Source organism: Planktotalea sp. (genome assembly GCF_050633725.1).
Lineage (GTDB): Bacteria > Pseudomonadota > Alphaproteobacteria > Rhodobacterales > Rhodobacteraceae > Planktotalea.
Map to the genome: position 1 here is coordinate 116213 of NZ_JBOEHB010000011.1, position 43316 is coordinate 159528.

At 53.4% G+C, this 43316-nt stretch carries 59 protein-coding genes, 1 other RNA gene and 1 pseudogene; 5 read left to right on the plus strand and 56 right to left on the minus strand.

Annotation, left to right across the window (positions count from 1 at the left end; all coding sequences use genetic code 11):
- Positions 1-134: 134 nt before the first annotated feature.
- The 51 genes from ACRBCU_RS10725 to ACRBCU_RS10975 all read right to left on the minus strand — a co-directional run bounded on the left by ACRBCU_RS10725 (position 135) and on the right by ACRBCU_RS10975 (position 37921).
- Entirely contained in the window at positions 135-995 is an 861-nt protein-coding gene (locus ACRBCU_RS10725) for a DNA adenine methylase (RefSeq protein WP_431365374.1), read from the minus strand.
- A complete protein-coding gene (locus tag ACRBCU_RS10730; RefSeq protein WP_431365375.1) occupies positions 988-2361 on the minus strand; it encodes a hypothetical protein in 1374 nt (457 codons plus the stop codon). Before ACRBCU_RS10730 ends, ACRBCU_RS10725 begins: the two co-directional genes overlap by 8 nt.
- 60 nt (positions 2362-2421) lie before the next feature.
- Entirely contained in the window at positions 2422-2754 is a 333-nt protein-coding gene (locus ACRBCU_RS10735) for a DUF7694 domain-containing protein (protein WP_431365376.1), read from the minus strand.
- Positions 2751-3566 carry a DNA adenine methylase gene (locus ACRBCU_RS10740; protein WP_431365377.1) on the minus strand — a complete coding sequence of 272 codons (816 nt, stop codon included), beginning with the start codon at positions 3564-3566 and terminating at the stop codon, positions 2751-2753. The genes ACRBCU_RS10735 and ACRBCU_RS10740 overlap by 4 nt, the downstream gene beginning before the upstream one ends.
- Before the next feature lie 194 nt (positions 3567-3760).
- A complete protein-coding gene (locus tag ACRBCU_RS10745; protein WP_431365378.1) occupies positions 3761-4324 on the minus strand; it encodes a hypothetical protein in 564 nt (187 codons plus the stop codon).
- Positions 4321-4869 carry a hypothetical protein gene (locus ACRBCU_RS10750; RefSeq protein WP_431365379.1) on the minus strand — a complete coding sequence of 183 codons (549 nt, stop codon included), beginning with the start codon at positions 4867-4869 and terminating at the stop codon, positions 4321-4323. Before ACRBCU_RS10750 ends, ACRBCU_RS10745 begins: the two co-directional genes overlap by 4 nt.
- Entirely contained in the window at positions 4866-6389 is a 1524-nt protein-coding gene (locus ACRBCU_RS10755) for a phage tail protein (RefSeq protein WP_431365380.1), read from the minus strand. The genes ACRBCU_RS10750 and ACRBCU_RS10755 overlap by 4 nt, the downstream gene beginning before the upstream one ends.
- Positions 6386-7057, minus strand: a complete 672-nt coding sequence (locus tag ACRBCU_RS10760; protein ID WP_431365381.1) for a phage tail protein I — start codon at positions 7055-7057, stop codon at positions 6386-6388. Before ACRBCU_RS10760 ends, ACRBCU_RS10755 begins: the two co-directional genes overlap by 4 nt.
- Positions 7057-8184 (minus strand): baseplate J/gp47 family protein, encoded by a 1128-nt coding sequence (locus ACRBCU_RS10765; protein WP_431365382.1) that lies wholly within the window; start codon positions 8182-8184, stop codon positions 7057-7059. The genes ACRBCU_RS10760 and ACRBCU_RS10765 overlap by 1 nt, the downstream gene beginning before the upstream one ends.
- Positions 8174-8521 carry a hypothetical protein gene (locus tag ACRBCU_RS10770; RefSeq protein WP_431365383.1) on the minus strand — a complete coding sequence of 116 codons (348 nt, stop codon included), beginning with the start codon at positions 8519-8521 and terminating at the stop codon, positions 8174-8176. The genes ACRBCU_RS10765 and ACRBCU_RS10770 overlap by 11 nt, the downstream gene beginning before the upstream one ends.
- Positions 8522-8689: 168 nt before the next feature.
- Positions 8690-8878 (minus strand): DUF6900 domain-containing protein, encoded by a 189-nt coding sequence (locus ACRBCU_RS10775; RefSeq protein WP_431365384.1) that lies wholly within the window; start codon positions 8876-8878, stop codon positions 8690-8692.
- Between the two features lie 87 nt (positions 8879-8965).
- The gene (locus tag ACRBCU_RS10780) at positions 8966-9427 is read right to left on the minus strand and encodes a hypothetical protein (protein WP_431365385.1); all 462 of its coding nucleotides are present in this window, start codon (positions 9425-9427) and stop codon (positions 8966-8968) included.
- Between the two features lies 1 nt (position 9428).
- Positions 9429-10430: a phage late control D family protein gene (locus ACRBCU_RS10785; protein ID WP_431365386.1), complete on the minus strand. Its 1002-nt coding sequence runs from the start codon at positions 10428-10430 to the stop codon at positions 9429-9431.
- 12 nt (positions 10431-10442) lie between these two features.
- Positions 10443-10679, minus strand: coding sequence for a tail protein X (locus ACRBCU_RS10790; RefSeq protein ID WP_431365387.1), 237 nt, complete (start codon positions 10677-10679; stop codon positions 10443-10445).
- Between the two features lie 2 nt (positions 10680-10681).
- Positions 10682-11137: a phage tail protein gene (locus ACRBCU_RS10795; RefSeq protein ID WP_431365388.1), complete on the minus strand. Its 456-nt coding sequence runs from the start codon at positions 11135-11137 to the stop codon at positions 10682-10684.
- The gene (locus ACRBCU_RS10800) at positions 11137-13941 is read right to left on the minus strand and encodes a tape measure protein (RefSeq protein ID WP_431365389.1); all 2805 of its coding nucleotides are present in this window, start codon (positions 13939-13941) and stop codon (positions 11137-11139) included. The genes ACRBCU_RS10795 and ACRBCU_RS10800 overlap by 1 nt, the downstream gene beginning before the upstream one ends.
- Before the next feature lie 160 nt (positions 13942-14101).
- Positions 14102-14473: a hypothetical protein gene (locus ACRBCU_RS10805; RefSeq protein ID WP_431365390.1), complete on the minus strand. Its 372-nt coding sequence runs from the start codon at positions 14471-14473 to the stop codon at positions 14102-14104.
- Between the two features lie 115 nt (positions 14474-14588).
- A complete protein-coding gene (locus tag ACRBCU_RS10810; protein WP_431365391.1) occupies positions 14589-15098 on the minus strand; it encodes a phage major tail tube protein in 510 nt (169 codons plus the stop codon).
- 11 nt (positions 15099-15109) lie between these two features.
- Positions 15110-16366, minus strand: a complete 1257-nt coding sequence (locus ACRBCU_RS10815) for a hypothetical protein (protein WP_431365392.1) — start codon at positions 16364-16366, stop codon at positions 15110-15112.
- Between the two features lies 1 nt (position 16367).
- Positions 16368-16595, minus strand: a complete 228-nt coding sequence (locus ACRBCU_RS10820; protein WP_431365393.1) for a hypothetical protein — start codon at positions 16593-16595, stop codon at positions 16368-16370.
- 2 nt (positions 16596-16597) lie between these two features.
- Positions 16598-17092 (minus strand): Gp37 family protein, encoded by a 495-nt coding sequence (locus ACRBCU_RS10825; RefSeq protein ID WP_431365394.1) that lies wholly within the window; start codon positions 17090-17092, stop codon positions 16598-16600.
- A complete protein-coding gene (locus ACRBCU_RS10830) occupies positions 17092-17577 on the minus strand; it encodes a phage protein Gp36 family protein (protein ID WP_431365395.1) in 486 nt (161 codons plus the stop codon). Before ACRBCU_RS10830 ends, ACRBCU_RS10825 begins: the two co-directional genes overlap by 1 nt.
- An 8-nt stretch (positions 17578-17585) precedes the next feature.
- Entirely contained in the window at positions 17586-17912 is a 327-nt protein-coding gene (locus ACRBCU_RS10835) for a hypothetical protein (protein WP_431365396.1), read from the minus strand.
- Between the two features lie 229 nt (positions 17913-18141).
- Positions 18142-19086: a major capsid protein gene (locus tag ACRBCU_RS10840; protein ID WP_431365397.1), complete on the minus strand. Its 945-nt coding sequence runs from the start codon at positions 19084-19086 to the stop codon at positions 18142-18144.
- 11 nt (positions 19087-19097) lie between these two features.
- On the minus strand, positions 19098-19436 hold the full coding sequence (locus ACRBCU_RS10845; RefSeq protein ID WP_431365398.1) for a capsid cement protein: 339 nt from the start codon (positions 19434-19436) through the stop codon (positions 19098-19100).
- 3 nt (positions 19437-19439) lie between these two features.
- Positions 19440-20552, minus strand: a complete 1113-nt coding sequence (locus ACRBCU_RS10850) for a hypothetical protein (protein ID WP_431365399.1) — start codon at positions 20550-20552, stop codon at positions 19440-19442.
- A 514-nt stretch (positions 20553-21066) separates the two neighbouring features.
- Positions 21067-21540: a phage virion morphogenesis protein gene (locus tag ACRBCU_RS10855; protein ID WP_431365400.1), complete on the minus strand. Its 474-nt coding sequence runs from the start codon at positions 21538-21540 to the stop codon at positions 21067-21069.
- Between the two features lie 104 nt (positions 21541-21644).
- Positions 21645-23045, minus strand: coding sequence for a PBECR2 nuclease fold domain-containing protein (locus ACRBCU_RS10860; RefSeq protein ID WP_431365401.1), 1401 nt, complete (start codon positions 23043-23045; stop codon positions 21645-21647).
- 110 nt (positions 23046-23155) lie between these two features.
- A complete protein-coding gene (locus tag ACRBCU_RS10865) occupies positions 23156-24421 on the minus strand; it encodes a DUF935 domain-containing protein (protein WP_431365402.1) in 1266 nt (421 codons plus the stop codon).
- Positions 24422-26026, minus strand: coding sequence for a phage terminase large subunit (gene terL / locus ACRBCU_RS10870; protein WP_431365403.1), 1605 nt, complete (start codon positions 26024-26026; stop codon positions 24422-24424). It lies immediately after the preceding gene.
- Positions 26023-26526 carry a DUF1804 family protein gene (locus ACRBCU_RS10875; protein WP_431365404.1) on the minus strand — a complete coding sequence of 168 codons (504 nt, stop codon included), beginning with the start codon at positions 26524-26526 and terminating at the stop codon, positions 26023-26025. Before ACRBCU_RS10875 ends, terL begins: the two co-directional genes overlap by 4 nt.
- A 15-nt stretch (positions 26527-26541) precedes the next feature.
- Entirely contained in the window at positions 26542-26748 is a 207-nt protein-coding gene (locus tag ACRBCU_RS10880; protein ID WP_431365405.1) for a hypothetical protein, read from the minus strand.
- 4 nt (positions 26749-26752) lie between these two features.
- Positions 26753-27187: a DUF7681 family protein gene (locus ACRBCU_RS10885; RefSeq protein WP_431365406.1), complete on the minus strand. Its 435-nt coding sequence runs from the start codon at positions 27185-27187 to the stop codon at positions 26753-26755.
- Between the two features lies 1 nt (position 27188).
- Positions 27189-27404: a hypothetical protein gene (locus ACRBCU_RS10890; RefSeq protein WP_431365407.1), complete on the minus strand. Its 216-nt coding sequence runs from the start codon at positions 27402-27404 to the stop codon at positions 27189-27191.
- A gap of 147 nt (positions 27405-27551) precedes the next feature.
- Positions 27552-28400: an N-acetylmuramoyl-L-alanine amidase gene (locus tag ACRBCU_RS10895; RefSeq protein ID WP_431365408.1), complete on the minus strand. Its 849-nt coding sequence runs from the start codon at positions 28398-28400 to the stop codon at positions 27552-27554.
- Between the two features lie 75 nt (positions 28401-28475).
- A complete protein-coding gene (locus ACRBCU_RS10900) occupies positions 28476-28844 on the minus strand; it encodes a hypothetical protein (protein ID WP_431365409.1) in 369 nt (122 codons plus the stop codon).
- A gap of 17 nt (positions 28845-28861) precedes the next feature.
- Positions 28862-29113: a hypothetical protein gene (locus ACRBCU_RS10905; RefSeq protein WP_431365410.1), complete on the minus strand. Its 252-nt coding sequence runs from the start codon at positions 29111-29113 to the stop codon at positions 28862-28864.
- On the minus strand, positions 29110-29721 hold the full coding sequence (locus tag ACRBCU_RS10910) for an MT-A70 family methyltransferase (RefSeq protein ID WP_431365411.1): 612 nt from the start codon (positions 29719-29721) through the stop codon (positions 29110-29112). Before ACRBCU_RS10910 ends, ACRBCU_RS10905 begins: the two co-directional genes overlap by 4 nt.
- A complete protein-coding gene (locus ACRBCU_RS10915; RefSeq protein ID WP_431365412.1) occupies positions 29714-29917 on the minus strand; it encodes a hypothetical protein in 204 nt (67 codons plus the stop codon). Before ACRBCU_RS10915 ends, ACRBCU_RS10910 begins: the two co-directional genes overlap by 8 nt.
- The gene (locus ACRBCU_RS10920) at positions 29910-30317 is read right to left on the minus strand and encodes a gp16 family protein (protein WP_431365413.1); all 408 of its coding nucleotides are present in this window, start codon (positions 30315-30317) and stop codon (positions 29910-29912) included. Before ACRBCU_RS10920 ends, ACRBCU_RS10915 begins: the two co-directional genes overlap by 8 nt.
- A complete protein-coding gene (locus tag ACRBCU_RS10925; RefSeq protein WP_431365414.1) occupies positions 30307-30930 on the minus strand; it encodes a hypothetical protein in 624 nt (207 codons plus the stop codon). Before ACRBCU_RS10925 ends, ACRBCU_RS10920 begins: the two co-directional genes overlap by 11 nt.
- A gap of 13 nt (positions 30931-30943) precedes the next feature.
- Positions 30944-31018, minus strand: an RNA gene (locus ACRBCU_RS10930) — hammerhead ribozyme type II.
- Position 31019: 1 nt separating this feature from the next.
- On the minus strand, positions 31020-31307 hold the full coding sequence (locus ACRBCU_RS10935; protein WP_431365415.1) for an HU family DNA-binding protein: 288 nt from the start codon (positions 31305-31307) through the stop codon (positions 31020-31022).
- Positions 31308-31333: 26 nt separating this feature from the next.
- Complete coding sequence (locus tag ACRBCU_RS10940; RefSeq protein ID WP_431365416.1) at positions 31334-31681, minus strand: helix-turn-helix domain-containing protein; 348 nt, start codon at positions 31679-31681, stop codon at positions 31334-31336.
- Between the two features lie 28 nt (positions 31682-31709).
- Positions 31710-32330 carry a hypothetical protein gene (locus ACRBCU_RS10945; protein ID WP_431365417.1) on the minus strand — a complete coding sequence of 207 codons (621 nt, stop codon included), beginning with the start codon at positions 32328-32330 and terminating at the stop codon, positions 31710-31712.
- 145 nt (positions 32331-32475) lie between these two features.
- A complete protein-coding gene (locus ACRBCU_RS10950; protein ID WP_431365418.1) occupies positions 32476-33105 on the minus strand; it encodes a DUF3164 family protein in 630 nt (209 codons plus the stop codon).
- Entirely contained in the window at positions 33102-33446 is a 345-nt protein-coding gene (locus tag ACRBCU_RS10955) for a helix-turn-helix domain-containing protein (protein ID WP_431365419.1), read from the minus strand. The genes ACRBCU_RS10950 and ACRBCU_RS10955 overlap by 4 nt, the downstream gene beginning before the upstream one ends.
- Positions 33434-34030 carry a hypothetical protein gene (locus ACRBCU_RS10960; protein WP_431365420.1) on the minus strand — a complete coding sequence of 199 codons (597 nt, stop codon included), beginning with the start codon at positions 34028-34030 and terminating at the stop codon, positions 33434-33436. Before ACRBCU_RS10960 ends, ACRBCU_RS10955 begins: the two co-directional genes overlap by 13 nt.
- Positions 34030-34803, minus strand: coding sequence for an AAA family ATPase (locus ACRBCU_RS10965; protein ID WP_431365421.1), 774 nt, complete (start codon positions 34801-34803; stop codon positions 34030-34032). Before ACRBCU_RS10965 ends, ACRBCU_RS10960 begins: the two co-directional genes overlap by 1 nt.
- A 44-nt stretch (positions 34804-34847) precedes the next feature.
- On the minus strand, positions 34848-37085 hold the full coding sequence (locus ACRBCU_RS10970; RefSeq protein ID WP_431365422.1) for a Mu transposase C-terminal domain-containing protein: 2238 nt from the start codon (positions 37083-37085) through the stop codon (positions 34848-34850).
- Positions 37085-37921, minus strand: coding sequence for a ParB/RepB/Spo0J family partition protein (locus ACRBCU_RS10975; protein WP_431365423.1), 837 nt, complete (start codon positions 37919-37921; stop codon positions 37085-37087). Before ACRBCU_RS10975 ends, ACRBCU_RS10970 begins: the two co-directional genes overlap by 1 nt.
- A 140-nt stretch (positions 37922-38061) precedes the next feature.
- On the opposite strand from ACRBCU_RS10975, the gene ACRBCU_RS10980 reads away from it, so the two are divergent.
- Positions 38062-38559 (plus strand): hypothetical protein, encoded by a 498-nt coding sequence (locus ACRBCU_RS10980; RefSeq protein WP_431365424.1) that lies wholly within the window; start codon positions 38062-38064, stop codon positions 38557-38559.
- Positions 38560-38738: 179 nt separating this feature from the next.
- Here ACRBCU_RS10980 and ACRBCU_RS10985 read toward each other — a convergent pair whose 3' ends face one another.
- Entirely contained in the window at positions 38739-39014 is a 276-nt protein-coding gene (locus tag ACRBCU_RS10985; RefSeq protein ID WP_431365425.1) for a hypothetical protein, read from the minus strand.
- A gap of 116 nt (positions 39015-39130) precedes the next feature.
- Between ACRBCU_RS10985 and ACRBCU_RS10990 the strand changes: the two genes are divergently transcribed.
- From ACRBCU_RS10990 to ACRBCU_RS11000, 3 genes are all read left to right on the plus strand, one after another.
- A complete protein-coding gene (locus ACRBCU_RS10990; protein WP_431365426.1) occupies positions 39131-39475 on the plus strand; it encodes a helix-turn-helix domain-containing protein in 345 nt (114 codons plus the stop codon).
- Between the two features lie 112 nt (positions 39476-39587).
- Positions 39588-40226, plus strand: a complete 639-nt coding sequence (locus ACRBCU_RS10995) for an autoinducer binding domain-containing protein (protein WP_431365427.1) — start codon at positions 39588-39590, stop codon at positions 40224-40226.
- Between the two features lie 60 nt (positions 40227-40286).
- Positions 40287-40865: an acyl-homoserine-lactone synthase gene (locus tag ACRBCU_RS11000; RefSeq protein WP_431365428.1), complete on the plus strand. Its 579-nt coding sequence runs from the start codon at positions 40287-40289 to the stop codon at positions 40863-40865.
- A 518-nt stretch (positions 40866-41383) separates the two neighbouring features.
- Here the strand turns inward: ACRBCU_RS11000 and ACRBCU_RS11005 are convergent.
- The 3 genes from ACRBCU_RS11005 to ACRBCU_RS11015 are packed head-to-tail and all read right to left on the minus strand — an operon-like array spanning position 41384 to position 42690.
- Entirely contained in the window at positions 41384-42283 is a 900-nt protein-coding gene (locus ACRBCU_RS11005; protein ID WP_431365429.1) for a site-specific integrase, read from the minus strand.
- Positions 42280-42471: a hypothetical protein gene (locus tag ACRBCU_RS11010; RefSeq protein ID WP_025060031.1), complete on the minus strand. Its 192-nt coding sequence runs from the start codon at positions 42469-42471 to the stop codon at positions 42280-42282. The genes ACRBCU_RS11005 and ACRBCU_RS11010 overlap by 4 nt, the downstream gene beginning before the upstream one ends.
- 24 nt (positions 42472-42495) lie before the next feature.
- Complete coding sequence (locus ACRBCU_RS11015) at positions 42496-42690, minus strand: Arc family DNA-binding protein (protein ID WP_138016351.1); 195 nt, start codon at positions 42688-42690, stop codon at positions 42496-42498.
- Between the two features lie 84 nt (positions 42691-42774).
- Here ACRBCU_RS11015 and ACRBCU_RS11020 point away from each other — a divergent pair, with 84 nt between their 5' ends.
- The gene (locus ACRBCU_RS11020) at positions 42775-43089 is read left to right on the plus strand and encodes an Arc family DNA-binding protein (RefSeq protein WP_138016350.1); all 315 of its coding nucleotides are present in this window, start codon (positions 42775-42777) and stop codon (positions 43087-43089) included.
- 2 nt (positions 43090-43091) lie between these two features.
- Here ACRBCU_RS11020 and ACRBCU_RS11025 read toward each other — a convergent pair.
- Positions 43092-43316 (minus strand): annotated as a pseudogene (locus tag ACRBCU_RS11025) (hypothetical protein); the annotation flags it as partial.

Genomic DNA, 43316 nt, shown 5'->3' on the forward strand with positions numbered 1-43316 from the left:
CTGTTGCGGCGCGTTAAGTTTTAGACAACGGTGGACTAAGTTTTAGACAAAAATTTTGATCGTTTGCTTCGCGCCGTGGCATGCCCTGTTGATGAGCGCTGATCTGAACTGCTTTAACAAAACAATCTTGAGTTCTAAGCGATACGGCGCGCCTCGATCTCTTCTGGTAATACCAAATGATGTGATGCTACCAGCAGTTCGGTAGCAACCCGTTTAGTTTGAACTGAATAGTTAACGTCAAAGCCAAATCTTGGTTGGGGGTGATAAAGCGAATTGATCTCTGGAACGTTATCGTAGGTGACCACCCACGGCCGTTGGAGGTTTTGAATCTCGACCGACAAGGCTGCGTGATCTCCTGGAACGTAAAAGCTCGTATACAAGCTCGAACCCTTATTGAAATATGGTGGATCGATACACAGGAGCGCTTTTTGTGAAAGTGTTTTGTCGGCAAAAGGGATGAACTCTAGTGCGTCCATACGTGTAAGTTTTATGCGGCTTTTGTACTTGGCCACTCGCTGTATTCGTTTTTTCAAGTCTGATCGGTTAAACCTGCAATCCATTTTGTAGTTTCCCGCTTGTTGCAACCCTCCAATCACGCCAGCGCCTTTGATTATGCCTGAGCGGTTTGTTCTATTTAGGAAGAACGCGGAAAAGCCCAACTTGACTGGATCAGAAATTCTCTGCTCTAAGAAAATCTCACGCTGACGTCGCCACTCAACAACGCTAAGTTCAGCAGTTTCGACAAGCTGAATAATCTGATCAGTCTCATTTAACACCGAGTGCCAAAAGCTCCATATTGCAGGATCAACATCGTTAATATGAATTTCAGAAACATGCCCTCCGTATAATAGACTAAGCGCCAAGCCACACCCGCCTGCAAAGGGTTCTGCATAGGCTCCACGTTGAAGATCATTCTCCCTCAAAATTCCAGCCATCAAAGCCAACATGCTGGACTTTCCACCAGGGTACCTCAAAGGAGAATTCGATCTAGGCATCTTGCTTCAACTCCGAAATGCATGCCTCAACCAAAGGCGAAAGAACTTTCATATCATTGATAACTTGTCTGTAGTCAAAGAACGCGGAAACAGCGTCGTGCTTTGTAGTGTTACCGTATCCAGCAATGCGAGCCAGAGCTTCCACCACAGCATTCGCATCTTGTCCATACCCCAATCCCAGAGCAGCGAGCTTACCTGTCTTTCCTCTAGTGAAGAAGTCTTTGAATGGCTTGTCACTGCCCATTGTCGCAGCGAGCGTTTCAACGAACGACCAAACGCCAACAGCGATTAAAGGGGTGTGGGTTTCACAATTGATCGAGCAAATCGATTTATAAAGGCTCATCAACTTGTCATGATTCAAATCTTCAAATCCGTCGGAAATGCTGCTTTCTTCAATAACGTATTTTTTGCTTTTTGATTTACTACTTGCCCCCCCACCAGACGTTTCCGAAACACCATTTCCTGCATCTCTATCGCCAACATCAGTCGTTTGAGCATTGGGACTATCGCTCGGATGATCGCTCTCCTCAGGTTCGAGCCCTTCAGGATCGATGCGATTTACCGAAACACCAGACAACTTGTTTAGGTCTCGGGCGAACCTGTCAATTTTCGCCTTCGAGGCTTGGGAGCCAAGGGCCTTATCCTTTGCTTCTCTTAAAACAGCAGCAAGAATAGTTTCAAACTCTTTGATTGGACGATTGCGTTGGAGTTCTTCGATACCGTTTGACAGGTCCAGCCCCAACGTTTCCGAAACCAGTACGTTTCCGACTAGTCGTGCCATATGGGAAAAATTCCCCCGTCGATCGGCCTCTTCCATCAATCCTCGTCGTTCCGCAAAATCAAAAAGCTGCTGCGCTATGATATTCCGTCGCGAGCCGCTGAAACGGGTTTTCTGCTCTGCGTTCCAAGGTTTTCGCCCCTTTCCGCCTTGAACTCCATCGTGAATACGTCTCATCCAGTGCCGACGCCGTTCTGGGTCGATCATCACAACAACATCGACTTCGGCAGATATCTCGCGCCCATCCGCCATTTTGGTTATTGCGTCGCGTAGTTTTACAGGCGCGAGATCCGGATCATTTAGCAACTTCAAGGCACATACTCGCCGGTTCCCTTCGGCGACAACGAACGCAGTTTGTTCGTCGACTTCATCGATCTTCAAGCTTTCGTCCGCCGGATAAACAATCAACCGTTCTGCAGGACTTGGTCCGTTAAGGACTATATCTCGAGCTAGTTCCTCAACGTATTCTGACTTGCAAAGCCGCTCAATAGCTTCTCTTTCATCATCTACTTCTTCATGACGAGGGTTGTCGGTAGCAAGAAAAAGACGATCAACATTCACAACTGTCTTAATTTCATTTTGGCTCACAATTGATTCTCCCAATTAATTCTGAATGAATTAGGTCATGATTACATGGAGAATAACAGCTTATTGTCCATCAATTTGCTTTGACCACGCCAATAAAAATCGTTTTTCTAACGTCTGTCTTGGCTCAACCCGCCCCAGCAAATCAGGGCAGAAGTCATCAGCTCCAAGCCGCCAGAGATGTCGTAGCGGCGCGTTGTTGATGACGTCCGCCTGCACAGGATAAACCTCAATCGCGCGCGCATCGCGGCCCCAAACTGCGTTCTTGATCGCCTGCAGCTGGTCCCATGTGATCGAGCCGTCGTGGGTGACAGCGAGGTGGCCGAGCGTGTCGTCCACCATCACTTGAAACCCTATGATCTCCATTTCAACTGGATCCGGATAGTCCTGCCTCATGTCCCCTCCCAGACGAAATTGCTGATCAACAGCTCAGCGCGCTCTTTGGATCGATCGTTCTTTGCAGCGATCGTGTAAGTGGTTGAAACCTCGGACATGTGGAACGCAGCAAAGGTCTCGCGGATCTCGGGCACATCGTTAATGGACATCACGAAGCGGCCTTTGATCCCTTTGAGCTGCTCGGCCAGGCGCTCAAAATCAGCGCGCTCAAACAAGGCTTTGCCGTAGTCATTCTCACAGCCCCAATAAGGCGGATCGAGATAGAACAGCGTGTGTTTGCGATCCATGCGTGCAATAAAATTGGAATAGTCTACGCACATGATTGTGACGCCGGATAGGCGTTCGTGCAGGGCTTCGAGATCAGATTCCAGCGTCGTCAGATTGAAGCGTGCGGGCCGATCGGTTGCGACGCCGAAGTTTTGCCCCGATGGCTTACCGCCAAAGGCAGTTCGCTGAAGGTAAAGAAACCGCGCGGCCCGCTGCAGATCCGTAAGCGTTTCGGGATCGACCTTAGTCAAGCGGATGAAATTTGCCTGCGTCGTGATTTGGAACCTAAGCATGTCCAGAAACGCCACATAGTGTTCCTGCAGAACGCGAAACAGATTGTAGACATCGCGACCTGCGTCATTGATGTACTCTGATTTGGGCTGCTTTGTACGGCGAAGGAAGATACCTCCCATGCCAACAAATGGCTCTGCATAGGTCGTGTGGTTATCGGCATCAATGATGGCGCAGATACGCTTGGCCAGGTTGCGTTTGCCGCCCAAGTAAGGGGCGACAGGGTTGGTCTTAGAGATAACTGTCTTTGACATTTGGTCTCGAATCGTTCGTTACTGCCGTCTCCCGTGATCATGGGTGCGGACGGCCTTCATCTCAGATCAGGTCGGCGGGGTTGTCTCAATAACACCCCCGTGGTGAGAGGCGTTACCGCGCCTCTTGCCTCCGCTTTTAGGAGACTTCGCCGATTGCCCATTGGGCATATCGACAGTTGATCATTCGAGGGTTGTCAGATCGCCGCCAGTGCAGTTTGCACGACAGCTGGGTCACCTGTCGCAAAGGCGGTCATGATCGAGGTGCGCGCTGCATCTGAGGTAGCTTCAAGCGCCTCAAGTTCCACTTCGTTTTGAGCGGCTGCGATGCCTGCTTCGAGGCGCCGGCGCAGACCCGCTGAGATCGAAGGGATCATGCCTGTAAGGGCCGCTGCTGCAAGTGTACTTGCCGCCAAATTGGCGACAGTTTCACCCGTGATCGACGCTTCAATGCCAAGCTGGAAAGCATCAACTTCCGCGAGCGTGCCTGCGATCACTGCCTCGGCTTCGGTGAACTTGATCGGCCAGCCTTGCTGCTCAGTGCTGGGATATTTACGCACCAATAATGCGCCCATGCGCTCAATGTCCGCAACGATGTTGGCACCCACTTCAAGGCGCTGCGCCTCAAAAGTAATGGTGTCGATTTCGCCAGCATTTGGCGCTGGCGCGTTCCATTCTGGCACCCCGTTCACGATCTTCGTGGCGGTGAAACCAGCCTCTGCAGCAGCGCGAATGAGGAACTTTGATTGAGGTGTCGTCACAGTACATACTCCCGTACCAGCAGGTCGGCGCTGTCAATTTCCATGAGATTTTCGGGCGCGCCGAAGTTCATGAAACAGCGCTGTTCAAAGGTGATGTTGGCTTGATCAGCAGGCTTAACCATGTGACCAGATGCGCCTTGCGAGCCGTTGATGTAAGCCGCGTTGGTGTCGCTGCGATCAACGCCAAAACTGATCACATTGGTAAGAACCGTGCCGTCTGGTAATAAGATCGCCGCCTTACCGCGCGGCTCGTTATCCACGCCGTTGCTCTCCAGCTTCATGTTGCAGACCCAAGTGAAATAAATCTGCGTTTCCTCGTCGGGAAAGGCGCTCACATAATCGAAGGAATGGGTCACCGTCGCATCGGCAATCGTTGTGCCGCCCGGATAGGTGATCGCGACATTTGCATCGTCGAACACACGCGTCTCTTTCATCCGTTTGAATCCGGCCTGCTCAAGCCCGCTCGGCGTGTCCAACTCTTCGAGAATGGCCTCAAAACCATCCGCAACCCTTTTGAGGTCGGCTTGTGTTTGACTGTGGATCATAGTGCTTTCTCCATTCCAGCGGTCGGCATTCCTGTGGCCTTGCGCAATCTCAGTTCCTGTTTGGCAAAACGCAGCGTCTGTCGCGCGGCATGAGCGAAGGCTTTGTCCGCTTCGGGATCAAATCGAAGGCTCTTTTGATGGCGACCGTCGAACTGGGGCAGAGCATTGAGCCGGATCGGCTGGGGCGCTTGAACGATGATATCGTGCGCCTCGATGTAGCCCCCTGCCTCTACATCCCATTGCTTGAACAGCACGTTGCGCGAACCCGCACTGAAATTGATGGTCCAATAGGTGACCGGACGTTTCGGAATGTCACCCGCAACCGATGGCAAATGAGCGCCGATTTGAATGAAGCGATTGCCGCCATGCGCGAGCGCAGTGCGGTTATCAAGATCAGTGGTGCTGTAAGAGCCGTGATGTCCGTTGATCCAATTGGTTTTGACGGGCTGGTCGGGATCCATCATCGCATCAATGAACCATTGAGAATTGTGGATGTGCCGCCCTGGTTTGTTCGGGCTGGGATCAATTGTGTTTTGCAGGCTTTGATGCGTAACAGTCAGCATGAAATGATCGGCTTGTTTGGAGAGATGGATGTCCCGCCACCATTCGAAAGTCTCGTAGCTAAGGTCACCGCCCTTGCTCATCATCTCGTCGCCCATGACAACGATAACAATGTTGCCCCATTCGATGTGGTAGCGCGTCGCGGGGAAGTGACGCAAAAACTCAGCCATGCTCTCGCCCTCAACGGGATCGCTAGCAAGAAGACGCATGACCCAGTCATGATTGCCGGGGCCTGCGAACAAGTCGCCGGGAAGCCTATCCAGGCGGATGCGCTGGCCTCCGATCGACATGATCGGCTTGCTGTATGACGCTTCTTGCGCAACCGTCGGTGCGCCTTGATGCGCCACGTCGCCTGCAAAGATCGTCGCTGCTGCCTCGGGATGGTTATCGATGATACTGGCTTCAAGCAGCTTACCGAGGCGCACCTGTTCGAGCGCTTTTTCAGGATCATCAGCATTGGTGTTTTCTTGCCAGTCTGACGTCGCGATCAGTTTCATTGTTTCTGGATGCAAGAGCCGCTGGCGGTCTAGGTAATGCGGCAGCGGCGCGACTTCGACGACGAGCGCATCGAGCTTTGCGAAGAACACATCCATGCGCATCGTCAACTCGGCCGTGCTGCCTGTTGATGGATCCAATTTGGGAATGCCATCCTCAATAACGCCAATCGCCACGAGGTTGCCATCTGCGGTGACAAGCCCCATTTCTCGGATGACGAACCCGCCCACATTGGCCACAAGATGCGCCTCGAACCAGGCAACACCTTGCTCAGCGATAGCACCCGACGCATTGATCGCTTGGCGATGTACTTCACTTACAAGCTCAGTTTCGCCGCCCGTCGGCGCGCTCACGCCGTCTCCAAAGACCATATGCGTAATGGGAGACACTTCTACGCCCGCCGCGGCACTGGCATTCCATGCGCGTCCGAAGGTGGTCACGATCGAGTAGCTTGATTGCGTCATACCGGCAATCCTTTCATGTGATAGATGCCGTTCAAGCGCGTGATTGCGCCGGTGCCGAGCGTCGCCGCAATGGTTTGCTCAGCGGTGCCGAGAGCTTTGAGATGAATACGCCCAGAGAGGCGGGTAATCGCGCCAACATGGCCTTGCAGAGCGGTGCGAATAACAAACTCGATGTCCTCGCTCTGGCTGAACCGCTTCATCGCCTCGATGATGCGCGCCGCGGCGCGGCGGTGGTAAAGATCGCCGATCGGCACGCCGTCTAGCATCGGCTTGTCAAAGACGACTTTCAGCCTGTGTGTGTTCGGCGCAGCCATTGGCGTTTCTTCGAACCATTGCACCCAATCTACCTCAACCCCGACAAGGCTAAGCCCCAAGCGGATTCCGGCGATATAGCCCTTCATGCGCTTGAGATCGTATCGCCGCGCCAGAAGCGCGCGAATGTACTCTTCTTTCAGACCAGGCGAGATAAACTCTTCCATAGAATATTCTGCAATGAGCGCAGGCAGTGCCTCAACAGGGCAAGTCGCCGGATCACGAACATCTGGACCCGGCAGACGCTTGCTCGCTAGCATTCGATTGACGGCCTGTAAAAACGCTCGGCCACGTATGTCCTTGGCCTGCGCAGGCGTCGCGCGCTCAAGCTGTCGATCCGACCAGATGCGCGACATCAGACCACCTCACTCGTTACGTCAGAAATCGTGCCGCTACGCCATTTGGTACGGGAGACCAGCTCGAAGGTGAGACCAGGCACATCCGCCTCGATCACGCCGCTAACGTCTTTCGCAACTCGGATCAGCTCAGAGGGCGCGATATAGCCGCCAAGGCTTTGCCCCCAAACGTCAAGCACACCCTGCACTGCCGCGACAGCCAAGTCCTTGGCGGCAGGATCTGAAACAGTGAGATCCAAAGGAAAGGAAAAAACATGGGCTTCAGGTGCGAAGGCTTGAATGTAGTCACCCTGATGGATGCTCGTTTCATCAAAGACACTGAGAAGCGAAGCCAGCTCTTCGGCGTTGGCTGCCCCCGTATCCATTAAGGGATAAATGCTCACGTATCCCGGCTGTGGCCGGATGATCTCAACAGCAATGCAGCGGGCATTCCAGCCTAAAACGTCAGACAAATAGCGCTCTTTAGACAGCCCGTCGCCAATACGCTCGAAGGCCAATGCGACGCGCGCGCGGTATCGACCAAGCTCTTCGATTTCGCTCCCGTTTCCGGTCTCCGTCAGATTGGTGACAGCAGCGACGCCCAGAACTGGATCCACGATCGAGGTCAAGCTGCCAATTGGAAACCCATTGGCAAAACTGCCAACGTCGCTCGCCACGGCTGCGACATCGATTTGGGTTTGGCCAGCCTCGATGAAAGCATCCGAGAGCGTTAAGAATTGAACCTGACCAGCGTCATCGCTAACGCGCGCGCCAGAAGGAATGCGGATCCGAGTCAGCGCCGGCGCGTCTGTTTCAAATTGCAAATTGGTGGTCGCTGCTCTTGGCTGCAAACGGTCCGTGTTGCGACCCGTGCCGTGCGCCTCAAGAAATCTCTCTTGCGCCCAAGCAACAAAGCAGTTTTCAAAGCCCTGCTGATCTTCCGCGGCGCGGATTGAAAACATATAGGCAGCGGTTTCAAGCAGGTACATTTCCGCGTTGCTTGGAGAGAGCGTGCGACCAGTTTCAGTCTCAAAGAAGCCCTTGAGCATGTCCAGGATCGTTCCCGCATCCGCAGTTACAAAGTCCGGTGCACCTGCTGCATTGAGTTCGTTGATCGGGTGATCAGTAAAGGCCGCATCAGAAGACATAGACGACCTCCGTGGTAATAAATTCTTCCAATACCTGTTCTTTTGGAGACCAGGTCACGCGGATCTTCACAGAGGTAAATTCAGCCTCGACGTTCACAGCCGAAACTTTGATCCTTGGCACGTCGCGCTCGAGCGTCTCGCGCACCTCCGCGGCCACAAACATATGGCGTACATTAAGCGGGCGGTCGCGGAACTGATCGAGATCACAGCCTTTTTCCGGATTGAGCGGCACCGAGCGTTTTGGGGTCAGAATGCATTGACGGATATCTTGGTCGAGATCATCAAGCTCGGCGGCGATTTCACCTAGAACCGCAACCCCAGATGGAGCGCGTTTCATTTGCCAATGCACAAAGGGGATTTCGGTTCTCGCCAGCATGCTGGCAAATAACCAATGCCAAAGCGGTCACACTATCTGAACTCAGTTTAGAGAGGGGCGCATGGCCCTCTATCGCCTGCACCGTCTTAAATTGATCTTGCTACGTCAAGTGCCTTAATCAGTGAATTATTAAGCGTGACACTGTTCGAGAGCGTTGGCTGCTTTGCCGGCTTCAAATGCCGCTTCTAAGGCCTTCTTGATCTGCCAAACCGACATGTCGTGAAAATCCAAATCGTCCGAATTGCGCGTTTCAAGTGTTTCCAGATCAAGAGTTTCTGCTGCGATTTCTTCCAAAACTTGGGGTGCTGGGTCGGTCATTGTTCTCTCCTTTGTTACCGACAGCATTGCTTCCCAAACGCAGTGAAGCGAGCGCTTTCGCCGGGGAAAAGTCGGAGAGAAGAACCACTAATCGGCAACCTGGGACACCCCGTTTATTGACGTGTTCTTCAGCTCGGTTGTGCCTTCAACGCTCACGTTCCCCGAGACTATTAAGTTGCCTGTAACGTTCACGTCAGCACCCGAAACCTCAAACACCGTGCCTTCCGCATTGGTGTATCTAAACGATCCAACACCCCACTCGAGCGTGGACCCATCGGCAGCCTCTTCATAGAACAACTCATCGCCATCCGCTGGCGCTGGGTTCGCGTCGTTATAGATCGCAAACAATGCTTCTCCGCTTTCGCCTTTGCGATCGAGATAACAACGAACCATCTCGCCTTTTTTGAACCGCCGATAAGAGCGCTTCCCAAGCGTCGATTCCTGAGCCACGTCCAGCCAAGGCGAGATCATTCCATCCGCATCATCGAATTGAACCTGCACCTGGGAGCCGCGCCCTGCGATTACGATGCCCCGCTTCATCTGCCCCATGTCATAGCGCCTTTATGTTGATGGTAGTTATATAGCCTGAGGCGTTGAATCGATGCCGCGCCGCAGTCACCAACCAGCGGCCCGCGTATTTGCCGTATGTCGCGCCCAGTTGCACAACTTGACCTGCCAACAAAAGAGGGTCTCCAACGACAGTGATCCTGCCTGTACCAAGACGATCATTCGCGCTCGCGAGGCGCGCTTTGCACATCCGCTCAGCATGTCCTTGCGATTCCGCTCGATCGTCAATTTTCAAAGTATCGCCAGACGGCACGCGATCATCCACTTCTTCAGCCTGCAGCAGCTTGTTTAGTTTGGGATGCAGATATTTGGCTTCGGCTTTGGCATAAAGTTTGTGCGTGGATTTGCGCAATGAATAACGCATCGCGCGATCTCCTGCGATCAGCTCAAAGTGTCGAACGGCCGACAGGCTTTCAATCGACTCGCGCGTGGTAAATACGAGCTGGTTTCCCTTGACCGAAAAGTAGCAGCCCCAATCCTCAGCCAAACGTGTCCAGAAGCTCAAATCGCTCTGTTTGTCTTGGGTGATCCTCTCGAAACTGAGATCAGGGATTTCGCCGAGAACGTCTAAACCGTGCCGATCAGCCCCTTTTTGGATAATCGCAGCCAACTTCATTTTGTCAAAAGCTTCAGTTCGCTGGGTGCGCAGCTCTTTTGACGTGAATGCGGCTTGAGCATGAAACGTCGCGACATCGCCGCTACCATCTCCTTGAGCTTCCGTTTCGCCCACGGTGTAAAGACCGCACGGCACTCTTGCGCCGATCAGCCCCGCATAGCCCATCGTTCCCTCAATCTCTGTGCCTTCGTCAATGCCCCAACTCGAGCGCCAAAGGCCGTTCCCATCTGCCAGCTTGAAGCTGACTTCGTCCACTTCTCCATGATGAACATCACGATAGGAAAACTCTTTAAGCGAGCCACCAAGCATGAGACCGGACGCAGCGCCTGCAATGGATAGATCAACAAATGGAATTTGCGGGCCAAACATCGGTGAACCTCCCTATCGCTTCCAGGGTGGCAATTGAGAAGCCACTACAGCTTCCACCGGAAGAACAGGCACCCTGATCGACACGCCTTTATCAAAAACAAGTGGCGCTGGACTTTGTGGATCCGAAAGCAGGTCAGGATTGGCCATCATGATCGGTTTAATAAGTGTGGCATCGCCGTAGTAGTCAAAGGCAATCAGATCCCAACGATCCCCGCTCGTGGTGATATGCTCAAAGAATTCTTTTGACATAATCATCCTCTCTTCAGGAAGGGGCTTGAGATCGCGCGACCTATGCCAGCAGCGACGCCGAGCAAGCCGCCAAATCCGATCGAGCTTTCCAGCAGCTCCACCTCAAGGTCGATCCTGACAACGCGGCCAGCGGCGGTGGTTTTCTTGCGCTTGATCCGCATGCGCTCGATCTGAAACACCCCCAGCTCGAAGCCCAACAGATCAAAGAACAAGCGCATAGGAACGCGCGCCTGAAAAGCCAGATCAATCTTGCGTAATTCCGCTTCGGGATCGCAGAACACCTCGTCGAAATGAAATTCCAACTGCTTGGTGCCAGCGTCATTTCCGAGATCTTGCAAAATCGGTTTCCCGCGCAGCACATCATGGCGCACAAAGCGCGCCGACTTTTCCTCGCTGTCACTTGTCGGACCAGTGAGATGATCAGTGCCAATAACAGAGGTTCCAAACAGTCCCAGCATTAGCCATGCTCCCTTCTGCGCGAACCATGTGCTTCGTCTTCAATGCGTGCAGCGAGACGCTCTTCCAAGTCGGCCAACGCGTCCTTCAGATCAGGCATAACGCTTTGATCGACGTTACCTTGAATCGTTAAAGTAATCGGCGCAGAGACGCTTGTGTTGCTGCGCGAATTTTGCGTGAGATACTTGGACCCAACGGGGGCACCACTGCTCTGTTCATTTCCGAGCTCGCTTGCAGCAGTTGGCATAGCTGCACTCGCCGCCATACTGGATGCGACTGCCGCCCCTTTGAGCCAAGACGGCGCTCGGCTAGAGTTTGCAGCGCCTCGCGAGATCTTCTCAGACATCGAAGCCATATTGCGCAGGGCTTTGTTGTGCGCGATGAAACCACCGCGCGACTTATACTCCAGCTCCGGCCCTTCCTCACCCGTCAACAACCACCCTGGTCCGAAACTTCCACCGCGCGCCTTTTCTGTGATCCTTGGGATCATGGGAGTTGTCCCATGATAAACAGGTTTCTTCGGTGTTGTATTTGCCTTTGCTGCAGCTGCTGCGCCAGCGGGACTGCCGATCTTGGACAATGTCAGTGAAATTTTGGACGCAAGGTCGATGGGGTTAATAAAGTCCCAGTTCCAATCTGGCAGGATGTCTGACCATTCGAATTTGAGCCATTCAAAATGACCCCAATCAATCGGTTTGATCAACAATGACCAGAGCAGCCCACCTGCCAAGGCCAACCAGCCAATACCGGGGATCAAACGCGCGGTCCATAAAATGGGCTTGATCAACGTGGCCAATCTGAACAACTTTCCACCATTGGCCAGCGTAAACCATGGCACTTTTGCGATTAACGCTTTGCTCCATTTGAGCGGCATGATCAACGCAGACAAAAGAAGCTTCGCGCCCCCTGTCGCGAGCTTCAATAGCTTTGACGGCCACAAACGCGGCACGAGCTTGGCACCCCATTTGAGCGGCGTGATGAGCGCCTTTACACCCAAGATCGAAGCCCCGAGGGCATACTTCCTGAATGTTGCGAGGGTCAGAAACGGAATAAGAGCTGCGCCCCAAGCCAAAGGCGTAAACAGATTGGCAAGATCAAATTTCGTCCCGCCTGTGAACCAACTGGCTAGGCGCGCAAAGAAATCCTGAATTTTTGCGAGTGCCTCGCCTGTCCATCGCCCAGCTGCGCGACCCCATTCGGCCCATTGCTCGGCGCTGGCGTCCAAGGGCGCGAGCAAACGGGCAATCCAAGCCCAGAGCTGTTTGACGACGCGGATCACACCTTCAGCCATCGGACGCGCAGGGCCAAGCGATTTCATGAAGGCTTCGCCAAAGCCTTTGAAGAAAGATTTGAGGCCAGACCAGTTGTTGTAGATCCACACGCCAGCCATCGCGAGGCCGACAACCAATGCGCCGATACCTGTAGAGATCAGGGCGACGCGCAGCGCAATGAACGCCCCTTTGATCCAATTCAAAGGATTGGCGAGAGCCAGCAGTGCTTTACCGAACCCAAGCACCCCACTAATCGCGCTGCCGAACCCGATGCCGCCGAGCGCCTTCATTGCCAAGGCCGCGCCACCCGCGAATTGGAAGAGCGCAGCAACAGCGCCAAGGATCACGCCTCGGAATGGGATCGCCATAACCGCAAGTGCCAGATTGCGCCAACCGCCCAAAGCGTCAGCTGCGCTTTGCAGCACCGGAAAGAAGGTCTGCCAAAGCTCAACAGAAGCCGCACCAAAGCCCCAGATCGCTTCCAGACCGATAAGGATATTGTCAGCAATGGCCTTCGCCCAAACTTCGAGTTCACCAGACGCTTCCATTGCATTGAGCATATCCAAAACGCCTCGAAGGCGATCCTTCATCCAATCAAATACACCAAAGCCCATGACGGTACGCTGGAACCGTGTCCACCAATCGATCAGATTTGAAATAATTCCGTCCCATGTCTTTGACATTTTGTCGGCGGCACCGGCGTTTCGCTCTGCCATTCCATCAATCAGGAGTTGGATTTCGGCGCGGCCAAGTTTGCCTGCTGTGGCCATCTTTTGAATTTGAAGCGCTGTTTTGCCAAGCTTTTCGCCTAGGATATCATATACGGGGACACCGCGCTCCATAAGCATCATTATTTCTTCGCCCTGAAGTTTCCCCTTCGTCCAGGACTTGCCAAGAGCAAGTACGAGGCCATTAAGTTGCTCAGCCCCTTTACCGCTTGCGGCCATCGTATCCACAAGCGCCATCATGGACCCATTTGTCGGATCCATGCCAAAGGTTCGCATTTGTTGATAAGCTTCGACAACCTGGTTCAATTCTAGAGGTGTCCGAGTGGCAAAGTCCTCAATCCAACGCATGGCAGCTTCGGCTTTTGCAGAAGAACCTTCAATGCTTTCAAGCTGAACACCAAAATTCTCGAACTGACGTGCTGGGCCCAGAAAACTGCTCGCGGCAAGAGTTACCGTTCCCGAATAGGCTGCGAACATGCCGCCCGCCAAAAGCGCGGCGCGTCCCATACCCATCACCCCCCCGCGCATGAGACCCGTCGCGGTGCGCATCTGGGTCACTTGGCGGCGAATCAGATCATTGCTGCGACGGATTCCGCGTTGCAGGGCATCTTGCGCGCGGCCTAAACCTTGGACCGCGCGCTTATAAAGATCAGTCGCTTTGCTTGCCGTTCGCGAAGTCCGCGTTGCAATGCGGTTGGCAAGTTCAACGGCTTTACCCATGCGCCGCTGCATAGCGATAAAGCGACGAGCGGGCTTGGTCGCCCGATCGATCAATTCAAGCACCATTTCTGCTTTGCGGCGGCTCATGACTTGTTCTTCCCAGCTTCTTTTTCCGCGGCTTCTTTCACCAGGCGGTCATATTCAGCGCGCTCGTCTCGCCAAAAGCAAAACTCTTCTTCTGACATCGCGTCGAGATAGGCAGGAGGCCAACCACACTCAACGAGATGAACATGATCAAGAGTGGTGCTTAGTGCAGGACGTTTCCCTCATTGCCCTCTTCGTCATCATCGCCCATAACTTCGCCCGTCAGGTGCAAAACGTCATCGGTCGGGATAAGCGACTTGAACTCTTCGAGCGTCATTTTTTCGCCGTCGAACTTGCAGATCAGCGGCAGATAGTTGTCCATAACCGCATGCGGGTTTTTCTTGGATAGGCGCTGCGCCTTCATCCAAACGTGGTGCGGCTTAAATTTCGGCCAGCTCGCAGTGATACCAGTGTCCGGTAGTTTTGTTTCGTTAATGCCAGCATTGGCAGCTTTGTGCTTTTTCAGCTTTTCAATGAGCGCGCTGTCTCCGCTCGCATTGTCTTGTACTGTTTGGGTCGTGTCATCTTTCGACATTCGAAGTCTCCGGGGCTAAGGACAAAATGGCAGGCCCCAATCTATGCCCCATCGAGAGTGGCCTGCCGGGTACTGGCCACATCGCAGACGTAGCCAATTCGTAAATTCGAGTGACCTAGTCAGGCCAGACGTTTTCGCCGAGCACCTTGTAGATGTTGGCAAAGAGATCGATCTCAACGATAGGCGTGCCAGAATTGATGTCCCGCTGCATAAGCCGCGTTACGCTAAAATCAGCGTTGTGCTTACCCGCATCTGCCTTTTTCGCTCCTGGAAAGGCCGACTTGTGGAACAGCGCTGTTACATGCGTCACCAGCGTCGTCGAGTTTGTCTCGTCCAGTCCCATCGCATCGAAAATATCGAGCTTTGAATGTACCTGGAACCGCGCGGCTTTACGCGGGTTTGATGTGATGCTCAAAAACTCTGGTTCCGCAAACGACATGATCAAAGAGCCTTCGAGAGCGCTCAGACCGCGGCGCGGTAACTTCATCACGCCGATTGAGCCAAGCGTATCGTGTTCAATCGTCTGGGTCTCGATCTCAGGAATATTGAACTCTTCGCAGTGACCTACGAGAGACTTGTCATCCAGATAAACTGGAGCGTCCGTGATTTGTCCGTATTGCAACATGTTCTTTCTCCTTACGCCGCCAATCCGAGGGCGTTGCTGATCAAGTCGAGATCAATGTTTCGATCGACCGTGAGCGTTTCCATCACCCCGACCGGCGCGTAGTCCGTGCGCCAGAAGAACTGTTGATCTGCAACAGATGCTGCCGTGGTCTTGGTGCGATCAAAGCGGAACTGACCGTCATAGATTACCGGATCGTCGCCAGACATGAGGGCCTTGAAACGATCGTTGACGCGCTCCTCAATGAACTCAATCCGCGCGAGATTGCCGTTGCGGTCCTTGTGCTGATCCAGATAGTGGATCACCTCTTCGTCGAGCATGTCCTCGATGAATTGAACGTGCAGCAAATTGCGCAGATCGGTATCGGTTGGATAAGCAGAGGAGCGGTTGCCGGAGGTGTGCGGGCCTTTGCCATAGCGCTCTTCCACAGTGACGATGCCCGCGGCGCGCAGCTGCTGAACTTCGCTTGACGGATCGCCTGGAATATAAGTGACAGGAACTTCGGTATCTTCAAGCACCAGCGCATGGTTGGACGGCGAATGGTGATAGCCGTTTTCCATGATGGTGCTGAGCCAACGACCTGCAAAGGCGCTGGAATATGGCGACAGGCGCTCTTCGCCAGATGCGGTATCCATCATCGCAATGTGAGGCCACATGGCGACAAGACGGCGATCCGCGAACTGGAAGTCAAACGCGCCATCAGGCCCGCGGGCTTCAATAACCTGAGCCGCCGTCACGCCAGATGGCGCATCAATCAGCGCCCGCCCGCGCGTGCGATTGGCAATCGTTTGCAGCGCGGCGCGCACACCCGTCATACCCGTGAAGCCGGGAGCCAAAAGGATCTTCGCAAAACGCCCGATGCGTTGATAGCTGGAATAGGCCAGTTGCAGCCCTGAAGCTTGTCCGCTCGCAGAAAACGAACCAACGATGTCCGTGTTTGCGACCGGGTTGCCGACATTATGCACATCAGGGTCATAGACATTGACCACATCGATCTCGCCGATCCCGTTGGTTTGGGCTTGTGCAAAGGCGTCTTCAAGCGCCGCGGGAATTGTGAAACCCTCAACATGCCCACCGAAGGCTGCGACCGCATCTTCCAAGCGCGTAAAGGTGTGCGTCTTGTTCACGTACTCAGCGCGTTTTTCTGGCGTCTCGTGAACATCGCCAATAGGCGCAGTGCCAACGAGCAACGCCGTTGCAGCCTTGCGCTCTGTAACGACTGCGCTGCCCGGTCCAGTTTCAATGATTTCGGGTCCGAAAAACTTGGCCATCTTACTTGCCTCCAGTTGGTGCTTTGGACTTTTCTTCGACAGGCTTCAGCTTGCCGCTATCAATCATCGACGCGATCAGCGGATTGCCTTCGGGAAGGTCCGGTGTTTGTTTGCCGGGAACAAAGTTGATGTCTTTGAACTTGGACTTTTCAACCCCGTCCTTGTCTTTGGCTTTTCCAACCGCGAGTGAGACGGTTTGCGCGGGGCCGTGATAGGTAAAGCGGGCCATGATCAGGCTCCTTCTGTTTTGCTAAAGTCGGTCATAAAGGGCGCTGGTCTCTGCCTTGGCAGGCCAACTGCGGGGATTGGGGTGCAGGCCACCTCGATCAAGAAACGCCAAAGCGAGCCGGTTTGATCGACAAGGCCGTCGCGCGTCACATAGAGATTTGCGCCCTGCACTGACTGATCCTGCAAGGCCAATCTGATCTGGTCGATCTCAAAGGGCGCGCGGATCGGCTTGCCCACCGAGCGCAGATAAAGATGGATCGCAAACTCTGGCGCGCGCATCTGGCCGCTGCCACGGGCTTCAGGAGCGGCATAGCGGGATCCCGTGTATTGAACCAAGGCGACCTTTTCAGCGTCGCCTAAGTCAAACTCATCAGGATCCTCGGGAAAGGCTTGGATCAAATATTTGGAGCTGAGACCGCCCTGCTTGAGAAAGCCAACAATAGCCTCCTCAATCTTCTCGATTGGCGATTTGCGGATAAGTGCAGACGCTTCTGACATCAATAGCCCCCCAAGATCGCGTCGGCTTGAGGTGCAGGGCCGGAAATCTTGGCGACATCACTGCTGCCATTTGGCAGGTCGATGTCAGACTGATCCGCACCGCCCTGCCGATCGCGTGGCAGATCAAGCTTGCCTTGCTGAATCGCTTCAAGGCGCTTTAAAGCATCCTTGTAGCGGGTCTCGACTGTCTCAGAGACCTGGCCTTTGCCGCTCTCTTTGTCGCGCAGCCGATAGCGTGTGATGTCCCCGCCTAGCCCCTTAAGCAGGTTCGGCATGTCAGCCACGTCCTGATCATTTACCCAAGGGTGTCGCGCAAGCACGTAGCCAGCGATCAGCTCATCGGTGAAGGCAATTTCCGCTTCAATGGCAGCCTGGTCGATCTGGCTACCTTCAAGCGAATTGAAGTCGCCAGTTCCTGCAATCTGGCGCGCCTCGGTCTCCCCAAACTGGGCAATGAAACTATCAACTGTCAGGAAGCGGCCCATCGGTGATCTTACTCCGAGCCAGTGGCTTGAGCTGCCGTCACGTCTTCAACGCCGACTGCGAAGTCGAGCTGATCATTGAGACCTTTGAGAGCGCCCGCGCGGATCTCGCCGTCTTGCTTGAAGGCAGTTGCCTTGAGTTTGGCCACAGCGTCTTTCAACTGCGCCTGTTGTGCGTTATCGAGAGGACTTGGCTCAACTGGTTCATCAGCAACATTGCCTTCTGTGACCGCGCCCTCTGGCAATTCCGCCAGTTCGTCCTCGGTCAGCTCAATCGGGTCGTTTGGTAGGTAGACCTTGCCGCCCTTCTTGATACGCTGTTGTGCAATATGGGTCATCTCGACCTCCCTTGTTAGTGAGCAGATTTACGACGTGCTCAGGTCAATTTAGAGGGGTGCGTAACGCCTACCTTTTAGGTTCCCACTGGGTGCTGACGGACTTGCGGCCCGGACCAGGCCCCTCTCTCAAAATTCCGTTGGGCAGTTTTGAAGGCTTGCCCAGGCTCAATGGTCGTGTGGCTTAGGGGTGTGTTCTTTCTCACCATCGTGACGCATTACGGAGCGTGAACTAAACGGGCGACTGAAAGAGGAACCCGGCGTCCATGCCAGACAGGACCGGAGCCCATTCCTCTTTCATCTTGTAGACCCAGCTGTCAGTGTCTTCGTCCTGGAAGGGCTTCATAACCATCGGATAGCCCTTCAGGCGGTAGGTGTAGCCAAAACTCGGCACCTGATAATTGGACCCTTTGGAGCGATATGTCAGGGACGCATCATTGCCCCAGACGTCCTTGGCATCATCTTCCTCGCCAGCATTGTCTTCCAGATAGACCGCTTTGCCGACAACGACCTCTTCCACGTCAAGGTACTTGGCCAACATCGCTGTCGTGATCGATTCAGAGGACGTATATTTGAACTGAGCTTTGATCTTCGGATGATTGCTCAACGCGTTGAACACGTCAGGGCCGATGGTGAACAGATTGGGATAGCGGCCAATGCGACGGCGAACTTGCTCTTTGGCTTCCTGAACATCCTTGTGTGGATCACTCTCTGGGTCAGACCATTTGTCTGCACCAAGAAGCGCAACTTTGTTGTTCGCGTTGTAGTTTGCAGGATCTCGCACAAGGCTGGCCGTTTCCATCTCTCGTCCTAGTGCAATCACATCGAGCACCAAATTCACGCTGCCGCTGGCCAGATCGATGCCTGGCACCTGCGAGGCTTCTTCCATGTTCTCGAAGGGCACGGTTGCAGCCAGCGCGTCTTGATGGAGAGCGACGGGATTGGAGGCATAGCCGTACTGGATACGCTGATACTCCGCACCGGGCGCACGCCGCGTGTTCATCTTGCGAAAGCTGTCTTTACCAAACTTCAGGATGCGCGCACCCCGCGTCGGGATGGTCGCGATCGGCATGATGAGATGGCCGATGTACTCGGCGTTGCGATAGCCTTGCGCATGTGTCGACAGGATCGGGTCGAGAACACGGGCTTGGGCAGTACTCATATTACGTGGTGCCATGTCGGCTCTCCTTACTTGATCAGAACTTTGACGATGTCGCCGGGATTGGCCGCGGCTGTCAGAGCGAGACCAGCGTCCGCGCCAGCCGCTTTGGTGATCGGCAGGCCGTCAGCATTGGACTGGACACGCGCGCCTTGGGCAATTGCAGCGCCTGCCACCATGTCGACAACGGCGATAACATCGACCGCGACAGCCCGACCGGCTTTTTCGCTGTTTCGGGTAACACCCAAGACAGCCTCGCCATCGCCGGCTTGCACACTGGCTGGTGTGACGAAGCGAATTGCTTCGACATCTGCCTGCGCCACCATTGAGATAGTGAGTACGGAAATCGTGCTTTGCAGCGGACCCATCGGTTAGCCCTCCTGTACGGCTTGGACGGCAACCAAATAATCAGTGCCGGGGTTTTGATTTTGGAAAGCGACAGCCTTTGCGTGAAGCTGAAGATCGTCGCTATCGACGGACATGCCGTCAGGGGCAGCGAAGGCGGGCGCATTGCCTGATGCATCGTCGCCAAGGTCGGTTTTGCCAGTTGGCACGACCTCTGGCTGCGCTGACAGGATGTCTTTCAGGAGCTGCCCTGCACCGACTTTCTTGTCCGTGCCATCGTCTGAGAAGGCGATTTCAGCGTCGCCATCGACGGCAAGCTGATCCAGTAGCGCAACAACGCTGTCCTTGTTCACGGGCAGCAGCTTGTTGTCGCTGATCAGCCCTTCAGCAAAGCTCACGTTTTCACTGTGATGCAATGCAAGCTCACGCTTCGCCAGATCGGCCTCACGCGCTTTCAATTGGGTGTCGTCACCAGCCATTGGCGGATCCTCTTTGCTTGGTTGGGAAAAGCCGGGACTGTTAGCAGGCTCATCAGCCGCATCATCCACCCAGCGAATAAGATAATTTGGAACGGCTTCGTCAGCCTCTTCCTTTGAAAACTTGTCGATGATGAATTCGCGCAATGATCGAAACAGGGATGCCACGTCTTCCATCGCAGGTTCTGCAAAGCTGACTTCGATCTCAATCAGCTCGTCGCCTTCAGCTTCTGCAAATTGCACGGGAGCCAGGCCGCTTACTGCAGGCGCAGCGCCTCCCAGAAATCCAAGATGACGAGGGTAATAACTGCCTTGCGACGGATTGTTAGAAGCATCCGGTGCAAAGAACTTCATCGAGACTTTGCGGTAGCGACCATCCTCAACTGCAGAAACAAACTCCGGCGCGAGGTTTTCAAGCTCGGCAACCAGTGTTCCCGCCTCGTTGACTTCAAACCCTTTGACCCAGCCAAAGGCGGGATCATCATGCTTGGGATGTCCAACAACAACGGGCGCAGGTGATGTTTCTGCATTGTAAGTCGATGCCATTGCGGAAACATCCGCTTCGGTAAACGCGTATTCCTGACCGTTCATCGCTTTGAACGTGCCCGGTCGAAACACCTCCACTTTGCGTGTCGTCGCTACATTTTTTTGCCCCTTGGACATAAGCTGGATGCTCCATCGCGAATTTGATGGAGCCAACCTATGCGGCGCACATAGGTAAAAATATCTGAACTGAGTTTAGGGAGAGCGCGTCGCTATTGAGTTTCGAGGCTGGACCAAGAATGGCGCGACGCGCGCAAATTGCAAGATGTTTTGCAGTCGTCGATTGATGCGGGCAGAGATTTTGCGTCTGAGAGCGTTTCTAACGGGGTCTTAACGGGGGTTGTTCGGTTTTTTGGGGTAAGTGTGCGTAAGAGGACTTCAGCCTAAACTGTGGCGCGTTTTCAAGCTCAGCCAATTTTGGCGCGTTCAGTAAGTTGAGGATAATGGATTTGACACTGATTTGCCCAATCTCTGTCCCAGCGATCACAATCCTTCGCAACAATTCGACGAGCGTCAGGTAGTGAACAGCTCTGCCCCACAATTTCAACGAACCGCGCCTTGCTGTATTCGCCACGTCGATTGCAGCGATCACATTGCATCACGATTCTATCAAGAGGGAAGTCTCCTGCACGCATCAATTCAGATCCAGATAGTTCATCACTTCCTCCTCAATAACGCCCATATCGTCATCCGCAAATCCTAGATAGGGTCGCGCCTTGATCGTCACTTTCCGACCACGGCCTGCTTTGCCACCAAACTGGTGGATGCCAGCATATGCGTTGACATCATCGTTTGTGCCGATCTTCAGGGCGTTGCCACCAACCTGATAGCTGATCGATCCTGCCAGATGACCGCGCATGCGCAAAATGGTCAAAGGCGAATTGCCATAGCGCTTTAGGCGCGCTGCGATCGTTCGGGATGACAATGGGGCCCATCGCTTTCCATCTGGGCCGCGCTCATCTTTGAAGCGCTTATTGATGCGAGGGAGCATTTCCTCGCCGATTGTTTTCAAGAGCCGTGTTTTGTCGTCAAGTCGCGTTACACCCGCGCGCAACTCTTGCCTGAGTGCTCGATCGTTGAAGCTGAAGACCATTCTGACGCCGCTCATTGAAATTCGTCCTTTCTCTTGCTATGTTGAGAGCGATCAAGGGAACCCGTTGCGGGGTCTGGAGCTTCCTTGATCACGGGAGGGTCGTGCGCAACAACGCCTCCCTATTCTCCCCTGCGATAGATAAGTGCGCCGCGACGGTTGTTTTCCAAATATCCGATGCTCGGTTTGTTCGCTTTGCCCTTCCTTGGATCAAAGGCAGTCACGCCGGACCACCCCTTTATCGACCACTCGAAAAGGCTAAAGACTGCAAGTTCAGGATCCCAGCGCAGATACCTTCTAACAAGACGACGCGTTCCGTCGCGTGTTTCTCCCCAATCGACCCAGATTTCGTCAGGATCAAAGATGGCCTCCGCCAAACGCTCCATCTGGATAGCTCGGCCACGTTTCAACGCTTTCCATTGACCATCAGCGTTCTGGAACAATGCCTCCGAGACCACCACCGCTTGGCCCGCCTGATCCCTGTACAGTACGCCATGACCTAATTTCGCGCCAAAACGGGAAAGGAAACGTTCCACATAAAACTCTGTGTTTTTACCAGTCGGCAATTCGGGTGAAACAAAGCCGCGACCGAGATCAACCAATGGAGGAACAGTCGGAAAAGGCAGCTCAGGCTCGGCCAATGACAATGGATTTTGCAACTCGCGTGGAACAATGCCACGCTCCCAGGTATCCCCAGGCTGATAGCCCCACCCAAAGCCGATCCCTTCAGGAACGCTCACCATCTCGCCCGTTGTCGGATCCTTGACCTTGCGCATTTTGAGCTTTGGAGCCTCGTCAGGTTCCTCTTTGCCCAGGCGACGCATCCCCGCAGCGCTGAGCGTAATCACGCCGCAAGAGCATCTCCAGTCATTGGGCGGGAAGATGCGACCCCAGATAGGATCGTCATGACGAAACACCATGCCATCCCAAGCCATATGTTCTTCCCGCGGCTGCTTAGGCTCGCGGGTGACCGCATGGGTATATTGCCAGAAAGGTCGCAAGCGCACCATGTCGGGATCTCGCATTTGCTTGAGGCGACCTGCCATATGCGCTGTGCGCAGATTGGTTTCATAGATAACGCGCGTGCGCCAATTACGCCCGCCGTTATATTGCCAGCCGCTCTTCAGAATGATTTCATCAAAACTCTTGCGGAAACCTTCGAGACCGCGACCGCCGTTCATTGCGTTATCCAGAGCGCTTCGCAGATCCTCAACCAGAGCCACCGAATCCGCGCCGGCAACAACAAAAGCGCGATCATGCGCCTGGTGCAATGTCTCGGTCCAAACCTTTGTGGGTAAGCTGACCTTGCTACGCAGAAAATCTTGCGCCTCTTTAAACGTGACAGTCCCGACCGTTGGCTCTGCGAGCGCCGGATCGTCCAGCTCATCGATGACATCGCCGCGCCCTTTCAACTCCGCCAGCACGATCGCATCACCAAGCGACTCCTGATATGGGTTTTCGTCCACCAAACGTGTCTGCCAATCCAGCAAAGCTTGGAGAACTTCGCCAACATCGTCGGACAAACTGGTCGCTGTCTTTAATTCTCGGATCCACGCTTCATGAGTTAGCCGCACGACTTCTTCTAGCGAAGTTGTCAAATCCTCGATCGAGAACGCCCCCTCGTCCGAAAAGGCTATTTCAGAAGAGTTTTTTTTTGAGCAGGCGTTACTGGGGCGATTGCTCGAACAGGACCATCAAAGACGCGCTCCATATAGGCGTCAACGTCTTCTGGTTCATAGCCGATCGCGCGTGCGTCGCTCAAAGCGGTCATATCTTTGCTTCGGCGCTCGGCGCGTTTTTGCGCGAGCGTCTCTTGCTCCATTTCATTAGAAGGACGGGGACGCCAGACCGTAGGTGGCTTGGCACTCGGATAGTTGAAAACCGTGAGCCATCGAATGACCTGCCCATTCAAGGTGCCAGACAGAAGGTCAGCATCACTGTCCACAAGCATGTCCAAAATGCTGGCATGGGTCTCGGACGCAGCGCGGGCCCCATTTTGACCCATCTCCGTTGTAAGGGTTTCTCCAAGTGTCGCCTTAGACATTTCCGAATTCCAGAAACGCCCCCAAGCCTCATAGTCAACGGTGCCTGTTCGCTTTGCTTCAAAGGTCTCAAGTTCGGTGCCAATGGGAACAGTGATACCGGACGCATGGTTCATTCCCCGCAGCACGGTCATCAGCTCGCGCTGTTGTGCCGGCAGAGAGCCAAGCGGGTATTTTCCAACCGGAATGGGCGATGCAAAGCGCTCAAGAAACTTCATCCAAAAGGCCACGCCATTGCGTTTGAACAGCGCAGGCCAAAAAAGCCGGGTGCCAAGTCCGAGGCCGTAGGGATTGTTTCCCTTCATACCAAAGCGATGCACCATGAACTTACGATCTGGCAAGACCTCGCCATTGGCAGGAGACGTCATGGTCAAAAGCCGTGGCTTGAACTCCATATCGAACACAAAGCGCCGCTGGTCGAGCGTGACCACCTCATCGACCCGCATATGCCGACCGTCCCGCACATAGACCAATTCCGAAATTGAAAAGCCCTTAAGCGTAGCATCGAGCAAGTCGAGACAGATCTGATCGAACGGGATCGCGCTGAGCAGATCGCGAATGAAATCAGCCGCCTCGATGTCGGCTTTGTCTTCACCGCCTGGCAAGACTTCCCATTCTCGTCCCACTAGCTGGTGCTTGCGCTTTTGAAGAACAGAATAAGCATGGGTGTCACGCTCGATCTCATCATAAAGCTTCAAACCCTTGCCACCGCCACGCTCCAGCAATGTGTCATCGAGAAAAGACAGCACATCCGTATAGTTTGGAATTGTGATGTCATTCTTGGCCGTCGCAAACCGTGCATCCGAAGGCAAAGAAGCGGCTTTGGCACTCTTCATCTTGATCTTGGGCTTTCCCATTTAATATCCCTTCGTTGCATTTGCGCCGGAAGAAACGGAAATTCCACCACCCGTGAACAAACCCGCTGCATGCTCAATGGCACCGTTCCAAAGCATCTCGAGACAATCTGGCCCGTCGTCATGTGCAGCGTTCGGCCATTGATGAAGCTGATCAAGCATTGTCGATTGGCTATTATGAAGGCGGATCAAACCTGATTTCATAGGTGGCTGAAGGCGCTCGATGCGCAGCGCTTTGTCCGTGATTGGCGTCACAGGATGGCAGGGCATTGCAAGGCCCTCTCTTGCTGCACGCTTCATAACTTCAGTGCGTAAGAATTCCTGGAATTGAACCGATTCAATAAACCAAAGCTGGCATCCGTATTTGCGCTGCATGTCCAAAGCGTCGGCGATGATAATGTCCGGCAAGCGCTTGCGGATCGACGCCTCCACCACGTCAAAGGTTTCTTCACCGGGTACAACGCCGCCAATAAGAATAGCGCTGGGATCGCGCCCTGAATTCTTCTTGCCAAGCGAGGGGTCGATCGCGCCGAAGTAAATCATCGCGGGGCGCGTCACGACCCAATAGGTGATGTCTCGGAAAGCATTATCCCCATTCACTGGGTTATTTTGAAACTCAGATTCAAAACTGTCGTGATCGCCAGCCCGTTCTTGCATTAGAAAGATGAGAGAGTGCATTTCGGGCCAGTTGATAACCGCACCCTTGCTCATTTCAGCTTGTTGCGCATACCAAAACGCTTGCGCCTCTTCCTCGTCATTGAGGTAAAGCTCTTCCCACTGATCCCAAAGGTCCATGCGGTCGGGCCACTTGAGAATGGCTTGATAACGAGAGACCTGCCAGCTCGGCTTCTTAGAAAAGCGCACAATCACTGCGTCAAACAAAAGCACTGTGCCCGCGTAAAGCACATCCATCGTGCCATCCGTGGGACCAAGCTTCAGAACTGCTTTGGAAATCCACTTTTCCAGCTTGTCGCGTTGACGCGGGCTTTCCACGTTCTCATCGTTTTCCACATCATCAAGGATCACCAGATCGGGACGGTATGGGCCGTGCCGGCGACCACGGATTTTCTTGCCGGTGCCGAAGCCCTCAACTTTGATATTGTTGGCTGTAACAATGACGCCTTCACGCCATGTACGACCCTGCCCGACGATTTCTGGAAAGTCATAGGCAAGGCGCGGATTGAATTCGAGCTCGGCTTTGATCGCTTCGATCATGATCGCAGCTTGCTCGAAAGCATCCATAATAAGACAGATGAAATGCTTTTGCTCGGTCACAATGCACCAGAGCGGAAAGGCTTGACTGATGTGGGTCGATTTGGCGGAGCCTCGCGGGGCAATTACCAAGCGTTTCTGACCATCCTCCGTTGCCACGATCTCTGGTAATGTGCTGAAGAGATCCTCATGCAGCTTTGAGGGTGCCTTTGTGAAATAGTGAGGAAAATAGTTATCACAGAAAAAGCGATACCCGGTCTCTGGATCCTTAACTTTCAGGCGGCGCTCAGCTTTTTCCTGGTCGCCAACCTTAAAGGCCTCAACTTCTAGCTCGATTTTTTTGCGGAAGCCCTCTGCAATATCGGCAATTGAATCGAGAAACTCACGGGCCTTCATGATGCATATGCCTTTGCAATTTCCAAGCCAAACGGCTCCAGAATTTCAAGGAACGCCTCCTGATGCTTAGGAAAATCGCCCTGGACGAACTCAGCGAGCTTTTGAAGCACCTCTGTCGCGATCCCCAGTTTGGAAAGGTTCGGTGCTGCGCGACCAGCGGAGTTGATCATCTTATTGAAGCTATCAGCCAGTGACGCCATCATTTTGGCTTTGTCAGCGGGTTGCATATCCGTGGCTTGTTGGATCTGCTCCATCGTCACCTGAAACATGACAGTGAAACCCTCAACGGCATCGGACACCAACTTGTCAAAACCTTCGCCTTCCATAGTCGCCGCAGAGCGCGCGATGTCCCAATCATCGCCATAGCCACGAGCGTCCGCCTTCCAGCGCGAAACAGTGCCTTGAGCGACGTCTAGATTTACAGCGATTGCCGGGATTGTCAGACGAGAATGGACATAGAGCGCGCGCGCCTTTGTCCTTGTTTGTTTAGAATAGGCCATATTTTGGCTGCTCGCTCAGGTCTTGAAGGTGTCTTTGATCAAAGCGATAGCGATGGCCATGACACCACCTGTAACGGCTCCAGTTACAGCGCCTTTGGTTTCAACATTGCGCATTCTCGCATCCATGCTTTTCAAGCTGACCGTTTGATCGTTTTGGGTCTTTTGGATACTTTTTAGCGTTGCAGAAATCTCGCCTAGCTCGCGTGCAATCTGTTCACTCATGTTCTTAGCTCGTCACATGTTTGACGGCCCACATGACCGCTTCTTCGGTTTTGGTACGAGCAATGGAAAGCTCTCGGCTCCCACCACTTTCGGCAATCAAATCAAGCAACTCTTGCCCTTTGGTTTTGAGCGCCGCCATTCGGGCTTTTTCCTCATCGCTCAAAACGCGATATTGGTGTCGCTTTGGGGAATTCCCCACTCGGCCATCATCTGTGCTGTTAATGTGATTGACACCATCACCGCCAATCAACACATCCCGCTTTCCGACATGATTAGGCTTTGAAACAACGCCTTCTTGCTCGGCACGTTCCATCAACATGGCAGCTTTGTTGTATCCAATGCTCATCTGTCGCTGCAAAAAGGATGTAGAGGCCTTTTGCTCGGTTGTAAGAATTTCAACCGCCTTTTGGTAAAGCGTTTCATTGTCTTGTTCGCTCAATCTAACATCCTCCTGCGCGCAGCTCTTCGCGCATCACCGCGTAGTCGCCAATAAAATCGGGAAGAACGCTGCTCGCGGGCAACGCCTCAAGTTCATTTGCCGCATGCGCTTGCACATCAGGGGCATATGTTGGGATCCTTGGGCAACCTTCAGAAATTGCCACCCCGCAGCCGCTTAACAATACTGCGCCGATCAGTAAAAACACGCGAACCCGCATCTCTCATTCTCCGTTGTCTGGCCGCTGCTTTTTGAGCAGCCTGTTGTTTTTCCTTAAGTCGTCCGCTCTGGCGCACAGTGAACAGCAGTGCTGTGATCGATGCCGCCGAGATCAGCCAAGGCCAGAGCTTGCGGCCTAGCCACGCCATCAGCGCAGACCATTCTCGTGGTCATCCCAACGCGCCTCTTCAATCGCATCCGCGTCTATCCGCAGCGCGTACAGGATGCCAATCAGAGCAATCGGTGCGATCCATTTGAGATAAGGCAATGCAGCGCTGATTTGCTCAGCAAGGCCAATCGCTTCTAAGGCAGTGGCATCACCGCTTAGACCAACCGTTGCGGCGGCGGAGGCAATGGCTCCCATGATTTTCTGTCGCTGGCTCTTGGTGCGGCGCAGTGTGCGGCTCTCGATCATCTGGGCATCGGTGCGTGGCATCGCACCCATCGATGAAGCCACGCCGCGAACAATGGCTTCAGCAAGTGCGCGCTTTTCTTGGGAGCTGTCGGTTGCTTTCAAACCCTCTTCCGAGGATCCAAAAAATGGCTCAATCAAAGCCGCTGGCGCGCGACCAGACATCAAAGAAGCGCCGCCGCGATCGCTGGCCGAGCGGGTTTTCACACCGCGATCTTTTAACCCAAGCGCTGCAACCATTTCTTGATTGACGGCGATTGCCAGCGCCATCGACGCGGGTGTCCCCGATGTAAGTGTTTCGGTGCCAGTAGCGTTGCGGCTGGCTGAAGAGTTGAAGTGCAGCTCGACGGTTGCGTTTGCGCCCCAGCGGTCTGTTTCTTCGTAAACACGGCGAATTTCGCGGGTATAGCCCAGACCGGGCAAACGGAAAAACGTTTTGATTTCCAGCTCGGGATAGTCTTGCGCCTCTTCCTCAATCATCTTTGCCAGGTCGGAATTCCAAACGAACTCGGTTTCGCCCGTGTCTTTGCGCACTGCGCCCTGTTTTACGGAATTGTGACCGACGACGATAGCGAGGCGTTTCATGGGGATGCTCCTGCAAATTGCAGGACTAGCGTGAACTAGTTCACATGAACTCATTAGGTGAACTAGTTTAGGCAGTTAATCAAAGAGCGGTAGTTGCCTTGGATCGACCTTGCTTGCGATCTTGGGCGCACCAGCATTTCGCCTAACTTTGAAGACATATGACTGCGTTATTCCCAATCTCAGCGCGATTTCCTGAGTGGTCAAGCCTTTTTCAACAAGAGCTTCGACTGCATCAAATGTTTCATGAAATGTTTTGCGGTTGGAAGGTATATTTAGAGCATCACCGCCAAATTGCGCCATAAGCCTGTTGGCAATCTGAATATCAATATGATTGAGCGGAGTTTTCCTGTTGATTTTCTGAGGGACGTATAGCTTGATTCCTGGCAGCTTATCGCAAAGCTCCTGAGCTACGTCGTCACCGCAAATCTCGGCAACATCAGCCATATCCCCTTTCCACACCGTCATTTGCGGCGAGACCATTTCAAAGGGCGGCAGGTTTCGCGTTTGTCGATTAAAGTAACGACAACACCATCCTTGATGCGATACTCTGTGCCGTTAACTTTCAACTTCGACGCACCGCTTTTTAACGCTTCATGCGTCTCTCTGAATATCTGTGCGCGCACCGCTTCGACGTCGACAAAGCCAAAACGCTCGATCCAACGAAGCACTGCATGATCAGTGACGGGGAGATTGCCGGGACGCCTCTTGCTCACGCTACGCTCTCCGCAAATTTCGATGTTTCGTTGCCCCAGATGTCATTATCGCCCCAAGGCTCACGCGCGAACAGTTCAGCTTTGAACGCACGCGGCAATAGGCGATCAATCATTTCGCGCATCTGCACTGGCTTTCGAGAATGCTCCTGGCGCAGGGCTTCGATCTTGTCGGGGATATCGGCGATTTCTATCGGCGCTTCGATCACATTGCGTTCCGATTTAGATTTGAGCTCAGGCCTTCCCAATTTGCCAACCAAATAGGGTTCGCAAGCTGATCGAAGCGTGTAGCCAGTTCCAAAGCAAAGCTTCCAGTTTACGGTTCGCTTCGTCCAATCACCGCCGGTGATGTACTCAAAACCCCACGCATCCATCACTTTCATTGCCTGTTTCAGGTGGGGCCATGTCGACCACATAAATAACAGGCAGTCTGGGCCAGCCAGATCGCGTACAGGAAGCGCCTTGATCGCATCAAAGTGCATCGTGCTGTAATGCGCCTCTGGTGACTTCTCATGGCCCTTTTCGGAGCGCATGGCATAGGCCCAAGGCGGATCCGCAAGAATCGCCCCGTATTTCATCGGCGTGAGAGTATCGAAGGGCCAATCAGTCATGGCGCTTCGCTTCATCAGGTAAGGCGGCGACGAAGTCCGAATAAACACCAAGCCGCATCATCAACGTGCGAATTGCAGAACGTGCTGCGAATTTTTCGTCCCGCGACCAACCATGAACGCTATCGAGGTGAAAATAGGACTCAACACCTGCCTTGATAGCCTTTTCACGCGTGATTTCAGCATTGTCTTCAGCCATTTGCCCGCTCCTTCATTTTCTTTAATGCTTCGATCACTTGAGATGCTTGATGGTATTCCAACCACTCGGGATCATCGCATCCGGTCATCTTCTTCACGAAATTGCGCAGCGACTGGGGATCTGGATCCCGCCAGATGCCTGCGCGTTTCAACTCACCCCAAAGACCGAAGACCTTGCGCACGTATGGCTTTGACGACGCAGGTCGCTTGCTGAATTTACTCTTCGGCTTGAACCCGAGCCGCTTCAGTTCCGCGAGAACCTTTTTGCGCTGCGGCCCACCCAAATCCTTTGACGAAGATTTTCCCGTCACGCGAGTTAGCACTGCGCGATAGGTTTCATCATCAAGACGAAGCTCTTTCTTGGCGATGTGGATTTGAGCAAGGACAGGATCACGAGGCATTGGTGCACCGCTGGCATGTGTCGATGTTGTCTGGCGTGATATTGAAATGCTTGCCACACAGATTGCAGACCTGTTGATCCTTCATTGTTGCAATAACATCTGTGACCATTTCCAACGGAGTCTCGGTACGCCCAGTTGCTACAGGAAGTGGAGCGGGCGACGCGGGCTGCACATCTGGCTTGCCATGATACTTCTTTTTGAAGCTGGCCCATTTGCCGCGCAGTGCAGTCCAGCTCTTGCTAAAGTCAGCCGCGACATCGCGCAGCGATTCACCGTTAGCAAGCCGAGAGAAGGCTTGGTCAAATTCGGCTTCAGTCCAAGGCAGCATATCATCTGAAGCATCTGCAACGTCGGTCTTTTCTGGAGGTAGTTTCAACGCGCTTGGCGCTCGCTTTTTTGGCGCGGCTTTAGCAGCTTCCTTGGGCGACTGTTTTGCGGATGATGTCTCGATCTCCACAGTAGCGGCAACTTGGTCGTCAGGTTTCTGCTCATCCATAAGCATGAACGCAAACTTATGAGCCATGTCTTTCTCAGGGAATGTCCCTAGCAATTCAGGGACAAGTTTTACCACTTCGAAGCCACCTGTCTCCAAGGCTCTAACAGTTACAGTCATCGTCACTTCCTCTCTTGGGCTGCTCATCAGATCAAGACCACCACGCCTTGATGACCGCCGCGCCTAGAGCTACGCAGCGGTTTCGCAGGCTAGGCGTTCACTTTGTCCTTAAGCGTCTTGGACTGCTTGAAAGCCGCGCTGACGCTGGCCCCGATCTGAACGGTCTCGCCTGTTCGCGGGTTGCGCCCGGTGCGCGCCGCATTCTGACGAGGCTTGAAGGTGCCGAAGTGATTAATCGCGACCTCATTTCCGCTTGCCAGCTGCGCGCCGATCTCAGTGAACAGCGATCCGACCACGTCCTTTGTATTCTCCTTGGAAAGACCGTTTTTCGCGGCAATTGCGTCGATCAATTGTGTAGTTGTGGTTTTAGTACCCATTGGTTTTCTCCTTGAATGGGTTGTCGTTATACGCAGGGCTGCGCGGTTTCTTGCGCGATGCGCAAAATTGCTTCCCGAGCTTGATCTGATGAGCTGCGGAAACTGTTGAGCAGTGTCGCCTCTTGAGCCGATCGAACTTCAGGTTCGGGTAAAGCGTCATCGATCCCTTTCAAAAAATATGCGGGATCCACTTCTAGAGCGCGGGCGATGTCAAAGAGCCGAGAGCAGCTAACGCGATTTGCGCCGGTCTCATATTTTTGCAACTGCTGAAACTTTACACCGATGCGATCAGCAACTTGTGTCTGTGTCAGCTTTTTAATCAATCGATAGTGGCGAATACGTTGACCGACACTTTGATCTTCGGGACGGGGCATGTCCTTCTCCTTTTCAGTGGTTAGCGCCTTATGCGGCGAGATTGGTTTTTGATGTTGGAATGCGGCAAGCACCCAGCTGTGCAAGCCGTTCAGCTTCGCAAACCCATGCGTGCCAGCCCGCGCGCCACTTCTCAGTAATTGGCAGACCGCGAAGCAACTCGACGGCCCGATCATGATCGTGGCTCCAATCGTCTCTGCGGCAGTTGAAGAAAACGAGCATTTCAGCGTCTAAGGCGATCCGGTCGTAATGCGCGACTTCCTCCAGATCGACGTGCGCTGGATCTATTTGCCATGCGCGCTGGATCTGACGATCAAGGACGGCTTTGGCTGAGGACACACAGCTTTCGACGCATGCACCAGCCACAGGGCGGCTTTGACTGGCGATAAACTCTACCGCTGGCGAAATGAGATCGCCGATAAAGGCTTCGTGCGCATCGTGCAGAAGACCCCAGGCTTGCTCTTCTTTGTGCGGGCAAAGGCTCGCCACCAAAACCGAATGCGATGCGACAGACCAAGGTTCGCTCGTGCGGCCAGCGTAGCGATTGATTTTGGCCAGAGAGTTTCCCATCGACATCTCTGTCATCGCAGATGCGGGTAGAGTTTCAAGCTCGATCAGACCATCTACTGTAATGAGTTTTGTAACTGTCATGATTTTGACTTCCGTTGCTGTGTTGAACCTGTGCAAACCTCGGCATGCGCTTTGAGACCCTTTTGTCCGCGCACGGGCTTTGCACATTTTGGGCACAGTGTTTTTGTCCCGTTGCTGGCGATTTTTGTCGTTCGTGCGCCCATGATCACACCTTCGCCAAATCGAGTGGGACAAGCGTTTCAGTCGTCGGATCCTTGCTCGGATCGACGCGATAGAAATTCAGATACGTAGTAGATGTGTCGCGGATGATCGCCTCGTCCAACGCGTCCATCGCCTTGTTCCAAAGTGGGTCATCAAAACGGTGTTCTTTCAGCCCCATGATGCCAGAAGTATCCAAGCGGCCTTTGCTGTTTACCTTGAATACTTTGGTGATGATCGCATGGATGGGCTCGGAACCGCCCTTGGCCATTTCTTGTTCAAGAAACTCATCAATCAGCGCTTTCACCGATTCAAGCTCTTCGCCAAATCTCACGGTCTTGCTAACAGTCAGCTTCATCATCTGAGTGCCGCAAACTGTCCGCAGCGTTAGATTTCCCTCTTTACCGCCTACAGTGACACCGTGATCTTCCAGCATCATTTTGCGATACGCCTGCATTTCGCTCAACGCAGCTTTTTTGAGTTGAAACAGCCTCTCGCTTTGTTCTTCCGCAAGATAAAAGAAGTCGTGAACCAAAGCGTGGGCCAATTGCTTACGCGGTTCCAAATCGCTTAGATCGACATAACTTCCGTCGGGACGGCGAATAAGATTGTCGGGAATTTGCTGCTCCGGTGTCATGATGCTTCCTTTCGAATGGGATTGTCTTCGCAGCGCTGGCAAGCGCGCCATAGCTTGAGTTTTGTGGGGTGCGAGAGCGACATCGGCGCGGCTGCATGTTCCTGGCATTCCGCAAATCCGATAGCGCGAGCGAAGTGCGGGCACGCCACCTTGTTTTGATAGAGGCGCATTACTTTCGCCGCGTGCTTCGCGCTCGCTTTGTTAAGATCGGCCGGATACGTTCCATTGATCAGCATCGAAACACTGGGTCGCGGCATTCCGATCTCGCGCGCAATATCCGCTACGGTTTTGCCAGCCACATTCTCTGCGCGCAGAACTTCGATCCATTCTAACGAGGACATTGAACATCCTCCCCAGTGTTGAAATCGTGGAGGGCGCCCGCCTCTTGTCGCCAAGCGGGCGCAATCGGGCCTGTGTCTCTCATCAAGGCAAATCGTTTAAAACCATTGCTGCCAATTGCGGTACCAGGTTCACGCTTCTTCAGTTCGCACACATAGCCAGCAAGACTGAGTTGCTTCACATATCGCGTAGCGTTGCTTCTTGATTGTTCGGGTGCATTGCCAACAGCCGCGTCAGAAATCAGATCCCCGATTGTGAACTTCCGTCGCACTCTCATTGAACGCCATGCACGGGTGCGAAACGTTTCTTTGTACTTGGGAATCGTGCCGTGCCGGCTCTTAGGACCACTTGTGAGCCTTGTGCCCCGAGCTTGAGCAACGCAACCTTTTTCAGTGATTTGGTAGACCCCCAATTGCGGCCTTGCTGCGTACTCTTCTCGCATCAACCAACGCGCAGCACTGTAGACTTGTCGGCGATCAGCACTCAGAGCCAGTTGAAGTTCGGCTGACGTTTTGGGGGTGCCTTCAGCTAGGGCGTTGAGTATGCCCATCGCGACCTCACCTGGTGATTTTGGCTTGTCGGTCATCAGAAGCCTCCAGGCACCAAAATAGCCCTGCCAGTATTTCGATCGTTCATGATCGGCTGGCTCGCCATATCTGCGCAGGCGACGCCATCAGGTCCGTATTGGATACGACGCCCAAACCGCTCGATCGCGCGGATTGCGTCAAGAACCTCGCGCGCATGGCCCTTCGAGGCGCGCGCGACAAACTCAGACAAATCAGGCGCAACCGGAACTTCACATCGGCCCGCGATCAACCCGCGAACGTCATCCACACCAAGTGCGCGAAAATCCACTTTGTTGGGCGCGCGGCTTTCGATCTGGGGATAACGGCGCAAGTCATCACGCAGCTTGCCCATACCAACCAAGATCGTTGGCAAGAATTGCAGATCAGAGATCCCGCGAATGGCCTCCATGATTTCACCGCGCCGAGAAATCAAATCGCACTCATCAATGACAAGGCCAAACACCTTGTCCTCAAGCATGGCTTGCTCCGCGCGGAACTGCAGCTCCTGCATGACACGCGCAAAACGATCGCGTTTGCCCCTGATAGACTCTGGTGAAACAGACAGTTCAGCAAGCAGGTCTTTGATAAACCAGTTGTAATCCCAGCCACACTGGGCACGCAGATAAACACTTCCTGTCTGCACAACCCAGCGGCTCAACGTTGTGGTTTTGCCTAGGCCTGGGTCGCCATCGACGACCACAAGGCAGGCCTCTTCCGCGCCGCGCTCCTCAACCGATTTTAACGCGCCAATAAAGCGGCGGTAATTTTCGGTCTCGACGAACATGTCCTTCATTGATATTCTCTCCTCAGGTCTTTGTTTTCGTTGTCATCAACGGATCAGGCGACGGCACGGAGGAGGGTTCGAAGCGCCTCCGTGTCTATCCCACTCATCCGGAAAAGTTCTCTTGCGGTTGACCGCGACATGCAGTCCTTCAAAACGCCGATTTGATCTGCGGTAAGCTGCTCTGGGTTCTCCAGTGCCCACGCTGCCAAATCCTCATCGGACAGGAATTGCGCCACTCTTGGCTGCGCCGCGGGCTGAATTGGCACAGCGTCACGCTCAGGCGCATCTTGCGGAAACAGATCGACAATCGGCTCATGACGCGACTCAAGAAAGCGAACGCCATCGCGCTCCGCCTCAATCGAGCGACGTTTGTTATCAGCTCGCTTAAGCCGCCCAGTTGCGCGTTTTTCTACGGCCTCCTGCTCATACGAGCGTGGCACATAGCGCTCTGCGTTGGCCATGAAACCGGCAACGCAGATCAACGGACCTGGCTGGCCGCTTTCAACGTCAAACTCGCGCACCCAAACTTTGTCAGCCTGCTGATAATCATAACCAACCATGACCTTCTCGCCGTGATAGCGTTCAAGCGCAGGATCAAAGTATGAATTGGTGCGCCACTTGACCTCGCCGCGCGCGCAAGTCCGCATCTCGTAAGGACGAAACAGGTCATCGACTTCATCTTCGGATACATCGACCGGCTCAAAGCCAGACGCCACATGCGCGGCCCAGGCCTCATTCGGTGACATGTGGCGCATACGCCCTGTTTCTTCGTCACGAAACTTCGGCAACCCGCGATGGGGCTGCGCGTTGTATTCAGCCACGCGATCTTCGCAGAGCTTCACGAATTCATCCCAAGTGGGTAAAGCCTTGGACTGCCCAAACTGTTTAATCTCAGAGCGAGTGATCTTGTGAACAAGCTTGCCCGCTTCCTTGTCCATGTCCTTGCCGATGTAGGTCGGAAGGCGCTTGGCCAAAACGTCCCAGATCGTTGCGTTCGGACGCTCGATCCGGCCCTTTGCTTGGCTGCCATAGGCGAGCGCATGCATCTTTGTGATGCTCAAGCGCCCCATCATGCCGCCCACGTCGGCGTCAAACGTCTTGTTTTTGTAGCCTGGACCGCGATCGACATAGAAAATCGCTGGTATCCCGTGGGCAACACAGGAATTGCGCAGCGCCTCGGTCACAGCGATCACATTCTCAGATCGAGACAGCGCGATGCCGACTACTTTGCGCGTTACTACGTCCAGAATAGTGGTGATTTCGGGCCTAATCGGGTGGTGTGACACCGGATCAGCAACCTCAGCATCAAAAGTCTTTCCATCCGCAGTGTAGATCGTGGTGGGCCACATATCTTCTGTGGTCCGCGTTACATATGGCAGGCGAGAGCGCAGCGTTAAAAGACCTTCGCGCCCAACGTTCTTTTCGATGTTATTCATACGTTCACGCAGAACATAGCGCACTTGATGAAGCGTAAGATCCGACGTTGGATTTTCCTTGAGAAATTCCCCCAACGCATCCGAGGCCGAAGGCTTTGACGGGATAGCATAAAACTTCAGAAAAGCGGCAAAATTCTCGGGCAGTGAGCCTGCTGTCTTTGGCGGTATCGGCGACAACGCTGCCGTCCCACGATCGCCGCGCGCCTTGAACCAGTTGTAAAGGGTTGCGCGCCCAACCTTACCACTTTTGCGTCGATCACAAGCCAACTCAAGGCACTCCGGCGAGACATCAAACCCGTCGCGGCTGCGCAAGAGGCAAGGCTGCGCCAACGCTGCGGCCTCAAAGGTATCAAGCGCCTCTCCACGTTCTCGCTTAGCTTCAATTGCGCGCAGCGCCCCATAGGCGTCCTGCGCTGCCAAAAACTGGCGTATGCCCCATGCGCGCGTTTGTTGGAGAGCGATCGCATAGCCTTCAATTGAGGTCAGAACCTGCGCGCGCGCCTCCATGACACTGCGCGCGCGTTGAGAGAGCGCTGAGGTCTGCAAGGCGACCAGCTTTCTTGCCTCATCAGCTTTTGCAACGTCATGTTGGGCCGTCAAAGCGCGCTCTTCACTGGAGCCTTTAAACTTCGCACCAAAATCGCTTGGAAACAGCGAGAAATGATACTCCCAGCCCCCGCCGCCGACCCGCCCCATGCGCTTGCGGCGCAGATCAGGGCCAGCGCGGTCTAATCCATTTTCCACAATATACTTGCCAACATTGCGTTTGTTATGCGGCACGCCCAAATATCCCCACTCTCTCGCGAGGTCAGCCACTTCCGAGGCCAGCAGGAATTCTTTGGGCGCGCCGCTCATCAGATACGCCCCGTGCGCTTGAGGGACGCGATCACGCGGTCCGCATGTTCGGAAACGATCAAATCGAGCGTCTCGTCCGCAACGCTGGCAAGGCCTTGGCTCAGCGCCTTCACCTTTTTTTCGACAGGTGTCAGAACAAGGCCGTTGCTCAGGGCCGCAACTGCCCCTGCCACATTGGTCACATCGCTGTTCTCATCAAAGATTAGGTCAAGCACTTTGCTTTGTTGCACCGGAGACAACTCCGAAAGCGCCTTCAGCTCGGTCTGCTTCTTCGCCAGATCAGTGCCGTAGAGCCGTGGACGTGTTTCGTTATACAGGCCTTTCCAGATATTGACCGCGAGGCGAATGGCGCGCTGCGAAAGCCCTATTTGCTCGGCAATATGCTGTGCAAACCCAAAAATTTCTGGTGTGTTCGGATCAGATGGCAAACTTTGCCGTCTGATTTTATCAGATCTCCTGTCGCCACCATTTGCGGCCTCAGGATACTGACGCTCATAGCTTTGCTTCAGCTCATAAAGATGCTGGCAACGATCCAGCGCGATCAGCTCCGCGCGGGCAAGGTTTTCCATAACCTCGACAAGGCGCGCCTCATCATCGCTCAGATCGGTGACACGCGCCTCAATTTCAGTCGCGCCAGTCATTTCAACCGCGCGATAGCGGTGCAGACCGGACACCAGCAAATAGCCGCCCGTCACAGGGCGCAGCGAGATCGGGTGAAACAGCCCCTGCGCAGCAATGCTGCCCGCCAGCGCCTGTGCTTTCAGCGGATCATAAGACCTTGCGCGCTCTGCGGGCAGGATGATCTCGATAAGGGGAATTTGGGTGACGTTAGACATCAAATGGCGTTCCTGTAAACTGAGTTGAGAGAGAAGCAGGCGGCACTATCTGCCAGAGAACCTGTGCACAGCGGGGTAGCCGCCCCGCTGTGCGACTCCCGAACGTCTTGGGAGTATGCAAAACGTTAAGGAGTATTCTTATGAAACTTTCCGAAGTCTGGATGGCATATTGTGAAACGCGCTTTCCAAATGAAGCGTCGCTGCCACCGCCCGAACCACTCGCCCCTTGGGATGCGATAGAACTATTTTTTGATCTGCACCCCATGTTCACAGCGCAGTATGACATCATCAATTCCGTGCCCTTTGACACCTCATTTGACGAAGAAGCGGACGGCGCTTTGTGCCAATTGGCCATGGTTGATAGTTTCGACGGTTGGGATGCGATGTCCGCCGGAGCATGGCGAGTCATGAGTGAGCGTCTGCTTTGGTCGCAGACTGTTCTGGCTGTGAATGCCGCGCGAGAAACAGAAGTCATTGCACACCTACCGATCGGTCTTGATCGCCAGAGCAAAGCGCGAGCCTTGATGTTAATGTATCTTTTAGGCGGCGGACGCTCCATTGACTCGCGAATGCTTCGCGAACGGCCTGATGGCAGGTTTCCAGGGTTTCCGGCTGATCGTCCAATTCGAAAACAGTAGCGGGAATTCCCATCATAACGCGGCCTCCATCTGATAACACGCCCCATGACAGCCCCAGCACATCGCAACAGGCGGTGCGGGCTGGGGCTGTTCTCCTGCGTCGACAGCCGAGCAGCGCTGGCGGCGCAGGGTCCCCTCCGTGAGTGATGGAACGGGGATGATAAGACGGGGCATGAGCATCATGAAAATTCACTTTCAGACATCTCAACGACGATTTCTCGAAGCTTTTGCAAGCGTCTGAACGCTCTGTGAATTTGCTCCAACCTATCGGAAGACGGAAACGAAGTTGGGTGATTGATAAGGTGGGTGTAGTAAGAGTCGTTGCTGCCAATCTCCAAAGACACCTCCCGCATCGAAACGATTTTCCCACTTTTCGTACGGGTCTTATTCCGCTCCGCTTCAAGCTCTTTTACCAGCCTCGCCTTCTTGACCTTAAGCGCATCCAAGCTGCTCATATATACTCTCTCGGTATCTTTTCGACTTATATATCGCATATTCACGAACTTTTAGGCGTTGTCAATGCAATTTATAAGTCGTACTAATACGAGGTAGCAGAGGGCATGCGGACGATATGGCTGATTGGAGAGAGCAGTTGGAGAAGGCACTGAACTCGCAGGGTTCAGATTTCAAAATAACCGAGTTTTCCAGCTCGCTGGGCTTTTCTCGTGACTTTGTCTCGCGGATGTTGAAATCAAATAGCAATCCAGCCATTGGGAACCTGCAAAAGGTCTGCGACGGACTAAATATCTCTATTGTCTATCTTTTCACGGGGAAAGAAACATCAGAGTTACACGACGACGTTGCTCGTAGAATGACCGAAATGTCAAAGACAGAACTCCTTAAACTTAGGAACCATATAACAGACGACACAATCATTCGGTTCGAGAAGGATGGCGCATCTGATCCAGTTTCTTAGAGACCATCTGAACTTCGGACCTGCTCATTTTTGCAAGGAGATACAAGATTTCAGAGAAAATATTCAATTCCATCATAAACGCTACCTATAAATCGCATACATACCTTTTTACATGAAAAATGATCGCTCACAACAACTACTGGATGAAATTAGCGGATATCTGAATTCGATATCATCCCACGGATTTACCTTGGGTGTTAATTTTCTTGCGGGCACTCCTACACACATAGTTTCTACTTGGAATGAGGATTGGCTAAATGAGTATCAAAACGGTGATTTCGTGCTGTACGATCCCGTTGTGATTTGGGGTATGAGTAACGAGGGGATCCGGTCATGGAACCAACTGTCAAAGCTGTTTCCCTCGCCCGAAGTGAATGTAATTTCCACGGCCCGCGAGCGAGGGATGCCAAATGGAAGTGTCATTTCCCTAACCGTTAATCGAAAACGCACCATACTAGGAATTTCTCACGAAGAGTCAGAACTCGATCTCAAAACCCAAGATTATGTTGTCAGCCAAATGGCTAAGGTGGCATTTTGGATTGATGATCCAAGAGAAATAAAACTGTCCTACAAGTCGCTTCAGTATCTTAACGGTCTAGCGGAAGGATTGAATGAACGGGAGATAGCGACTAGCGCTGGCGTAACGCCAGGGGCAATTCGCCAATTGCGAAACCGTGTATTGAAGAAGCTAGATGCCAAAACGCCTGCCGAAGCAGTCCTAATTGCTTATAAATCGCGTTTGGTAGACTAATCAGTCGCTGAATGTTCGTAACGCAACAGGTTATCAATCCTCCAAAGCTTGGAGGAACTGATGAACTCGATAATCGTGAATAGTGCTAACCTTGGATGTTACGGCTCTCTCTATCATGAACATCTAAAGCATCGCCACCAAAGGTTCGTGACCGAAAAAAAGTGGGACATCCCACACAATGCAAACGTTGAGCAAGATCAATATGATCGTCATGATTCAGTATATGTGTTGGTTGAACTAAACGGGGATCTCGTTGGTTATGCAAGAATGTTACGAACTGACAAACTCGTGGTTTACGGATATCACACCTTTTCCTATATGGTTCGAGATGCCAGCCTCGGATTACTACCAGGGATCGAACGCGATCTTCTAGATGGCTCACCTGCCCCCTCAGATCCAACAATTTGGGAAATGACAAGATTTCACGCGCTTGATCGATCAGTGATGAAAGAAATATTTAGGGCGGCAGCGTACCACATCAAGAACAATGGCGGCACGTCTACAATCAGCTACACTCGAAAGTCATACAAAACCATTCTGAACAGAATTGGATTTCCCACTCAAATAATAGGTCCCGTTTACACTCATGCCGAGGATGGGATGGAGTATTGCGTTCTCCGTTCGTCCTTAATTCAATGAAACCTTTGTTCCCACTATGTCCTGACGAAATTACTCCAAATTTCATCAACGATCGTCTCGGGCAGTGATTTTAAAGAAATAAAGATCTTCGGTGAAGTCGTCTGGCTGGACACGAGATCGAGCAAACAGGTTGATTTTCAGCGCCCCACCTTGATCCGCGACGCGATTACGCCCAATTTACTCTAATCCCTTAATTTAAATAAGCTATTCCGAGGTAGGGCGCACTTAACTCAAGGTGGGGTGATTTTGCCCCACCTTGATGGGTTAGGTTTTAGACAATGCCCCACCTGAGTTTCTGATATCGGCGAAATACGGCTCCAAAGTCCCTTATTCCTAACGCTTTGGCACACAACCACGCAAAACACTCCCTAGCGCACCACCACATCATTTTTACACCATTCCACATCAAAAAGTGGGGCAAAATGCGTTGGTTTTTCTCATTCCGTCCATTTTCCCAATCAAATCAATCGAGCCTTTTTTAGCGCTTTAACAAAGCCTTACGTCATATTTCGACCAATTCAGCTTTGTCTAAAACCTAGTCCCCCCCCACAGATCGTCGCATTTTTCCTGAGCCCATGCGTTTTGTAGTAGCTCGCCTTCTCGTGCTTCATCTTCTTTTTGATGGTGCGCATTTCCTCCGCAACAATCCGGTAGCTCACTGGCCGACCCTTGGCGTCGGTCACAACGGTGCCGTCCATTCGTGCGAGCCCGTCGAGGTGGGCTTTCAGGCGGTCGGTAAGCGGGATCCACAACGGCTTGTCGGTTTTGCCCTGCGTGAAATCGAAACCTTCATCGGAAAAGTGCCCCCACTTCATCTTCACGACATCGCCGATGCGCTGGCCTGTTCCAACGCAAAGCTCGTAGACCAGCCGCGCTCGATTTGAAGCCAGTGCTTCGAACTCGTCACGAACATCATCTGGCCAAGGTTCCCAACCGTCGCTCTGCTGCTTGAAGAGCGGGATGCCCTTTGCCGGATTGCCGTGCTCTTTCTTGATAAAGCCAATCAATCGCGCGTGATTCATCAAGACGACCATGACTTGCACGAGATAGTTGGCTTGCCGCCAATGATCCGCATTGGCGCGGTGAAGCTCATATATGTGATGGGTTTCGATCCTGGCCGGGTCCTTCTCGGCCCAGATCTCGCGAATGTGGCTGATGTACCGCCGATAATCGGATCTCGTCCGGGGCTTCAGCTTCTTGTAGGCGTCGCTCTCGTAGTAGCTAAGAATCAACGCCTCAAAATTGCGCTTCACCGGCGCAGGCGCTGGTTTTCCCTTCAGCAGGCGATTGTAGTGATCCCAAAATTCCGGCGTGCCCGCTTCCTCGTGCATCATGACCGAGATACCGCGTGAACGCCGGATGAATCGGAGGTAACCCCTGTCATTATAGACGTATTTTGGCAGGCTCTTTCGGGTCATTCGCCCATTCTCAAGTCACTATTGAGAAAGTCGTCGGCTGCCTCTGGCGCGACCATGTTGGCATCGACGATGACGCTGCCATCGGGCTTGATCTCGAATTTCGCGCGTTGCCAACCTGCCTCCCGCGCCTCGCGGATGAAGGCCGAGGCTGCCTGTTTCGCCTTTGTCTGTACACTTGCTTTGGTCATCGTATTGGCACCTCTCTCACCTTGTTAACAACGCGCATTATCACCCTGATCCATAATGATTTTCCCAAATGCACTAGGTGCAGAACGTCTGTCCTTCGCTGCGCGAATGGCGCGGATCACTTCTGAGTTTTGGGAGTTTCCATTGCGATCGGACTCCGCCTTGATCCACTCCTTGAGCTCTTGCGGAAGTCGAAGCTGCATTGGTTTACGACTATTCATGAAACGCCTCCAGGTTGAAAACACACCCCATTAGTGGCACTTAGCCACTATTGCGTCAATCGAATTTTATGGCACAGTGCCACTATGTCAGAACAAAGTGCTCAAAATCAGGACAAGTTCATCGTGCGATTGCCGGATGGCCTTCGTGACCGGATACGGCTGGCAGCCGAGAACAACCACCGTAGCATGAACGCTGAGGTCGTTGCCCTCCTTGAAGAAAACTACCCCACACCAGTCCCGGAAAACATCAGCGACCCCGCAGCCCGAATGCTATTCTGGCTCGCCAAACGAATCCGACGGAGAAGCCCGAAACCGGGCTCACCCAGAGATAAGCAAGCCGCCCTATACGAGCGTATTGCGGGCGATATTTCAGAACGCATGAAGGATATCGGGGCATAGCATTAGTAGGCCACCCACTCATACCCGTGATTGCCTTCGTGGTCCTCCCATTCAACGCCGACCCCGCGCCGCCAATTTGATGACGAACAGCGCCGCGACGGCAGAACCCATTGCGGGGCAGCCGCTGGCGTGGTGCGTTGCCAGCCGAATTCGCCCTGCGTGCCGTAGGTCCCGAGGCGCATGTTGTAACTCTCAGAGCAATCATCGTCGCGGCCACGTTCGCGATG

Bases quoted from the DNA above. Each gene is read 5' to 3' on its own strand.
- ACRBCU_RS10940 (WP_431365416.1), bottom strand. From the start codon at position 31,681: ATGCCCCGTCCCGAAGATCAAAGTGTCGGTCAACGTATTCGCCACTAT.
- ACRBCU_RS10785 (WP_431365386.1), bottom strand. From the start codon at position 10,430: ATGTTTGGCCCGCAAATTCCATTTGTTGATCTATCCATTGCAGGCGCT.
- ACRBCU_RS10935 (WP_431365415.1), bottom strand. From the start codon at position 31,307: ATGGGTACTAAAACCACAACTACACAATTGATCGACGCAATTGCCGCG.
- ACRBCU_RS10825 (WP_431365394.1), bottom strand. From the start codon at position 17,092: ATGTCAGAAGCGTCTGCACTTATCCGCAAATCGCCAATCGAGAAGATT.
- ACRBCU_RS10920 (WP_431365413.1), bottom strand. From the start codon at position 30,317: ATGCCTCGTGATCCTGTCCTTGCTCAAATCCACATCGCCAAGAAAGAG.
- ACRBCU_RS10945 (WP_431365417.1), bottom strand. From the start codon at position 32,330: ATGACAGTTACAAAACTCATTACAGTAGATGGTCTGATCGAGCTTGAA.
- ACRBCU_RS10750 (WP_431365379.1), bottom strand. From the start codon at position 4,869: ATGATCCACAGTCAAACACAAGCCGACCTCAAAAGGGTTGCGGATGGT.
- ACRBCU_RS10810 (WP_431365391.1), bottom strand. From the start codon at position 15,098: ATGTTGCAATACGGACAAATCACGGACGCTCCAGTTTATCTGGATGAC.
- ACRBCU_RS10925 (WP_431365414.1), bottom strand. From the start codon at position 30,930: ATGACTGTAACTGTTAGAGCCTTGGAGACAGGTGGCTTCGAAGTGGTA.
- ACRBCU_RS10780 (WP_431365385.1), bottom strand. From the start codon at position 9,427: ATGGGGCAGATGAAGCGGGGCATCGTAATCGCAGGGCGCGGCTCCCAG.
- ACRBCU_RS10850 (WP_431365399.1), bottom strand. From the start codon at position 20,552: ATGTCCAAGGGGCAAAAAAATGTAGCGACGACACGCAAAGTGGAGGTG.
- ACRBCU_RS10760 (WP_431365381.1), bottom strand. From the start codon at position 7,057: ATGTCGCGCATCTGGTCGGATCGACAGCTTGAGCGCGCGACGCCTGCG.
- ACRBCU_RS10900 (WP_431365409.1), bottom strand. From the start codon at position 28,844: ATGGCTGATGTTGCCGAGATTTGCGGTGACGACGTAGCTCAGGAGCTT.
- ACRBCU_RS10980 (WP_431365424.1), top strand. From the start codon at position 38,062: ATGAAACTTTCCGAAGTCTGGATGGCATATTGTGAAACGCGCTTTCCA.
- ACRBCU_RS10815 (WP_431365392.1), bottom strand. From the start codon at position 16,366: ATGGCCAAGTTTTTCGGACCCGAAATCATTGAAACTGGACCGGGCAGC.
- ACRBCU_RS10970 (WP_431365422.1), bottom strand. From the start codon at position 37,085: ATGAGCGGCGCGCCCAAAGAATTCCTGCTGGCCTCGGAAGTGGCTGAC.
- ACRBCU_RS10800 (WP_431365389.1), bottom strand. From the start codon at position 13,941: ATGAGCCGCCGCAAAGCAGAAATGGTGCTTGAATTGATCGATCGGGCG.
- ACRBCU_RS11000 (WP_431365428.1), top strand. From the start codon at position 40,287: ATGAACTCGATAATCGTGAATAGTGCTAACCTTGGATGTTACGGCTCT.
- ACRBCU_RS10790 (WP_431365387.1), bottom strand. From the start codon at position 10,679: ATGTCAAAAGAATTCTTTGAGCATATCACCACGAGCGGGGATCGTTGG.
- ACRBCU_RS10875 (WP_431365404.1), bottom strand. From the start codon at position 26,526: ATGGCCTATTCTAAACAAACAAGGACAAAGGCGCGCGCGCTCTATGTC.
- ACRBCU_RS10985 (WP_431365425.1), bottom strand. From the start codon at position 39,014: ATGAGCAGCTTGGATGCGCTTAAGGTCAAGAAGGCGAGGCTGGTAAAA.
- ACRBCU_RS10725 (WP_431365374.1), bottom strand. From the start codon at position 995: ATGCCTAGATCGAATTCTCCTTTGAGGTACCCTGGTGGAAAGTCCAGC.
- ACRBCU_RS10755 (WP_431365380.1), bottom strand. From the start codon at position 6,389: ATGACGCAATCAAGCTACTCGATCGTGACCACCTTCGGACGCGCATGG.
- terL (WP_431365403.1), bottom strand. From the start codon at position 26,026: ATGAAGGCCCGTGAGTTTCTCGATTCAATTGCCGATATTGCAGAGGGC.
- ACRBCU_RS10890 (WP_431365407.1), bottom strand. From the start codon at position 27,404: ATGCGGGTTCGCGTGTTTTTACTGATCGGCGCAGTATTGTTAAGCGGC.
- ACRBCU_RS10820 (WP_431365393.1), bottom strand. From the start codon at position 16,595: ATGGCCCGCTTTACCTATCACGGCCCCGCGCAAACCGTCTCACTCGCG.
- ACRBCU_RS11010 (WP_025060031.1), bottom strand. From the start codon at position 42,471: ATGACCAAAGCAAGTGTACAGACAAAGGCGAAACAGGCAGCCTCGGCC.
- ACRBCU_RS10950 (WP_431365418.1), bottom strand. From the start codon at position 33,105: ATGACACCGGAGCAGCAAATTCCCGACAATCTTATTCGCCGTCCCGAC.
- ACRBCU_RS10915 (WP_431365412.1), bottom strand. From the start codon at position 29,917: ATGGCTGAAGACAATGCTGAAATCACGCGTGAAAAGGCTATCAAGGCA.
- ACRBCU_RS10855 (WP_431365400.1), bottom strand. From the start codon at position 21,540: ATGAGCGGCGTCAGAATGGTCTTCAGCTTCAACGATCGAGCACTCAGG.
- ACRBCU_RS10835 (WP_431365396.1), bottom strand. From the start codon at position 17,912: ATGACCCATATTGCACAACAGCGTATCAAGAAGGGCGGCAAGGTCTAC.
- ACRBCU_RS10740 (WP_431365377.1), bottom strand. From the start codon at position 3,566: ATGTCAAAGACAGTTATCTCTAAGACCAACCCTGTCGCCCCTTACTTG.
- ACRBCU_RS11015 (WP_138016351.1), bottom strand. From the start codon at position 42,690: ATGAATAGTCGTAAACCAATGCAGCTTCGACTTCCGCAAGAGCTCAAG.
- ACRBCU_RS10840 (WP_431365397.1), bottom strand. From the start codon at position 19,086: ATGGCACCACGTAATATGAGTACTGCCCAAGCCCGTGTTCTCGACCCG.
- ACRBCU_RS10990 (WP_431365426.1), top strand. From the start codon at position 39,131: ATGGCTGATTGGAGAGAGCAGTTGGAGAAGGCACTGAACTCGCAGGGT.
- ACRBCU_RS10865 (WP_431365402.1), bottom strand. From the start codon at position 24,421: ATGGGAAAGCCCAAGATCAAGATGAAGAGTGCCAAAGCCGCTTCTTTG.
- ACRBCU_RS11005 (WP_431365429.1), bottom strand. From the start codon at position 42,283: ATGACCCGAAAGAGCCTGCCAAAATACGTCTATAATGACAGGGGTTAC.
- ACRBCU_RS11020 (WP_138016350.1), top strand. From the start codon at position 42,775: ATGTCAGAACAAAGTGCTCAAAATCAGGACAAGTTCATCGTGCGATTG.
- ACRBCU_RS10955 (WP_431365419.1), bottom strand. From the start codon at position 33,446: ATGTCCTCGTTAGAATGGATCGAAGTTCTGCGCGCAGAGAATGTGGCT.
- ACRBCU_RS10770 (WP_431365383.1), bottom strand. From the start codon at position 8,521: ATGAAACGCGCTCCATCTGGGGTTGCGGTTCTAGGTGAAATCGCCGCC.
- ACRBCU_RS10995 (WP_431365427.1), top strand. From the start codon at position 39,588: ATGAAAAATGATCGCTCACAACAACTACTGGATGAAATTAGCGGATAT.
- ACRBCU_RS10960 (WP_431365420.1), bottom strand. From the start codon at position 34,030: ATGACCGACAAGCCAAAATCACCAGGTGAGGTCGCGATGGGCATACTC.
- ACRBCU_RS10895 (WP_431365408.1), bottom strand. From the start codon at position 28,400: ATGAAACGCCTCGCTATCGTCGTCGGTCACAATTCCGTAAAACAGGGC.
- ACRBCU_RS10845 (WP_431365398.1), bottom strand. From the start codon at position 19,436: ATGGGTCCGCTGCAAAGCACGATTTCCGTACTCACTATCTCAATGGTG.
- ACRBCU_RS10795 (WP_431365388.1), bottom strand. From the start codon at position 11,137: ATGCTGGGACTGTTTGGAACCTCTGTTATTGGCACTGATCATCTCACT.
- ACRBCU_RS10735 (WP_431365376.1), bottom strand. From the start codon at position 2,754: ATGAGGCAGGACTATCCGGATCCAGTTGAAATGGAGATCATAGGGTTT.
- ACRBCU_RS10965 (WP_431365421.1), bottom strand. From the start codon at position 34,803: ATGAAGGACATGTTCGTCGAGACCGAAAATTACCGCCGCTTTATTGGC.
- ACRBCU_RS10975 (WP_431365423.1), bottom strand. From the start codon at position 37,921: ATGTCTAACGTCACCCAAATTCCCCTTATCGAGATCATCCTGCCCGCA.
- ACRBCU_RS10805 (WP_431365390.1), bottom strand. From the start codon at position 14,473: ATGTCGAAAGATGACACGACCCAAACAGTACAAGACAATGCGAGCGGA.
- ACRBCU_RS10830 (WP_431365395.1), bottom strand. From the start codon at position 17,577: ATGGGCCGCTTCCTGACAGTTGATAGTTTCATTGCCCAGTTTGGGGAG.
- ACRBCU_RS10765 (WP_431365382.1), bottom strand. From the start codon at position 8,184: ATGTCTTCTGATGCGGCCTTTACTGATCACCCGATCAACGAACTCAAT.
- ACRBCU_RS10880 (WP_431365405.1), bottom strand. From the start codon at position 26,748: ATGAGTGAACAGATTGCACGCGAGCTAGGCGAGATTTCTGCAACGCTA.
- ACRBCU_RS10775 (WP_431365384.1), bottom strand. From the start codon at position 8,878: ATGACCGACCCAGCACCCCAAGTTTTGGAAGAAATCGCAGCAGAAACT.
- ACRBCU_RS10910 (WP_431365411.1), bottom strand. From the start codon at position 29,721: ATGACTGATTGGCCCTTCGATACTCTCACGCCGATGAAATACGGGGCG.